This window comes from Bradyrhizobium sp. BRP19, from assembly GCF_020194195.1.
Taxonomy (GTDB): Bacteria; Pseudomonadota; Alphaproteobacteria; order Rhizobiales; family Xanthobacteraceae; genus Bradyrhizobium; species Bradyrhizobium yuanmingense.
Map to the genome: position 1 here is coordinate 788,744 of NZ_JADYVZ010000003.1, position 56,905 is coordinate 845,648.

Here is a 56,905-nt window from a genome sequence, read left to right on the forward strand (position 1 = left end):
CTTCATGACACCGATGCCGAAGAATCCACCCTGGCGTATTCCCTTGATCACGACGACATAGCGTTTGCATCCGGCCTGACCGGCAACTTGGCGGACGATGGCGCCGGCCTTGTCGCTGCGAACGAACATGCCAAGCCCGGGATCGTAGGAACTGAATGCGGATCTATCGGCAGCGATCCTGCGGACGACAAAACCAGAGCCGACCGCGGCCCTCACACGTTCGACAACGAGGTCATCGAGCCCGAAACCGTCGACCGGAACCTCCTTGTTCTCGTTGCCGAACACGGTCACGCCGATCTTCTTCACGATGAAGCGATCGCCCAGCAGCGATATCACGCCGACGCACGGTCCTGCAGCTTGCGGCGTGGACTGCGAAGCAGGTGCCGGCTTGGGAGGCGCGTTCTTTGCCGGCTTGGCAACCGTCGCCGGCTGGTTGGTTTGCGCCTGCGCGGGGCCGGCCAGGCACAGTGCGAAGAGGAAGAGGCAAATAAGACGAAGCATCATGTAGCGGTCGTCGGGTTGTTGAGAAACGGGAAGCAGGAAACAGAACGCGGCGCGGGTATAGACAACAAAGTTCATGACCGCAACGCGAGGGCCCTAGCGTTTCTTCAACTTGGCAAACTGCCTGGGCAAAAACTCCGTCAGCGGCAATGCCGCAGCCGCACGCAAGAGACCGCGTCGATCCATGATTTGCCCTCGCCTGATTTTCTTGTTTCGCTGCCAGGCTAACGCGCCAGGCGGCAAGAACAAGACGTTTACGAACCGTTAGCCATATCGGGCTCCTTCAGGAACGCATGTCCGGGCCCGCTGTTGCCTTCCCAGGGAGAGTGGATGATGCGGAATCTGGCGACTATCGACGTTGCGCTGGACGAGATGCTGGTGAATCTCGCAGCGATCGTGTTGCGGCTTTCGACGCCCGAATTGACGGGAACGCCGGAAGCGCGGCGCGCGCTGGCGCGATCCGTCCATCAATATGGTGTGTGTGCGGCGCGGTCGAGCGACCCACGCGTTCACGAATTGAAGGCGCAATTGGAGGGGACGCTGAAGCCAAGCCTGCGCGTCGTCGCGATCCATGGCGTGAAGGTGTCGTAGTTCGTCATTGCGAGGAGCTCTTGCGACGAAGCAATCCAGAATCTCTCCGAGGAGACATGCTGGATTGCTTCGCTGCGCTCGCAATGACGGAGAGCGTTGAAGCCGCGCGCGCTCCTACGACGCTTTGCTTTTCCCGCGCGGCCGCCGCTTGCATGTGCCCGGCAGCTTCGCTGCCAGGAAATCGGCGAGCGCTTCGACGCGCGCGGGGCGGGGGCCGCCGGGCGGGGTAACGAGGTGCACGGCGCCTTCGGCCTGCTTCCAGTCCTTCAGGATGACTTCGACCTCGCCCGACGAGATCGCCTCGCCGACGATGAATTCCGGCAGCTCGGCGATGCCGAGCCCCGCGATCAACGCCGGCATCACGGCTTCGCCGTTGTTGACGCGAAGCTGGCCGCCCGGGCGCACGCTGGCCTGCTCGCCGGCCGAATTGGTGTAGTGCCAGGCGTTGGGCGTGGAGAGATAGGCGTAGCTGAAGCATTTGTGCGCGGCGAGATGCATCGGGTGCGTCGGCCGGCCGTGCTTCTTGAGATAGGACGGCGCGGCGACCGTGTAGCGCGGCATGGTGAAGAGCCGCCGCGCGATCAGCGAAGAGTCCGGCAGCCGCGCGATCCGCACCGCCATGTCGAAACCTTCGCCGATCAGGTCGACGGTCGCATCGCTCAAATGCAGATCGACGGAGACTTCCGGATAGGCCTGGAAGAACTCGGGCAGCAGCGGCGCCACCGCCTTGATGCCGAACGTCATGGGGACGGCGAGCCGCACCAGGCCGCGCGGCGCCACCGACTGCGCCAAGGCCTCGTTCTCAGCGGCCTCGCCGTCGGCCAAGAGGCGCGTCGCGCGTTCGGCCAGCTTGTGGCCGGCATCGGTCAGCGCGAGCCGGCGCGAGGTGCGGTTGAACAGCCGCGCGCCGAGCCGCTCCTCCAATCGCGTGACCGCCTTGGACACCGTGGCCTTGGACATCCCAAGCTCGCTCGCAGCCCCCGCAAATGATCGCAGCTCCACGACTTTGGCGAAGATCGCGAGCGCTTCGAAATCTGGAAGTTTTGCCATGGCAGCCGGTCCTGATGGGGCATTTAAGGAAACAATGCGTTTCGACAGTTTCTATTTCTATACCACAGGCGAAGGCTTATCCAACAGGTCAATCCGACATCAAGGAATTGCACAGATGATCGAACTCAGACCTTTCGAAAAGCTCGGCGGCGCCGATCACGGCTGGCTCAAGGCCAAGCATCATTTCTCGTTCGCTGGCCATTACGACCCGAACAACATGGGCCACGGCGCCTTGCGGGTGTGGAATGACGACGAGATCGCGCCGAACACCGGCTTTCCCGCCCATCCCCACGCCAACATGGAGATCATCACCTATGTGCGCGAGGGCGCGATCACCCATCAGGACAGCCTCGGCAACGAGGGCCGCACCGAAGCGGGCGACGTGCAGGTGATGAGCGCCGGCAGCGGCATCCGCCACTCCGAGTACAATCTCGAGCCGACCAGGACGCGGATCTTCCAGATCTGGATCGAGCCGGCGATGCGCGGCGGACAGCCGACCTGGGGCTCGAAGCCGTTTCCGAAGGCAGACCGCTCCGGCAGGCTCGTCACCATCGCGAGCGGCTTTGCGGGCGACACGGACGCACTGCCGATCCGCGCCGATGCCCGGGTGCTCGCCACCACGCTGAAGGCGGGCGAGAGCGCGGAGTATGAGCCGCAGACGTCGCGGCATCTCTACCTGGTGCCGGCGGCAGGCGTTGTCGAGGTCAACGGCGTCCGCGTCAATGCCCGCGACGGCGCCGCGATCCGCGACGAGGCCAAGCTGAAGATCACGGCGCTCGAAGATTCCGAGCTCGTGCTCGTCGACGCGGCGTGACGAACAAGCAACCAATCACCTCACCCAATCCCAACGGAGACCACCATGACCAAAGTTCTCGTCCTCTATTATTCCGCCTATGGCCATATCGAGGCGATGGCCAATGCCGTCGCCGAAGGCGCGCGCGAGGCCGGCGCGACCGTTGACATCAAGCGCGTGCCCGAGCTGGTGCCGGCCGAGGTCGCGAAAGCCTCTTACTACAAGCTCGACCAGGCCGCGCCGGTCGCCAAGATCGAGGACCTCGCCAATTACGACGCGATCATCGTCGGCACCGGCACCCGTTTCGGCCGCATGGCCTCGCAGATGGCGAACTTCCTCGACCAGGCCGGCGGGCTCTGGGCCAAGGGCGCGCTGCACGGCAAGGTCGGCGGTGCCTTCACGGCCACCGCGACCCAGCACGGCGGCCAGGAGACCACGCTGTTCTCGATCATCACCAACCTGCTGCATTTCGGCATGGTCGTGGTCGGCATGAACTACGGCTTTGCCGGCCAGATGAAGCTCGACGAGGTCACGGGCGGTGCGCCCTATGGCGCCACCACGATCACCGGCGGCGACGGCAGCCGCCAGCCCAGCGCCAACGAGCTTGCCGGCGCGCGTTATCAGGGCCGCCAGATCGCGGAGACCGCCAAAAAGCTGCATGGCTGATGCAACCCGGGCGGCATTCTCAGTCGGGGAATGCCGCCCCAATCCGGAATTGGGATACGGTCACCGCTAAATCTGCGTGATGTCGGCGTGAGGCCGAACCGGCTCCGTCGGTAGAGGTGCGGGCGCCGTCGAAAGCCACCAGCCCTCGCCGGCAAACCAGCATGTCTCGTCGGGGACGCCCTCTCTCCGCAACGACTGCACCCCTTCCCAACCTTTCGTGAACGCCTCGCCCAATCGCCCGCCGGCCTCGGCATCCTGCAATCCCGCGCAGCCGATGAATTGGGCGCGGCTGAGGAATTTCGCCGGCCAGATCGCACCGTCATCCGGCCGCGTGATCATCAACATGCCGCCGTACATGCCTTCGGGCGCGAGCGGAAACACCAGCCGCCCGCCGGGCCGCAGCGCATCGAGCCATTCCGCCGCCGGCTGCGCCGCGCCCGCGCAGACATAGATCACGTCGGCCTCCGGCAGATCCGCCGCGATGCCCGAGCGTCCGCGCACGTCCACATGGGCGACGTCCTTCAGATTGTCGCGCGCAAGTCCCACCAGACGTTCATCGATCTCATAGGCGTGAACGCGACCGTCGGGACCGACGAGATGCGCGAGAATTGCGGTGTAATAGCCGCTGCCGGCGCCGATCTGGACCACGGTCTCGCCTTCCTTCACGGCGCAGCCATTGAGCCAGTAGGCGTGCGCACCGGGCATTCCGATATTGAGACCGCGCGCCGGGTCCAGCGCCAACAGCGCGTTCTGATAGAGGAAGGCGGGATCATCGTCAGGCGTGACCACATAGGGATGACCGCCGAGACAGATCGACCACGGCCCGGGCCCGGCGAACGGCTCGCGCCTGATGGTCCGAAAGGCCTGTTCGAGGCGAGGGTCTGCAGCCTTCGCAGCACCGCAAATCAACTGCGCATAGAATGCACGATATTTTGCCGAACGGTCTTCCATGTCGCCTCCGCGGAATGGAAGCGACGATAACACAACGAGGACGATCATCGGAAGGCTTGCGCAATCGCGGCCTTTGTGACGGCGCCGTGACGTAGCCACGCCTCAACTCCGTTCCATTTTCTTCCTGACGAGGTCCTTGCCGATCGGCCGCACGGGTTCGCTCCGTAGCACCAGCGAGGTCGTCACAGCACCAAAACCGGCGATGCGATCCACGATGGTCTCGAGATCCTCCGGCGCCGGAACGAGCACCTTGAGCACGAAACAGTCATCGCCCGTGACGCGATGGACTTCGATGATGTGAGGGATTTCGCTGAACCGCTTGAGGCAGGTCTTAATGTGCTCGTGCGAGGTGCGCAGGCGCACCAGCGCCATCAGGCCGAGCCCGAGAGCGCGCGGGTTGATGCGGGCGCCATAGCCCTCGATGATGCCGGCTTCCTCGAGCCGCTTGACGCGTTCGGACACGGCCGGCTGGGACAGCCCGACGGAACGGCCGAGCTCGGACAACGGTACGCGCGCATTGGCCTGCAGCGCCTCGAGGATCTTCAAATCCTTGGCATCGATGCTCCCGAAGCGATCCAAACTCAATTCTCCGTTCCACCTTGAGATCATCGGCAGATGGTCGATTTCGCCGATGACTTGCCATGTGATGCAGGACCGCGATCGGTCACACTGCGGTCAACTCAGATATCACGGGACGTTCATGCACGACATCATCACATTGCCCGGGCTCGGCGGCTCCGGAGATACCCACTGGCAGACGCTATGGGAGCGCGCTGACGCGCGCTTCACGCGATTCCAGCCGGCGAGCTGGGACCAGCCGGAGCTCGACGACTGGGAGCAAGCCCTGGAGCACGTGGTCGCGCGCTGCGCCAGGCCGCCCCTCCTGGTCGCACACAGCCTCGCCTGCCTTTTGGTGGCGCACTGGGCCGCGCGCTTCCCTTCCGCGATTGCGGGCGCCTTTCTGGTCGCCGTGCCCGATCCCGATGGCGGCCATTTTCCCGCGGAGGCCGCAGCGTTCAAGCCGGTCCCCGGCGGCGCGTTGCGCTTTCCCGCGCTGATCATCTCGAGCACGAATGATCCATATGGAGCGCTCGAGGTGACACGGCGGCGGGCGCAGGACTGGCAGTCCGGCCTGATCGTGCCGGGCGCGCTCGGCCACATCAATGCCGCGAGCGGGCTCGGCGACTGGCCGCAAGGACGCGCGTTGCTGGATGCTTTCCGGGCGGGCCTTCCGAGGTGATGGCGAAACAGACGGCGCCCGTCAGCGCGCTCCCTTGCCCATCGCCCTCGCCGCGAGGGAGGCGAGCTTCGGATAGCGCCGAAGGCCCTGCGCGGCGTGATCGCGCCAGGCGAAGGGCAGACCGCGCCAGGACAGCGCGACGCTGACATCGGTCAGCGGCACCCTCTCGGCGCCGAGGCGCCGCTTGTAGTCCTGATTGCCGATGCTGAGGTCGAAACGGCGCAGGCCTTGCGCATGCAGCGCCGCCAGGGTGCGCTCGGTGACGAGCAGACCCGGCGAGCAGCTCGACCATTGATCGCCGCCATGGCTGATGCGCAGCAGGACATAGGTCGCGCCATGCTTGACGCCGAGCGCGGTGGCGACAATGCCTTCCTCGCACACCAGTGCCGAGACCATGGCATGACCTCCCGCGAGGCCCCGGCGGACGACCTCGCGATAGAATCGCGCATGTGTCTCGTCGTTGAGAACGAACCGCGAGCCGAGCTTTTGCATGCGTGCCTGCTGCTGGAGATCCATCACGTCCAACAGCTCGTGCGCACGCCCGACATCGGCGGCGATCTCGAACCGCGCACCGGCAAGACGGCTGAAGACCCGCCAGCAGCGCGGCATCTGCAGGCGCTTGATCGCGGCCTGATAGCCGCCATAGTCGTCGCCCATCAACACGAGATTGCCGTTGAGCGAGGAGGATCCGATTCGGCCGAGCGATACCAGCGGGTTCGGCTTGCCGCCGACCTCCGCCGGCATCTTCTTCAGGCGGAGCAGATCGAAACGGTCGGGCAGAGCGCGTAGCGCGCCGATCAGCGCCGTGTTGATCGCGTCCGTCGCGCCCGCATCCAACGCGGCATCGAGCGCCAGGATCGGTGCGTTGTTGTCGGAGACGCCGAGGTCCGCGAACTCGACGATGCGGATGCCGCGCCTGACATGGCTGATCATCGGCACGATTGCGATGTCCTTGCCGGTGGCAGCATCGGAGATCACGGCGATCAGTGGCGCGACGTCGTGAAACGACTCGTACCAGGCGCCGAGCCAGTTAGCATGCTGGAAGGCGGTGCGGTGCCCGGCGCTCAGGCGCGAGGCCGCGTGCCGCCAGTCACGCAGGAAATCGACCGCGATGGCCGACGCGCTGGACGCAAGATCGTCGGGCTGATCAACGCTGAGGAAGGTCATGCGCGGGGCTCGGTCTGCTCGATGCATTGGAACCTCGCCAGGAAGTGCAGGCCGGCCACCGCCAGCGCGAACATGAACCAGATCGGATTCTGTCGTTCGAGCAGGAAGGTCTCGGTGGCACCGTAGTACAGGCCGAACAGCCACACGGTCAGGAACAGCTTGGCCAGTGCGCCACTGCGGCTGTGAGCCTGCGCCGTCTGGAAATTGCGGAGCGGGGCGAGCACGAAGATGAGGATCACCAGCAGCAGCCCCGGCAGACCGATCGTGACCGCGAGATCGAGGTAGCTATTGTGGCTGTGCGCCGCCGATGTCGCCCATTCGGCTCCTTCCGCGGTGGCCCGCGCACTCACGTCGTCCCAGAACGCAGAATAGCCGTGGCCGATGATCGGCTTCTCCGCGACGGCCGCGAGCGCGAAGTCCCAGATCGCGGAGCGTCCGGTGAAGGTGGGATCGAGCGGAAGCAGCCGTGTCATCGCCGCCAGCACCGGACTGACGACACTGCCGACGGTCAACAGGTTCATCGCAACCAGCGGCACGAAGCAGATGAGCCGCTTTAGCCACAGGCTTGGCGTGACATAGACCAGCGAAGCGAGCACGTAGATCGCAAGGCACAGCACCGAGGACGTCTTGCCGCCGGTGAAGATCAGGAAGGTGCCGGCCAGCACGGCGATCACAGGCCCCATCACGAACGAGCCGACGGCGGACAGGTAGATGCCGACATAGACCAGGATGGTCATCACGGCGGAGGCGATATTCTTGTGGCCAAAGCTGCCGCGCCAGTCGCCGGCAAGCTGCGGCTCGGTGACGTCGAGCGCCGTGTGGACCGCATATTGCGGCGCGAGGAAGACGCCGAGATAGCACAGCGCGAGCAGCACGAGCGCGGCGCCGCCCAGGCAAAGGTTGAAGCTGCGCCGCGTCGGCGGCAGCAACGGCAACACGATGGCGAGCGACGTCACGCTGACCGTGAGCACGAATCGCTGCATCGAAACGCCGCGGCTTTCCGAGAACACGATGTTGATCACAAGCCAGACCAGCAGGCAGAGATGCAGCGGCGTCACCAGGCTCTTCAGCGCGAGCGCATCGGTGGCAGCGACACACAGTATAGCTACCGCAGCCAGCAGACCCCAGGCGATATAGGTCAGCGCCATTCGTCCGCCGACGACCATGGTGACGTCGGGATTGCGCAGGTCCGGGAACGGATCGAGTGTCACCAGCACCAGCAGCAGCGCCCCGACCGCGACGAGGCAGCGCGCCACCTGCACGGCATCGAGCCCTGCGAGGCGATCACGCAGGATATGGCCGAACGATCGGGCCCCGACGTCGGTCATGGTGGCGGCACTGCGGTCCATGGCTCAAGACATTCGGTAACGCCAGTGAAGCTTGGGGTCGCGGCTCAACCCTTCCGAGGCTTCGTCAACGGGTCTTGCGGAGGTCTGCGACATCGCGGGCTGCCGCATGATGCTCCGCGCGATCTCGTAATATTGCAGCGCCCGTTGCTCCAGCGTGAGATTGTCCAGGATGTAGCCGCGCGGATCGAACGCGCCCGCGCTGCACCCGGCCCAGAAATTGTCCCAGCCCGTCTCGAAGCCGGCGATGTCGGTGAACTTGACCCCGCAGCGTTCGTCCCAGTACGGCACCGACGACACCGGCGCGAACTGCACGCGATGCGGATAATAGTCGGGGTCGCGCCATGGCCCGCCCGGATCCCAGGCAAACACCGGCACGCCGCAGGACAAGGCCTGCTGATAGGCGATGCCCTGGCTCTCGCTTTGGCACAGGAAGATCATCGCGCGCGAACGCGCGAGCGCCGCCTGAAAATCGGCTTCCTTGTAGCTGCCGTAGCGCAGCTCCGTGAACGAGCGGCCTTCCTTAACGAGCCGGGCGCGCACGGGCTCGATCATCTCCGACGCGTAGCGCTCGCGGTCCCAGTGGACCTTGTCGTAGATCAGGACATCCACGGTCTTTTGCGCTCGAGCCGACGGGGCCCAGAGATTCGTGTCGATGCCGACAGGCCAGGCCTCGGTCTCGGGCCAATATGACCGGTACATGTCGACGTACCAGGGACCGGGCACCACGACCTTCTTCACCGGTAGGCGCTGGAACAAGTCAGGGTCATCGAGCGGATGATTGTGGACGGCAGCGCCGAGCAGGATCGGGTTCTTCCATAGGAACTTGTCGAGCAGGAACGTGCGCCCGACGATACAGGCAAGCTCGTCGGGATGTTCCGCGATGTAGCCATAATCGTTGACGCGATAGCGGATGCCGAGCCGGTCGAGCCCCGCACAGAGATTGAGGAACACGCGCAGCTGGCCGCTCATGCGCGGCTCGCCGAGCAACAACCGCCGAACGATGCGACGCAGATGCCGGTCGCCCGGAAACCAGCGGTCATCCTTGTCCTCGTAAAAGAGGTTCAGGATCATCGTATCGGGGGCGTGTTCGAACGTGTTTGCGGGCACGGGATTCCATCCGCGGCAGTCCGATGCGCATTCTCGCACGAGGCAGTCCGCCGCACTCTTCCAAATTTGCCACAGGCTTAATGCCAGCGGCTTAACGTTATTCTACGAAACCGGCGGCACACGGCCCTTCTCGGCAACGGTTCGAGCGGAATGCGAGTATCATGCGCGCACGCCGGACTTGCAGATCGCCAGCATTACCAGCGCGGCACATGGGGTCCTGGTTAACGGATCATTAAAGGCGAGCCGTAGCTTGATCACCGCTGAAGAGGTTCTCGAACTGCCAGCCGCCTCCCGCGCGGCAGCGCCGGCGCGCTTGCCGCTTCAGGTCGGCTCGACCACACCGGTATCGGTCGTCATTCCGGCCAAGAACGTTGCGGCCTATGTCGGCGAAACGCTTGCCAGCGCTCTGGCGCAGCGCGAGGTGACCGAGGTGATCGTCGTGGACGACGGCTCGGACGACGAAACCGTTGCGATCGTCCGCGGCATGCGTGACCCGCGGCTGCACTTGTTCCACAACGATTCCGCGGGCGTATCGGCCGCACGCAATCTCGGCGCAAGACAGGCAAGCGGCGAGTGGTTGCTCTTCCTCGATGCCGACGACCGCCTGCGCCCAGGCGCGGTGGCGGCGCTGCTCGCTGCTGCGCGTGGCGCGCCGCGCGCCGTCCTCGTCTATGGCGACTACAACACGATCGACAGCGAAGGCCGCCAGATCGGCCGGCGCGGCCTCTTGAAGGGGCGCCGGAAGCCGTCCGGAGACGTGCTGACGCGGCTCGCCGCCGGCAATTTCATCGTCAATGGCGGCATCGCGCTCGCACGCGCGGAAGCTTTCCGCGCCATCGGCGGCTTCGATACGTCCCTCAAATATTGCGAGGACTGGCATTGCTGGTGCCGCCTCGCTGCGATCGGGGAGTTCGCGTTCGCGCCAGAGCTGTTGCTCGATTATCGTCTTCACACCACCAACACCATGAACGCCGCGATCCGGACGCCGAAGGACTTCTTCCCGGCCATCGCGCGGGTGTTCGATGACGGATTGATCCTGGCGAGACTGCCCGAGCACATGACAGCCGGGCTGCGCCTTGCCGCCGAGATTCATCTCGTTACCTACTCGGCGATGCAAGCGGTCCGCTTCGGCAGGTATCGCCAGGCGTTCGCTTATCTCGCGATGATCGGCCGGCAGTCGCTCAAATCGCTGCCACGCTCGGCAATCCGGGTCGCCCTCGCCCGTTTCGGTATCTAATCCTCGCCGCGTCAGGACGCGATCTTCGAGGCCTCGTAAGGCTTCGGCTCGAGGCCGAGGGCCGCCAGGGCGGCGCCAAACGCAACCATCACGGGATGCATCGCGACGACGGCTTTCGACGACGGCAACAAGGCGGCGGCGCGAAGCAGCGACAGCGGCAAGCGGCCCAGCATCTGCGCAAACACCCGCGCCCGCGCTGCTGCACTCGGGGCGGCTTTGTACTGCACACGATAATTGATCGCGCCGATGCGCAAGCCGCGCTTTGCGATCCAGCCGAGGCTGGTGCGGCTACGCGGCACGGTCTCGGTGATGACGGCCTCCGCCGTCCAGTGGAACAGCATACCGGCGTCACGGCACCGCACGAAGAAATCACAATCGCCGCCGCCAAGAAAATTGAAGCGCAGGTCGAACGCGGGACGGTCGAACCGCTCGAAGGCGGCCCGCGTGATCAGGCAATTGCCGCAGCCGTAGATCAGCGGCACCGCACCGCTGTAGTCGTAGGCGGGACAGAAGGCGGGATGACGCGAAAGCCAGGGCTTGCTGTCGTCGTCGAAGACCGGCAGCACCGGCCCGCCAACCACTTCGGCGCCGGTCGCCTCCGCGGTGCGGACCATCAGTTCGAGCCAGTCGCTTGATGCGATCTCGTCGTCGTCGATCATCAGGAAACGGGTGGCGGCGGGAAACAGCTGCTGCGCCGTCTCGAAGGCAGCATTGATCGCCTGGCAATTTCCCTGTCGCTTCTCGATCAGGCAGACGCCCTGAAGCCTCCCATCGGCCAAGAACTCCGCGGCAACCGGCGCGCTTTCGCGCCGCACCGCATCGTTCTCGACCATGACGACGGCAAAGGAACGCGGGGTGCGCTGGTTCGCGAGCGACTCCAGCGTCAGGCGCAGGTGTTGCGGACGACGGAAGCATGGAACGCAGACGACGATGCCGACCGACAGGTCGATGACGCGAGAGCTCGCCACGATCTCCCGGTTGGGATCGCGCACGGCATCCGCGATCCGGGCCGCAGACAGGTCTGTCGGGATCAATGTCATGAGATCTAGATGTCCGAGATGTATTGAAGAATCCCTGCTTCGATCGCGCGTCCCACGACGGCACATCGCCGCGGGACAGATGCGTTTCAAAATGAACGGCTGCCGCGCGGCACATAGCCACCAAGTTCGCCGCGCGTCGTGCTGCAATTGGCGGTCCATGCGCCGACAACGCTCCAACATGAACAATACCGTAGTTAATGCGCATGCGCATTAACCGGGCCGTAAGCACTGCGACCGGTGAGACGGTGCGGCATCGGATTTGCTCTTCGGGCAGGCGCATTTTTTCCTGTAAATTTGAATAGAACAAGCGCGGTCAGAATCCATGAACAAGCCAGCCCCGATCGATTTCGCGACAGCCACGGCGATCCAATTCCCCGCGGCTGCACCATATGCCGAGGCGCTCCATGATCTCGTTCCGGGCGAAGCCCGCGACAGCCTGCTCGCCGTCCACGACGTGCTGTGCCGCGAGCTGCCGCAGGGCCGCCTCGCGATCTATGAGGCGGGCGGCGGCTCGTGCAGCGTTCTGCCACCGGAATTGCTGAGCCGCAGCAAGGTCACCGTGGTCGACATCGACGAGGACCAGGTCCGCAACAACACCTACGCCGACGAGGCGATCCTCGGCGACGTCCAGACCTACAGCTTCGCCCGCGAGACCTTCGATCTCGTGATCTGCTACAACGTCATCGAGCACTTGCCCCATGTCGACGCCGCGCTCTTGAACTTCCGCGATGCGCTGAGGCGCGGCGGGATGATCCTGATCGGCGCACCGAATCCGCGCTCGCTCTCCGGGGTCGTCACCAAATATTCGCCGCACTGGTTTCACGTCTGGTTCTACCGGCACGTCCGCGGCATCAAGGACGCCGGCCTGCCGGGCGAGCCGCCGTTCCCGACGTTCTTCCATCCGCTGGTGACGCTGCCCCGGCTGGAAGCATTCGCGGCCGCCAACGGCCTCGAGATGATCTATCGTCGTGAGGTCGAGAGTCCGCGCTATCCCGAGATGCGCCGGCGCAAGCCGCTGGTTGCGGCCCTGGTCGACGCCGGCGCCGCGGTGCTCAATGCCGTGCTGCCGCGCGGCACCGACGTCCGCCGCGGCGACTATCACGTCATCCTTCGGAGGATCTGACGGCGATGGCACGTGCGCGGCCCACCAACGGACGAACGACGGCTCGCAGCCATGCTGCGCGCGGTAACGAACCGTTAATTCCTGGAAGCGGCGGGTATCGCGGGCGTCATAGGGACGCGCCGAGGGATGGCATGCGCTTAAACGCTTTGTTTGCCATTTCGGTGAATAGTCCCTCAATGAGTATGGTTAATTTTCCCTGTTGCGTTGATTGGGCACCTATATCCCGGGTGCGTGGCGTAAAGCGAAGAGTAACCCCTCAGCCCGCGGCACTTGGAATGAAAGCTGGGGATCATGCTTGATTATAGCCAGCCGATCGATCGAGCCAGACCGGAGGCCGCGCAACGGAAGCCTCAGGCCGGCTTCAACGTGCTGGAGCTCGCCAATCTGCTCTGGCGGCGGAAGGTCGCGATCGCCGCGGCCGCCCTGCTCGGTGCGGCGCTTGCCGTCACGATCGGCAAGAGCGTGACGCCCCGCTACACCGCCACCGCTCAGCTCTATGTCGACCCGCGCGAGCTTCAGCTCGTCGACCGCGAGCTCACGCCCCGGGCCCAGGACGTCACCGGCATGGCCATGGTGGTGGAGAGTCAGGCGCGCCTGATCACCTCCAACAGCGTGCTGCTCCAGGTGATCCAGCAGGCCGGCCTCGACAAGGATCCGGAATTCGGAGGCGGTGAGGCTGGGAGCCTGATGTCGTCGCTGCTCGGCCTGATCGGCCTGCAACCGCGCGCGCCCTCCGCTGCGGAGAAGAGGGAAGTGGAGCTCGCGGCGCTCGATGCGTTGAACAAGCACATCGCGATCCGCAAAACCGAGAAGAGCTTCATCGTCGACATCGAGGTCTGGTCGACGGATCCCGCCAAGGCGGCGATGCTCGCCAACACGCTGACCAATGCCTATCTCGCCGAGTCCCGCAAGTCGCAGGCTTCGGCGGCACGGCGCGCCACCAACGATCTCTCCAGCCGTCTGAAGGAGCTGCGCGACCGGCTGCGTAACGCCGAGACCGCGCTGGCGACCTACAAAGCCCAGAACAATTTCGTCGGCACCCAGGATGCGCTGATCAGCGATCAGCAGCTCTCCGCCAGCAACCAGCGGCTTTCCGCGGCCCGCGCGGCGACGATGGACGCGCAGGCGCGGCTCGACCAGATCGAGGCGAGCCGCCGCACCGCTGCCGATGCCGGCGCGATTCCGGAGGCGCTGCAATCGCCGACCATTGCGAATTTGCGCGCGCAATATGCCGACGCCCGGAAGAAATATGCGGAGCAGGCCGGTGAGCTCGGCCCGCGCCATCCGGCGCTGCGCCAGACCGAGAAGCAGGTCGAGGACCTCAAGCGCACCATCAACGAGGAGATCGACCGCTTCGCCCAGTCCGCCAAGAACGATCTGACGCGCGCCCGCCACTTCGAGGCCTCGCTCAACCGCGCGCTGGAAGCGCAGAAGCGGCAGAGCGTTCAGCTCAGCCAGGCCGCCGTGCGCCTGCGCGAGCTCGAGCGCGAGGCCGACGCAAGCCGTGACGTCTATCAGTCCTTTCTCAAGCGCTCCCGCGAGACCGAGGAGCAGGAGAGCCTGAACACCTCGGCCGCCCGCGTCATCGGCGAGGCGACTGTGCCGCAGCGGCGCTCGTTCCCGCCGGCCATGAGCCTGTTCGCCATGATCGGCTTCATCTTCGGGGCGATCGCAGCATCGAGCTGGTTCGTCGTTGCAGATTTGCTTTTCGCCGGTGCAGCCGCGCCCGCGACGCCGACACCCGCCCGGCGTGAGCGCTCGCCAGCGCCGCAGGCGTCCCGAGCACCGGAGCTCCCGCGCGCTGCAGAGGTTGCTCAGCCGCGCCAGGCCCCGCGCGCTCCTGAAGCTGCGCCGTCGATGCCGGAGCTCGCCGCGCCCCCGCTGCAGCCTTCGATGGTCGAGCAGCCAATGATCGAGAAGCCGCTGATCGCACGCTTCCAGGAGGCCGACGTCATCCATACGCTCGGCGCCATACTTCCCACCGGCGGCGGCGTCGATCTCACGCGGCTGGGTTGGCCGACGCTGCGCCCCGGCTTTCCCATGACGAGCTTGCTCAACGCCTGGCGCGACATGCGCGCCGCGGTGACGCGGCGCGCCGGCGGCAACGCGATGCCGGTCGTCGCGCTCGTCGGCACCGGCAAGACCAGCGGCCGCAGCGTGGCCGCGCTGAACTTCGCGCTGGCGGCCGCACGCGACGGCGCCCGCGTGCTGATGATCGATGCCGACCATCAGGCGCGCTCGCTCACGAACAGGGTCATCCGTCCCGGCAAGAGCGAGCCGAGCAGGCTCGGCTGGCTCTCGATCGGCAGCAAGGACGCGCGCGAGATCAAGACGGTCAACGGCATCTCGGTGCTGCCGGCCGCCGAAGGCGACGCCGGCAAAGCCGCCGATGCCATCCACAAGGCGATTGTGCAGGCCCATTCCGCGGGCGGCTATGATCTCGTGATCCTCGACGGCCCGGCCATTCCGCTCGCGGCCGGCGGCCGCAAGCTGCTCGAGGACATCGACTCGCTGGTGGCCGTGCTGCCGACCAGCCTCGACGTCAACGACAGCCTGGAAGAGATCCTGGCCGCGCTCGGCCCGGCCGAGCGCAAGCTCGTCGGCGTCGTGCTCGACGAGCTCACCCCTGCAATGCAAACGCGCCAGCGAGGCAGACAATATGCTTGAGCGCCGCGTCAACCTCGACGGACGGGCAGCAACTGCCGAGGTGCCGAGAATCACCGTCGGCGGACTTCGCATGGCCGCGATCGACCTGGAAGAGACCGCCGATTTCATGATCGAGGCGACGAATCCCGACCATCGCATCGGCCGTCCGCTGTTCCTGACCTCGGCCAATGGCGAGGTGCTGGCGCGCTGCTCGACCGAGCCGCAGACCGAGCAGCTGTTCCGTGCCGCCGATTTGATCAACGCCGACGGACAGCCGCTGGTCGCCGCTTCAAAGCTGCAATCCTGGTTCCCGCTGCCGGAGCGCGTCGCAACCACGGACCTGTTCCACGTCGTCGCGCGCAAGGCCGAAGCCGCCGGCCGCACCTTCTACATGTTCGGCGCAAGCGAGGCCGAGAACGCCGCGGCGGTCGCGAACGTCCAGAAAATGTATCCACGTCTCAAAATCGTCGGGCACAGCCACGGCTATCTGCGCGGCGAGGCGCTGCGTGCCAAGGTCGAGGAGATCAACGCCCTGGCACCGGACTATCTGTGGGTCGCGCTCGGTGTGCCCAACGAACAGGCATTCGTGAAGGAATTCACGCCGCATCTGACCAATGTTGGCGTCATCAAGACATCCGGCGGATTGTTCAACTTCTTGTCAGGCAGTCGTTCCCGCGCGCCGCAATGGATGCAGAAGATCGGGCTCGAATGGGCCTGGCGCACCTTGCTCGAGCCGCGCCGTCTGCTCTGGCGTTATTTGACCACCAACCCCCGCGCGCTCTATCTTCTCTTCAGCCGCAACCGGCCCCTCCGTTAAGAGAAGAGCAGAATACGACATGACCGACCGACCGACCGTCCTCGTCACCGGGGGCGCTGGCTATATTGGCTCGCATGCCTGCCGTGCATTGTCCGCCGCCGGCTATCAGCCCGTCGTTTATGACAATCTCTCGACAGGTCATCGCAGCTTCGTATCGGGCCCGCTGGTGACGGGCGATCTGCTCGACGGCGCGGCGCTGGCGCGCGCCTTCGCCGACCACAAGATCACGGCGGTGATGCATTTCGCGGCGGCGAGCCTCGTCGGGGAATCCATGACCGACCCGCAGAAATATTACATCAACAACGTCCAGGGCACGCTGTCGCTGCTGCAGGTGATGCGCAACGCGGGCTGCCATCGCATCGTGTTCTCCTCGACCGGCGCCGTCTACGGCAACGCCGATTCCAAGGCGCTGCCGGAAGACTTTCCTTGCGCGCCGATCAATCCTTACGGCGCGTCGAAATTGATGATCGAGCGCATGCTCGCCGACTACCGCACGGCCTATGGCTTCGGCGCGTTCTGCCTGCGCTATTTCAACGCCAGCGGCGCCGATCCGGCCGGCGGCATCGGCGAGCTGCGCGACAACGAAACCCACCTCATTCCCCGCGCGATGATGGCGCTTCAGGGCCATGTCGAGTTCGCGGTGTTCGGCGACGATTACGACACGCCCGACGGCACCGCGATCCGCGACTACATCCATGTCACGGACCTTGCGGCGGCGCATGTGGCGGCCTTGAGGCTCTTGGAGCAAGGCCATGCCGGCGACAGCTTCAATCTCGGCACCGGCTCCGGCTTTTCCGTGCGCGAGATCCTCGACGCCATCAGGCAGGAGACCGGGCGCGAGGTGCCGCACACGATCAAGCCGCGCCGCGCCGGCGATCCCACCTTTCTGGTCGCCGATCCCTCTGCTGCAAGAAAGGTGCTGAACTTCGTTCCGCGTCACTCCGACCTACCGACGATCGTCCGCACGGCCTGGGCCTGGCACCAGAAGGCGCATCCGTTCAGGCCGCGTTAGGCAATCGCGGCTCCGATCGCTTGCTTGCCGTGCCCTGCAGCGGCTAGAACGACTTGTCGCGGCTGCGCCGGCACATTGCCGACAGCCGCGCGATCCGCATTGCCGACGGCCATGTCGGCCTTTCATGGTTCGGTTCGCTTGCACGAGCCGATTTTTCCGAGCGACGTGACGATCTAGTCAGCGTGTCGACCCCTCGTCGGACGCGATTCCGGGAGCATCGACCACATGCATCAGGCTGCCCGCCTGGAATTCGAGCGCGTGATGGAGGAGTTCGTCCGCTGGCATGTGGTGCCGGAGAACGAGCGTTCGCCCGCGCCCGCCTGGTGGTGGGGGCCCGCGATGGCCGTGGTCGACGACCAGGAGCCGATGAGCGCAACAAGCTGCTGCGCGTTGAACGTGAGCGAAGGGACGAGCTTCGCCGAGGGCGCGCGCGCCATTCTCGCGCTGTTCACCGAGCAGACGTCACTGACCGGTCCCCAGGACTTTCCGAGCAAGGCCGAGGGGGAAGAGCACGAGGTGCGCGAGCTGCACCCGCAGCCGTCAGACGACAGCGCGTTTCAGCCCTGAGGCTGCGTCTTCGTCGGCCGCTTCCGGCTGGAGCGGCGGCGCGACGGGCAGCGCCATGGGCCGCAGCAGCTCGCCCATCTGCCGCGCCGGCAGCGGCTTGGAGATCAGGAAGCCCTGCATCTCGTCGCAGCCATGGGCGCGCAGGAATGCCTCCTGCTCGGCGTTCTCGACGCCTTCGGCGACGACGGTCATGCCGAGGGCCTTGCCCATGCTGATGATCGCCTGCGCGATGGCCTGATCCTCCGAATCCTGCGGCAGGTCGCGCACGAAGGAACGGTCGATCTTGATCGTGTCGATCGGGAAGTGCTTCATCAGCGACATCGACGAATAGCCGGTGCCGAAATCGTCGATGGCGAGACGGATGCCGCGGCTCTGGATGGAGTCGAGCACCTTCAGCGCGCGGCCGACATTGCGCATCATCATGCTCTCGGTGACCTCGAGCTGGAGCAGCACGGGCGACATGCCGGAGGCCGCCAGCGCCTCGTCCACGTCCTGCAACAGATGCTCGTCGGCAAACTGCCGCGGCGACAGGTTGACCGCCATCGACAGCGGCAGCAGGCCGCGGCGCTGCCAGGCCATGGCCTGCGCGCAGGCCTCTTTCAGCACCCAGCGGCCGATCGGCACGATCAGCCCGGTTTCCTCCGCAAGCGGAATGAACTGTGCCGGCGAGACGTTGCCGAGATCGGGATGCGTCCAGCGCAGCAGCGCCTCGACGCCCGTGATCTGACCCGTCGCCATGTCCACCTTGGGCTGGTAGTTGAGCGAGAACTGCTCGCGCTCCAGCGCGCGGCGCAGTGCGCTCTCCAGCGACAGCCGCTCGATCGACTGCGTCTTCACCTCGTTGGAGAAGAAGCGATAGCCGTTCTTGCCGTCCTCCTTGGCGAGGTACATCGCCATGTCGGCGTTCTTGGTCAGCGTCTGGGCGTCGGAGCCGTTGGCCGGATACATCGCGATGCCGATCGAGGCGGTGGAATGGCACTCGTGGCCGGCCAGCTGCATGGGCTCGGCGAGCGCGGCAAGCAGCCCGGTGGCGATGCGCTGGACGTCCTCGATCTCGCCGCACTGGTCGAGGATCACCACGAACTCGTCGCCGCCGAGGCGCGCGACCACGTCGCTCGCCCGCAGGGCGCCGCGCAAGCGGTTCGCCACTTCGAGCAGGAGCAGGTCGCCGGCCTCGTGCCCCAGCGAATCGTTGATGACCTTGAAGCGGTCGAGGTCAATGAACAGCACCGCAAATCGGTGATCGTGGCGTTGCGCCGCATCGATCGCCTCGCGCAGCAGGGCGTTGAAGGTCTCGCGGTTCGGCAGATCGGTCAGGCTGTCGTGCGAGGCGAGGTATTCGATGCGCTCGTCGGCCTTGTTCTTCTCGTCGGCGCGATCGAAGTTCTCCATCGCGAAGGAGACGTTGTCGGCGAGGCGCTGCAACAGCTCGACGAATTCGGGCGTGAAGGTCGCCGGTTCGGTCGACATGTAGATCATGACGCCGACCGCCTGGTCGTGCACGATGAGCGGAAACGCGGCGCCCGACCGCGCGCCGTCCGCGCGCACGATGGGGTGGAAGACACGGACGCGGTCGTCGTTGAGATAATCGTTGCTGATGCAGGGCTGGCGCGTGCGGAACGCCGTGCCGCTCATGCCGCGCCCTTCCGGCCGTTCGGGATCGACGGAAAGACGGACATTGCGCGTGGTGCCGGCGGAGGGACCTGCGGCGGCGACGATCTCGAGCTGGTCCGTGCCGGGTCTGGCCAGGGCAATCGTGGTCGAAGTGAACTTGGCGCCGTTCGACGCCGCAAGGCAGACGAGGTCGAACAGCTCGGCCCGCGACTTCGCGCGCATGATCGCCTCGTTGGTCGCGCTCAGCGCCGCGAACATGCGCGTCAGGCGCTCCTTCTGCGCTTCGGTGCGGGCCTTCTCCTCGGCGCGCTCGAAATTGTCGAGTGCGAAGGAGACGTTCTCCGCGAGCCGCCCGAGCAGCTCGACCAGATCGGGCGTGAACGTATTCTCTTCCGGTGCGAGGAAGAGCAGAATGCCGACCGGTTCCCGTCCCGCTCTCAGAAGCGGGAAGCTCGCCGCAGCCCGCGTTCCATCCTCGATGGCCTGCGCGCGCCAATATGCGGAGCGCGGCTCGTTCAGATAATCGTTCATCACACTGGGCCGGCACGTCCGCAGCGAGGTGCCGATGATGCCCTGGCCCTCGGGATGGTCGGCGGAAATGATGCAGGTACGCCCGCTCATGCGCTCCTGCAAGCGTCCCTTGACGGCAACGACGCGGACGAGTTCGCGTGCTTCGTCGATGATGCCGATCGTCGCCGAGGCGAACAGATCGCCGAGCACGGCCGCCTGGCAGGCCGCGTCGAACAACTCCTCGCGCGTCTTGGCGCGCATGATGGCTTCGTTGGTCGCGCTCAGCGCCTCGAACATTCCGCTCAGACGATTGCGCTGCTTGTCCGCCCGCGCCTTCTCATCGGCACGGTCGAAGCTTTCGAGCGCGAAGGCGACGTTGGCCTGAAGCTTGCGCAGCAGCTCGACGAGCTCCGGCGTGAAGGTGCCGCGCTCCGGGGAGTTGAACAGAAAGACGCCCTCGACCCGGTCGCCGTTGAACAGCGGCAAGGCCGCGGAGGATGCGATGCCGGTGCGGCGGGCGCTGGCCTGCCAGGGCGCAATGCGGTCGTCGGCGAGCACGTCGTTGCTGACGGCGGGCTGGCGCGTGCGAAACGCGGTGCCGGTCAAGCCGCGCCCTTCGGGCACCTGGTCGGAGGTGGAGAACGTGAAGTTGCGAACCTGATCCGCATTCGGGCCGTAGCAGGCGACGACGCGCAGCAGCCCGGTCCGATCGTCGACCAGCGCGACGGTGGCTGAGGTGAACTTTGCTCCCGTTGCGGTCGCCTCGCAGACGAGGTCGAACAGCTCAGCCCGCGACCGTGCCCGCAGGATCGCCTCGTTGGTGGCGCTGAGCGCTGCATACATGCGCGCCAGGCACTCTTCTTCGGCGGAGATCCGGGCTTTCTCGGCCTCGCGGCCGAAATTCTCGATCGCGAAGGAGACGTTCTCGGCCATGCGCAGCAGCAGCGCGACGATCTCCTCGTCTTTGGCCCAGGACCGGCTGATGAAGAACAGCAGCACGCCGACGCTCTCGCCGTGCCTGATCAACGGCGCGACCACGCAGGCGGCGACGCCGGTGTTGACGTTGGCCTGCTCCCACGGCGTGCCCCTGGTGCGGCTGGCGAGATCGGCCTCGACAATGGCTTTCTGCGTCCGGAACACCTCGCCCGAGATACCCTTGCCGTAAGGATTGTCCGGATCGACCGAATAGCGTGCCTGGGTGACGAGATCGAGGTTCTGCCCGGTGGCGGCGACAGGCTTCATCCAGTGCGAGTCCGGCTCGCGAAGTAGCACGATGGTCGCCAGCGACTTGCCGCTGTGGACCGAAGCGTCGCACACGAGCTGGTATAGCTCCCGCTCGGTCTTGGCGCGCAGGATAGCTTCGTTGGTGGCGCTGATGGCGCCGAACATGCGGTTGAGGCGCCGCGTCGCCCGCTCGCTGGTCTGCCGCGCGGTCTCACGGGCGAAATTGTCCAACGCGTAGGAAATGTTCGCCGACATGCGCTCGAACAGTGACACCATCTGCTCGTTCAGCGAGTTGGCCTCGCTCCGCGTCACATACAATACGCCGACGCTCTTGCCATTGCAGAGCAGCGGCAGCGCCGCGGCCGCACCGATATGCGCCTTGGCGGCGCCTTCGCGCCACGCCAGCGAGCGCGGATCGTTCAGATAGTCGTTGCTGACGCACAGCTTCTGATCGCGAAACGCCTCGCCGCCGACGCCGGCTCCTTCTGGCGTGCCGGCTTCCGTCGTGATCACGATCGAGCGGAGCCGCGCAACGTCATCGCCACAACCGGCCGCGTAGCGCAGCCTTCGGCCGTCCGGCTCGACCAGGAAAACGGCAACGGCCAGAAAATCCCCGCTCGAAAACCCGGCGTCGCAGACCTTCTGGTACAGCTCCTCCGGCGATCTCGCGTACAGGATCGCTTCATTGATGGCGCTCAACGCCGCAAAGGTGCGCGCGAGTGTCGTCGGCACGATCTCAGCTCCCAGGCATTTCTGCCTATTTATCCCGGGACCTTTATGCGCGGCGATCGCCTAAGTGGTCGTTATTGCGCGGCGCAAACCGTCGATCAAAGTGAACGAGCTGCGAACGAGCGCGACAAAACTGACCGGAATACCGCTGCGACGCCGAACCGCCGACGAATGGCATGTTCCGTCTACCAGTTTGCAGCCTGTGTTGGTTTACGGGAGGTTGATATCGCGGTGCCGTAGCACCTCCTTCAAAACGGCAGCGCCACGCTGGTCTTGATCTCCTTCAGCACCACGTTGCTGCGGACGTAACGGATGCCGGGGATGCGGAACATGAACTCGTCGAGGAAGCGGTTGTAGGCCGCCATGTCCTGCACGACGACGCGCAAATGATAATCGGCGTCCCCGGTGGTCGCAAAACACTCCAGCACCTCGCGGCGCTTCGTGACCCTCGCCACGAATTCATCGACGAACTTCGCATCGTGCCGCTCCAGCGAGACGTGGAGGATGGCGGACATCGCAAAGCCTGCCCGTTCGCGCGCGACCAGCGCCGCATAGCCCTGGATGACGCCGCTCTCCTCCAGCGCCCGCACCCGCCGCCAGCAGGCCGAGGTGGACATGCCGACCCCGTCGGCGAGTTGCTGGTTGGTGGCGCGGCCATCTCGCTGGAGATGGGCGAGAATGCGGGTATCCTGCTCTTCGATCATGGGAGGCTCCAGTTCGAGCAGATCTACCAGATTGGGCGCCTGCATGCAAAATTGTACCGAATTTCCGTAACAGAAGGGATAAATAGGTAAGACCTACCAGCGGCCCGGGCATAACTTTCCAGCACTGGGCAGGATGCCGCGCGAGGTCCGCCATGGACGCCATTCCGTCACTCGACACCTACGAGCTCTCCGATCGTTATGAACGCGAGGAGGGCCGCGTCTTCCTCACGGGCACGCAGGCCATCGTCCGCATCGCACTCGACCAGGCGCGACGAGACCGTGCGGCCGGGCTCAACACCGCCGGCTTCATCTCCGGCTATCGCGGCTCGCCGCTCGGTGGCATCGATCTCGAGCTCTGGCGCATCCAGCAGCGGCTCAAGCAGGACCGCATCGAATTCCTTCCCGCCGTGAACGAGGACCTCGCGGCGACAGCTGTACTCGGCTCGCAACAGGTCGAGACGCAAGGCGACCGCGAGGTCGATGGCGTGTTCGGGCTCTGGTACGGCAAGGGCCCGGGCGTCGATCGGTCCGGCGATGCGCTCAAGCATGGCAACGCCTATGGCTCCTCGCCGCATGGCGGCGTGCTGGTGGTCGCCGGAGACGACCATGGCTGCGTCTCCTCCTCGATGCCGCACCAGTCCGACGTCGCCTTCATGAGCTGGTTCATGCCGACGTTGCACCCCTCGGACGTCGGCGAATATCTGGCGTTCGGCGAATATGGCTACGCGCTGAGCCGCTTCTCCGGCATGTGGGTCGGCTTCAAGGCGATCTCCGAGATCGTGGAATCAGGCGCATCCGTCGCGCTGCGCCCGCCGCGCCTCTTCCGCACGCCAGACTTCACGCCGCCGCCCGGCGGCCTGCACTATCGCTGGCCCGATTTGCCGGGCCCGCAGATCGAGGAACGGCTGGAAGCGAAGAAGCACGCGGTCTACGCCTTTGCCAAGGCCAACCCGATCGACCGGCACATCTACGATATCCCCAGCGCCACCTACGGCATCGTCACCACCGGCAAGGCGCATCTCGACCTGATGGAAGCGCTGCGGCTGATGGGCCTCGATGAAGCGGCCTGTCGCCGCATCGGCATCGACGTCTACAAGGTCGGCATGGTCTGGCCGCTGGCGCTGCACGACGCGATGGAGTTCGTGAGAGGCAAGCGCGAGATCCTGGTGGTCGAGGAGAAGCGCGGCATCATCGAGAGCCAGTTCAAGGAGTATTTTTACGACTATCCCGGCAGCAAGCCCGAGCGCATGGTCGGCAAGCACGACGAAACCGGCGTACGGCTGATCTCCTGGATCGGCGAATTGTCGCCTCGCGCGCTCGCGAACGTGCTCGCGCGCCGGCTCGATCCGATGTTTCCGGGTCTCAATCTCGCCGCGCGCGCGGCCGCCTTGATGCCGGAAGCCGCGCGAACGATCAATGTCAGCGGCGCGACGCGCACGCCCTATTTCTGCTCGGGATGTCCGCACAACACCTCGACCAAAGTGCCGGAAGGATCGAAGGCGCTCGCCGGCATCGGCTGTCACTTCATGGCGAGCTGGATGGACCGCGAGACCTCCTCGCTGATCCAGATGGGCGGCGAGGGCGTGAACTGGGCTGCTTCATCGCGATTTACCGGCCGCAAGCACGTGTTCCAGAATCTCGGCGAAGGCACCTATTATCACTCCGGCTCGATGGCGATCCGGCAGGCGATCGCGGCCAAGGCCAACATCACCTATAAGGTCCTGTTCAACGACGCGGTCGCCATGACCGGCGGCCAGCCGGTCGACGGGCCCGTCAGCGTCCATGCCATCGCCCACAGCGTCCGCGCCGAAGGTGTCGAGCGCATCGCCCTGGTGTCGGACGATCCCGCGCAATTCAGGCCGGCCGACCTGCCATCCGGCGTGACCATCCATCCGCGTGAGGAGATGGATGCCGTGCAGCGCGAGCTGCGCCAGGTTCCCGGCGTCTCGGTGCTGATCTACCAGCAGACCTGCGCCACCGAGAAGCGGCGCCGGCGCAAGCGCGGGCAGATGGCCGATCCCAAGCGCTTCGCCTACATCAACGACCTCGTCTGCGAAGGCTGCGGCGACTGCTCGGTCGAATCCAACTGCCTCAGCGTCGAGCCGAAGGAGACGCCGTTCGGCCGCAAGCGGCAGATCAATCTGTCGGCCTGCAACAAGGATTTTTCCTGCCTCAACGGCTTCTGCCCGAGCTTTGTCACGGTCGAAGGCGCGACGCGGCGGAAGAAGAGCGCGAGCCATATCGACGCGGCCGACCGCGCCGCCACACTACCCCTGCCCGCGCCCGCAACGCTCGAGCGGCCCTACGATCTCTTGGTGACCGGCGTCGGCGGCACCGGCGTGATCACCGTCGGCGCGCTGATCGGCATGGCCGCGCATCTGGAACGCCGCGGCGTTTCGGTGCTCGACTTCACCGGCTTTGCGCAGAAATTCGGGCCTGTGCTGAGCTACATTCGCCTGGCCGCGAGCCCCGAGGCGCTGCACCAGGTTCGCATCGACCAGGGCGCGGCCGATGCGCTGATCGGCTGCGACCTCGTCGTCAGCTCCTCGCCCAAGGCATCAGGCACATATCGCCGCGGCACCCGTGCCGCCGTCAACACCGCGGAAATGCCGACCGGCGACGTGGTCCGCTTCCGCGACGCCGATCTCGCTGCGCCAAGCCGCCTGCGCGCAATCGGTCAGGTCATCGGCGATCACAATCTCGACAGGTTCAATGCCAATGCGCTGGCCGAGCGCCTGCTCGGCGATGCCGTCTACGCCAACATCATCATGCTGGGCTTTGCCTGGCAGCGCGGTCTCGTCCCTGTTTCGCTGCAGGCGCTGCTCCGCGCGATCGAGCTCAACGGCGTCGCGGTCGAGCGCAACAAGCAGGCCTTTGCCTGGGGCCGGATCGCCGCTGCCGATCCGGATTTTCTGCCGACCTCGGACAAGGCACCTGAAGCCGAGACGCTCGACCAGATCATTGCCCGGCGCGCCGAGTTCCTCACGACCTATCAGGACGACGCCTACGCGGCGCGCTACCGGGCGATGGTCGGAAAGGTCCGCAATGCCGAGGCCAAGCTGAACAGTGAGGCGCTGACGGAGGCGGTCGCTCGCGGCCTGTTCAAGCTGATGGCCTACAAGGACGAGTACGAGGTGGCGCGGCTCCACATGCGAAGCGGCTTTCTCGACGAGCTGAAGCGTGAATTCGAGGACGGCTTCAGCATCCAGTACCACCTCGCCCCGCCGTTCCTGAAGTCGCGGCGCGATGCACGGGGACGTCCGCGCAAACGCGCCTTCGGCCAGTGGATTCAGGTGCCTCTGGCCATGCTCGCGCGCTTGAAAGCACTGCGCGGCACGCCTTTCGATCCGTTCGGCTACACCGCGGAACGGCGCGCAGAGCGTGAACTGATCGCCTGGTATGAAGGCCTGATCGAGCGGATGCTGGGCGAGCTCGATGCGGCGCATCTGCCAAATCTCGTGGCGATCGCCAAAGGCCCGATGGATATCCGCGGCTATGGCCCGGTGAAGGACATCGCGGTTGTGCAGGTGAAGGCCGACGTCGAGCGGCTGCTCGCCGAACTGGACACGCCATCGCCGGCAAGGATGCACGCCACCGGTTGACGCGGCGCCGCGGACGCTTCAGCCTCTGCTCCTTAAGGGACGCTCTGATGGCCTCCTGCGATCGGGTGATGCATCATGGATTTCGACCAGTTGACACTGACCGAGGCCGCGGCCGGCCTCGCCGCCGGGACATTCACGAGCACCGCACTCACCCGGGAAGCCCTGGCCCGCGCCAAGGCCAACGCCGAACTCAATGTCTTTGTCACCCTGGACGAAGCCGGCGCCTTGAAGGCCGCGGCCGCGTTCGACGCGGCAGGCGATAAGACAAAGCCGCTCGGCGGCGTACCTATCGTGATCAAGGACAATATCGAGGTCGCGGGACTGCCCTGCAGCGCCGGCACACCGGCGCTGAAGGATTACATTCCGAAGGCCGACGCGCCTGTCGTGACAAAGCTGCGCGATGCCGGGGCGGTCATCATCGGCAAGACCAGCATGCACGAGCTCGCCTTCGGCATCTCCGGCTACAACACCGCGTTCAAGACCGGCGCCGAGTACGGCGTGCGCAACGCCTATGATCGCACTTTGATCGCCGGCGGCTCCTCGTCAGGCACGGGCGCGGCGATCGGCGCACGGATCGTCGCCGGCGGGCTCGGCACGGACACCGGCGGATCGGTGCGGGTGCCTGCCGCCCTGAACGGATGCGCCTCGCTGCGCCCGACGGTCGGCCGCTACCCGCAAGACGGCATCGCGCCGATCTCGCACACCCGCGATACCGCAGGCCCGATGGCTGCGACCATAGCGGATGTCGCGCTGCTCGACCGCGTCATCGCCGGTGGCGATGCGCTTGCGCCGGCGGATCTGACGCAGGTCCGCGTCGGCCTCGCGAGATCGATGCTGGCCAATCTCGATGCCGACACCGAGGCCGCGTTCCAGGAAGCCGTCGCGAAAATGAAGGTGCAAGGCGTCACGGTCGTCGGGATCGAGATGCCGCAACTGGCAGAGCTCGACGCCCAGGTCAGCTTTCCCGTCGCGCTGTACGAGGCCTATGACGATCTGGTCGTCTATCTCAGGCACACCGGCACCGGCCTCTCCATCGCGGCACTGGCGGAGCAGATCGCCAGCGCCGATGTGAAGGGCACCTATGACGGCTTGGTGATCCCGCGCAAGCTGCCTGGTCCCGACGGCACCCTGGTCGACGCCAAGCCGATCTACGACGCCGCGATCGAGATTGCGCGCCCCGCGCTGCAGGCGCTGTACGCCAGGAGCTTTGCCGACAACCGGCTCGATGCGATCGCCTTCCCGACCACGCCGCGCGTCGCCATTCCCTCCAATCCGGAGTCCAGCAGCCTCGAGAATTTCGGCCTGTTCATTCAGAACACGGACCCAGGCAGCAATGCCGGGATTCCCGGCATCCAGATCCCGATCGCGCTCGGCGCCAGCAGCAGATTGCCGATCGGGCTTGAGCTCGATGGCCCCGCCGGCAGCGATCCCCGCCTGCTCGCGATCGGCATGGCGCTCGAGGCTGCGTTCGGGCGCTTGCCGCCACCGGCTCGCTGACGGACTCCCTCCGGAAATGCTGGAAGGTGGCGCCTCGTTCGTTCGGCCGGCTGGACAAGGCGAGGGGAGGTCCGATCCCGTTCATCGTGGTATTTCGATGGGGGTGGGCGTACCTTCCTTATCGCTGTCGAATACGATCAGGACCCGCAGTCCGGCGGAAGTCGCGCCCAACGGCAGCAGTCCCTCCGGCTTTCGCTTTGGATCGAACGGGAGTTCCTTCAATAGCCGCACGGTCTCGGACGCTCCGTCCCAAGAATATATTGCGTAGGCTCCCGGCCCGTCCGCAGCAGGACCGGCCAGGATGAGGGTGCGATCGCCGAACGCGGCGAGATCGCGTACACCCCTGTTGTCACCGAGCGGAAGTCGGAACAGCCGGTGAGTCGTGCTTTTTCGATCACCGAACAGCGCGTCTATCTCTACCGAGAGGACGACGGCGCGATTGTCGTTCAAGACGGGGCCCCGGAATCCCGCGAGCAACGTCCGATCGTCCTTGATCGCCAGGCCCTCGATGGTCAAGCCGTTCTTCTCCAGCCTGATATCCATGAACTCGAGAAGCGCAGGTTCGGCCGCGATGACCTCTCGCAATTGCCCTGTACGCTCGATGCCCGACGCATTGCCATCTGCCCCCGTCGTGCGGAACCGAACGATCTGGCTGCTTGCGGCAATCCTCGCCCGAATCTTATCGGCATCTTTCTTGGGGTCGAGCTTGTGGTCCTTGTCCCGCGGATGGCCATGCGAGCCGATGACGTAATACTGCCCTTTGGAGAAGGCGACGCCCTCGCCATCAAGTTCGAGCGCCTTGCCATTGAACGTGTTGTCGATCAACTTCACGGGGCTGCCGGCGACGAGCTTGCCGTCGGTCAATTCGATGAATTGAGCGCCCTGGAGATTGTCGTCGATAACGAGGCACGAACGGGGAAACCCATCAGCGGTCGTGCAGGCGATGCCGCTGACATCCTTCGACTTGCCTCCGTCCTTGCCGATCAGCTTGTTCTTGACTGGCCACACATCGTCGGCCGCAGCAGGAGAAGGCTGCACGCCACCCGCCATCACGAGGCCGAGCAGCAAAGTCGCAATCCATCCTGTTCTGGCAATGGTCATCGAAGCCTCCCTAGAGCCGCAGTCGGGCCAGACCAAGCCATCCAGCTCCATCACAGGATGATGCCGCCAATCCCTTGCGAAGCTCTCACGCAAGCGAACGTTGACCGGCTTGCCCCCGGTCGATCGGTCAAACATGGAAGAGCAACAGATGGAAGAGGAGAAGCTAGAAAGCTGGCCTGGACGAAACGTCGTATCAAAAAAGAATCGAACCGAATGCCTCGGTCCCAAATACATCATTCATATCTCAGGTTGTATTGTTGCAGGCAACTCGGCGTTGTCAACACGCTTTCTGCCGCACGTGGAGCCGGCGGTGAAAGGTCTCATGAATACGGGTTGATCAGCTTCTGCTGCTCGGCGCTGTGGTGCACGAGCAGGTCGATGAAGGTCCTCACTTTCGCCGACAGATGATGACGATGCGGATAGACCGCGTTCATGGAGAGCTCGACCGTCCGATATTCCGGCAACAGGCGCACGAGGCGGCCGGCTTCGAGATCATCCTGAATGAGGAACCCCGCCATCAGGCAGATTGCGGCGCCCTCCAGCGCGACCTCGCGCAGCGCTTCTCCGCTATTGGTGACGAAGCTGCCGGAGACGCGCACCGAGGCCGGCGTGCCCTTACGATCGAGGAAGCGCCATTCGTCGCCGAACGGATAGTTCAAGTGCCGACCACAATTGTGCCCGGTGAGCTCGTCGAGCTTCTGCACCCGGCCGTGCTTCTCGATGTAATCGTGGGAGCAGCACAGCACGTGGCGCCAGGTGGCAAGGCTGCGCACGATCAGGCTTGAATCCGGTGGCTGTGTCATGCGCAGGGCAACGTCATAGCCTTCTTCGATGAGGTCGACCTCGGCCTCGCCCATGCGCAGATCGATCTTGAGCTCCGGATAGGTCGACAGCAGTTTGGCCGCAATCGGCGCGACGAACGGCACCATGTGCGTGGCGACGTGAATGCGCAGCGTGCCGCGCGGCACCGACTGCAATTCGCTCGCGATGTCGTCGGCCTGTTCGATATCGGCGAGAATCTGGACGCAGCGGTCGTAATACGCCTTCCCGATCTCGGTCAGATTGACCTTGCGCGTGGTGCGGTGAAGCAGCCGCACCCCGAGCCGGTCTTCCAATGCCTGCACGTGATTGCTCACCATGGTGGTCGACATGTTGAGCTTGCGGGCTGCTGCGGAGAAGCCGCCGGTCTCGACCACCCGGCTGAACACTTCGAGGCTGGTCAATCGATCCATGGCTTTCCTTGACTGGGATGTGCGCCTCAGCAGCAATCGCGCGGCAATCGCGCTGGCGTAGCCGCTCGCCTGACCCGGTAGACATCACGAACCAGGGTGACCGCTCAGATTATCCACCTTGAATGGATAATCCTTCCAGAATCTAGCCAATTATCATCCGGGCCAGCAAGACCGATAGTCTCAGCGAGCCGACAGGAGACTGCAATGTCCGAAATGCCCCGCACCGAGACCTTCCAGCAAGCCACTGAAATCACGCGCGATTACGCCAAGGCGCCGCCCGCTATGCCGGCCCGGAACAGGGTCCGGCGCGCGGCCTTGGCGCTCGCGCTGCTCGCAGGCACTGCGACCATGGCCTACTACGGACACGATTACTGGACCAACGGCCGCTACCTCGAATCCACCGACGACGCCTATGTGAAGGCGGACTCCACGATCGTCGCGCCGAAAGTCTCCGGCTACATCGCCAAGGTGCTGGTCGGCGACAATGAGAAGGTTCGGGCGGGCCAGCTGCTGGCCAAGATCGACGACCGCGATTTCAAGGCGGCGCTCGACCAGGCGAAAGCCGACGTCGCTGCCGGCGAAGCCTCGGTCCGCAACATCGACGCCCAGCTCGAACTGCAGCAGCCGATCATTGAACAGAGCACCGCCGACGTCGCCGCTGCAGAAGCCAATCTGAAATTCGCGCAGGAGGAGCGCGCCCGCTACGACGACCTCATGAAGTCGGGCTCCGGCACGATCCAGCGCGCGCAGCAGACCGACGCGGCGCTGCGCGCCAGCAGCGCGCAATTGCAGCATGCCAAGTCCGGCCTCGTCGCCGCGCAGCGCAAGGTCGACGTGCTCACCACCCAGCGCGCCCAGGCCACCGCCCAGCTCGAACGCGCCCGCGCGGTCGCGCAGCAGGCGGCGCTGAACCTGTCCTATACCGAGATCACCGCGCCGGTGGACGGCACGGTCGGCGCCCGCAGCTTGCGTGTCGGCCAATACGTGCAGGCCGGCACGCAATTGATGGCGGTGGTGCCGCTCGACGCCGTCTACGTCGTCGCCAATTTCAAGGAGACCCAGCTCACGCATGTGCGGCCGGGCCAGCCGGTCGAGCTGCACGTCGACAGCTTCCGCAACATCAGCCTGCGCGGCCATGTCGACAGCCTGTCGCCGGCGAGCGGGCTCGAATTCGCGCTGCTGCCGCCCGACAACGCCACCGGCAATTTCACCAAGATCGTGCAGCGCGTTCCGGTGAAGATCGTCCTCGACGACCACAGCCTCACCGGCTTGCTGCGGCCCGGCATGTCCGCGGTGCCGACCGTCGACACCAAACAGGCGGTGCTGGCCGAGCGCGAGACGGCCAAGCGCCTTGCCGACAATACGCCCCGCGCGAATGGGGGTTGAAGCCATGGGCACGCTCCAACCGGCCCTCAACGCCACCTCCGCCAATCTTCCCGCCCCCGTAGCATCCGCCGCGCCGGCGGTGTCGACAAAGACCTGGATCGCGGTGATCGGCGCCACGCTCGGCGCCTTTATGGCGGTTCTGAACATCCAGATCGTCAACGCCTCGCTCGCGGACATTCAGGGCGCGATCGGCGCCGGCATCGACGACGGCGGCTGGATCTCGACCTCCTATTTGATCGCCGAGATCGTGGTCATCCCGCTGTCGGGCTGGCTCGCGCAGGTGTTCTCGATCCGCATCTATCTCCTCACCAACGCGATCCTGTTCCTGGTTCTGTCCGCGGCCTGCGCACTGGCGCAGGATCTGTCGCAGATGATCGTGCTGCGTGCCATCCAGGGCTTCACCGGCGGCGTGCTGATCCCGATGGCCTTCACGCTGATCATCATGCTGCTGCCGCGCGCCAAGCAGCCGGTCGGCCTTGCGCTGTTCGCGCTGTCGGCGACTTTCGCGCCGGCGATCGGCCCGACCATCGGCGGCTATCTCACCGAGAATTTCGGCTGGCAATACATCTTCTACGTCAACCTGGTTCCCGGCGCGATGATGGTCGGCATGCTCTGGTACGCGCTCGAGCCCAAGCCGATGAAGCTGGCGCTGCTTCGCGAGGGCGACTGGGCCGGCATCATCACCATGGCGATCGGCCTGTCCGCGCTCCAGACCGTGCTGGAGGAAGGCAACAAGGACGACTGGTTCGGCTCGCCGTTCATCGTCAAGCTCTCGATCATCGCCGCTGTTGCGCTGACGGCATTCCTGATCATCGAGCTCACGGTGAAGAAGCCACTGCTCAATCTGCGCCTGCTCGTGCGTCGCAATTTCGGCTTCGGCATGCTCGCGAACTTCCTGCTCGGCATTGCACTCTACGGCTCCGTGTTCATCCTGCCGCAATATCTGGCGCGTATTCAGGGCTACAATGCCGAGCAGATCGGCATGGTGCTGGCCTGGACCGGGCTGCCGCAACTCCTGCTGATCCCGCTGGTGCCGCGCCTGATGCAGAAGTTCGATGCGCGGATCATCATCGGCGTCGGCTTCGTTCTGTTCGCAGCATCCAACTTCATGAACATCAACATGACCAACGACTATGCCGCCGACCAGCTGCTGTGGCCCAATATCGTGCGCGCCATCGGCCAGGCGCTGGTGATGGCGCCGTTGTCGGCGGTCGCGACCGCAGGCATCGAAGCGGAGAATGCGGGCTCGGCCTCCGGCCTGTTCAACATGATGCGCAATCTCGGCGGCGCCGTCGGCATCGCGCTGCTGCAAACCGTGCTGTCCAAGCGCGAGCAATATCACTCCAACGTGCTGATGCAGTCGGTCTCTGTGTTCGAAGAGGCCACGCGCACGCGGCTCGAGCAGCTCACGCAATATTTCGTCAATCACGGCGTTATCGACCGTGCGGACGCCGCGCATCGCGCCTATGTCGCGATCGGCCATACCGTACAGAAGCAGGCCTTCATCTTCGCCTTCAGCGACACGTTCTACCTGCTCGGAATGGCGCTGATCGTCGCTCTCATCGCCGTATTCTTTCTGAAGAGGCCCGGCCAAGTCTCGGCCGGCGGAGCCCACTGATCAACCAACGAAAAGGAGAACGACCATGAAGCCCCGCATGAACTACTACCAGGCCGCGCCCGATACGATCAAAGCGCTGGTGGCGCTTGAGCAGCAGATCCAGTCGACCGGCCTGGAGAAATCGCTGATCGAGCTGGTCAAGATCCGGGCCTCGCAGATCAACGGCTGCGCCTTCTGCATCAACATGCACACCGAGGACGCCCGCAAGCGCGGCGAGACCGAGCAGCGCATCTACCTGCTCAATGCCTGGCGCGAATCCCCGCTCTATTCCGACCGCGAGCGCGCCGCACTGGCCTGGACCGAAGCGGTGACGCTGATCGCCGAGACGCATGCGCCCGACGAGACTTACGAACAGGTCCGCGCGCAGTTCTCCGAGGAGGAGACGGTGAACCTGACCATGCTGATCGGTGCCATCAATGCCTGGAACAGGATCGCGATCGCATTCCGCGCCGTGCATCCGCTGAAGGTGAAGGCGTCAGTGGCTTAAACCGACGGCAACGGACGGTCTCGTAGGGTGGGCAAAGCGTAAGCGTGCCCACCATTCTTCAGCAAAAACGGGAGAAGGCGTGGGCACGGCGCAAGCGCGCCTTTGCCCACCCTACGACAGCTACGTATGCCGCTTACACCGCCGTCGCCTTGGCGAAGTCCACGTAGATCTCGCGCAGGCGCGTCGCCATCGGGCCGGGCTTGCCGTCGCCGATCGTCTTGCCGTCGATGGCGACCACCGGCTGCACGAAAGAGGATGCGCTGGTGATGAACGCTTCCTTGGCGGCGAGCGCTTCGGCGACCGTGAAGGAGCGTTCCTCGACGCGGAGCTGACGCTCCTCGGCAAGCGCAATCACGGCCTTGCGGGTGCAGCCGGGCAGGATCGCGTTGGAGTTCTGGCGGGTGACGATGACGTCGTCCTTGGTCAGGATGAACGCCGTGGACGAGCCGCCTTCGGTCACATAGCCATCCTGCAGCATCCAGGCTTCGCCGGCGCCGGCTTCCGCCGCGGCCTGCTTTGCCAGCACCTGCGCCAGCAGCGCCACGCTTTTGATGTCGCGGCGCTCCCAGCGGATGTCGGGCACCGTGATGACATTGATGCCGGTCTTGGCCACCGCGGCGTTGATGATGTCCTTCTCGGACGTGAACATCACCAGGCTCGACCCGACGTCGGACTTGGGAAACGGGAAGTCGCGCCCCTTGTCGGCGCCGCGCGTCACCTGGAGATAGACGAGGCCGTTCACGAGCTTGTTGCGCGCGATCAGCTCCTTCTGCAGCTCGGTGATGCGCTCGATGGTCTCCGGCAGCTTCAACTTGATCTCGCCGACGGACCGCTCCAGCCGCGCCAGATGCGAAGCATTGTCGACCAGCTTGCCATCGAGGACGGCCGAGACCTCGTAGATGCCGTCGGCGAACAGGAAGCCGCGATCGAGCACCGAGATCTTGGCTTCCGAGAGCGGGACGAATGAGCCGTTGACGTAGGCGATCGAGTCCAAGGCAGATCTCCTGGGGAGGGAAGGGATTTGGCCACCGGTATAGGGGATTTGGCGGGCTGGATAAACCCTACCCTCGTCATCCCGGGACGCGCGTAGCGCGAGCTATGGTGCGCAATTGCGCACCTGAGGATCCATACCCCCGATGGTGGTTATGGATTCCGGGCTCACGACTGCGTCGCGCCCCGGAATGACGGTGGCGGTGATTAATGCGAAAGAATCTTCGACAAGAACTTCTGCGCGCGGTCGCTGCGGGGCTTGCCGAAGAAATCGTCCTTCGCCGCGTCCTCGACGATCTCGCCGCGGTCCATGAAGATGACGCGGTTGGCGACCTTGCGGGCAAAACCCATCTCGTGGGTTACGACCATCATGGTCATGCCCTCGCGGGCGAGATCGACCATGACGTCGAGCACCTCGCTGACCATTTCCGGATCGAGCGCCGAGGTCGGCTCGTCGAACAGCATCACGATCGGATCCATTGCGAGCGCGCGCGCGATGGCGACACGCTGCTGCTGGCCGCCGGAGAGCTGCGCCGGGAATTTCTGTGCCTGCTCCTTCAAGCCGACGCGCTCGAGCAGCTGCACGGCCTTGGCCTGCGCCTTGTCATGCCCCCTGCCCAGCACCTTCTCCTGCGCCAGGCAGAGATTGTCGATGATCTTAAGGTGCGGAAACAGCTCGAAATGCTGGAACACCATGCCGACGCGCGAGCGCAGCTTCGGCAGATCGGTCTTGGGATCGTTGACCTTGGTGCCGTCGACCAGGATGTCGCCGCTCTGGAACGGCTCCAGCGCATTGACGCATTTGATCAGCGTCGACTTGCCCGAGCCGGAGGGGCCGCAGACCACGACGACCTCGCCCTTGGTGACATTGGTGGTGCAGTCGGTCAGCACCTGGAAGGTGGGGCTGTACCATTTGTTGACGTGGCTGATTTCGATCATGAGCGGGGAGCCCTAGCGAATGATGGCGATGCGCGCCTGGAGGCGGCGGACGCCGTAGGACGCGATACAGGAGATGGTGAAGTAGACCACGGCGGCGAACAGATACATTTCGACCAGGCGGCCGTCACGCTGCGCCACCTTGCTCGCCGCGCCCAGGAAGTCGGTGATCGACAGGACGTAGACCAGCGAGGTGTCCTGGAACAGCACGATGGTTTGCGTTATCAGCACCGGCAGCATGTTGCGGAAGGCCTGCGGCAGCACGACGTAGCGCATGCTCTGGGCGTAGGTCAGCCCCAGCGCACTCGCCGCGGCCGGCTGGCCGCGCGAGATCGACTGGATGCCGGCGCGCATGATCTCGGAGAAATATGCCGCCTCGAACATGATGAAAGTGACGAGCGAGGACGTGAACGCGCCGACGCTGATCGGACGCGAGGCGCCTGTCACCCACTGCCCGATATAGGGCACCAGGAAGTAGAACCAGAAGATCACCAGCACCAGCGGCAGGGAGCGCATGAAGTCGACATAGATGCCGGCGATGCGCCCGAGAATCTTGAATCCGGACAGGCGCATCAGGGCGAGCGCCGTACCGAAGACTAGGCCGCCGAGAGCTGCGAGGAAGGTCAGCGTCAGCGTGAACGTCATGCCCTCGTAGAACAGATACGGCAGCGCGCGGCGGATGACGTCGAAATCGAGATTGCCGAGCATCGCTTATTTCCCCGTGATGTAGCCGGGGATCGCAACCCAGCGCTCGAGGAAGCGCATCGCGGTCACGACGACGGCGTTGACGAGGAGATAGAGGATGGTCGCGGCCGTGAAGGCCTCGAACACCTGGAACGAGAATTCCTGCATCGAGCGCGCCTGTCCGGTCAGCTCGAGCAGGCCGATGGTGATGGCGACCGCGGTGTTCTTGATGGTGTTGAGGAATTCAGACGTCAGCGGCGGCAGGATGATGCGGAAGGCCATCGGCAGCAGCACGTAGCGATAGCCCTGCACGGTGGTCAGGCCGAGCGCAGTCGCCGCCATCTTCTGCCCGCGCGGCAGCGAGGAGATGCCGGCCTGCAGCTGCACGGCTACGCGCGCCGACATGAAGAAGCCGACCCCGATCGCCGCCGTCCAGAACGGCGCGTTCGGCAATTGCTTCAGCCACAGCCCGGCCGCCCTCGGCAGAATTTCCGGCAGCACGAAAAACCACAGGAAGAGCTGCACCAGAAGCGGCATGTTGCGGAAGAATTCGACGTAGGCGAAGCCGAACCAATTGGCGCCCTTCGACGGCAGCGTGCGCATGACGCCGACGATCGAGCCTGTGATCAGCGCGATCACCCAGGCCAGCGCCGCGGTCTTGAGGGTCAGCGCCAGCCCCGACAGCAGCATGTCGAGGTAGGTGCCGGTCCCCATCGGGTTCGGCTGGAAGAAGATTCCCCAGTTCCAGTTGTAGTTCACGTGCCCCCCGCGCGAACGCGCCCGTCATTGGACGTCTTCAGAGAAAGTCTCAGGCCTATGCAAATGTCCGGCCACTCTGGTGTCAAGAGTGGCCGGACATGATTCCGATCGAAAGATCGAGGTTTTATCTTACTTGTAGTCGTCCGGGTTCGGCGAGTCCGTCGGCTTGGCGAACTCGTTCTTCAGCTCGGCCGAGATCGGCGTGTTGAGGTTCAGGCCCTTCGGCGGGATCTTCTGGGTGAACCACTTATCGTAGATCTTCTGGGCCTCGCCGGAGGTGTAGAGCGCAGCCGTGGCCGCATCGACGACCTTCTTGAACGCGGGATCGTCCTTGCGCAGCATGATGCCGTAGGGCTCCGGCTTGGAGAACGCATCCTTGGAGATAACGTAGTCGCCCGGGTTCTTCGAACCGGCGACGAGGCTCGCCAGCAAGATGTCGTCCATGACGAAGGCGACCGCGCGGTCGGTCTCGACCATCAGGAAGGCTTCGGCGTGATCCTTGGCCGGAATGATGTTGGCGCCGAGGCCCTTGGCGGCGTTGGCTTCGGTGAGCTGCTTGATGTTGGTGGTGCCGGCGGTCGAGACCACGGTCTTGCCCTTGAGGTCATCGATCGACTTCAGGCCGCTCGACTTCTTGAAGACATAGCGGCTGGCGGTCAGGTAGTGGGTGTTGGTGAAGGCGACCTGCTTCTGGCGCTCGGCATTGTTGGTGGTCGAGCCGCATTCGAGGTCGATGGTGCCGTTGGCCATCAGCGGGATACGGGTCGCCGAGGTCACCGGGTTGAGCTTGACCTCGAGCTTGTCGAGCTTGAGCTCCTTCTTCACGGCGTCGACGATCTTGTAGCAGATGTCCATCGCGAAGCCGACCGGCTTCTGGTTGTCGTCAAGATAGGAGAACGGGATCGAGGAATCGCGGAAACCGAGCGTGATGGCGCCGGTGTCCTTGATGTTCTTCAGCGTGCCGGTCAGCTCCTGGGCCCCGGCTTGGCTGACGACGAGGGTCGCGGCGAGCGCGAGCCCGATGTGACGGAAATGTTTCACGTTTTTCTTCCCCTTTCGGATGATGCGGCCCGGATGCAAGCACAAATCGGGCCGGATTAGAATGTAACTTTCGGCTGGATTGTCGGCTCAGGTTAACGGGCCTGTCAGTAGCTTTGGCAACTCGCCGAGATCCCAGAACAGCCCGGCCATCACCGTCAAGGCCTCTTCGGTCAATGGCAGCAGGATGTGCTCATTGGGCGCATGCTGGGAGCAGCCGGGATAGGAATGCGGCACCCAGATCGTCGGCAGTCCCAGGATCTCGGAAAATACGTCGTTGGGCAGCGAACCGCCGAAATTCGGCAGCACGGCCGGCGCCTTGCCGGTGGTCTCTCGCACCGAATCCGCCGCCCATTTGATCCACGGGCTGTCGAAATCGGTGCGCGATGCAGCAAAACTCTGCGCCGCGCGCACCTCGACCATCGGAAAACCGCGTCCGACCAGATGCGCGCGGACAGCGTCGATCAGCCCCTCAACCTTCGTCCCGACCACGAAACGCAGTTGCAGCACGGCATTGGCCTGGCCCGGAATCGCGTTGGCCGGCTTCTCGATATTGCCTGAGGACATCGCCAGCACTTCCAGCGTGTTCCAGGCGTAGAGCCGTTCAGCGGCCGATAGACCCTCCTCGCCCCAATTTTCGGCCAGCGCCGGCTCGTCCGCAGTCGGCACCACCTCGACGTCGGCGAGATAGGAGCGGATCTGGTTGGTCAGCCGCGGCGGCTTCAAGGCATCGAGCTGGAGACGGCCGCGGCCGTCGACCAGGGTGGAGATCGCGTTGACCAGGATGGTCGCGGGGTTGGCGAGCACGCCGCCCCAATTGCCGGAATGGTGGCCGCCGTCGCGCAAGTTCACGTCGAGATGGATGCGGATGCCTCCACGACAGCCGAGAAACAGCGTCGGCCGATCGGCCGAGAGGCGCGGCCCGTCGGAGGCCATGAACAGGTCGGCCTTGAGCGCGTCGCGATGGAGATCGCAGACCTTGCCGAGATCGGGCGAGCCGATCTCCTCGCCCATCTCGATGATGAACTTGGCGTTGAAGCCGAGCTTACCGCCGCGCGCCTCGCGCACCGCACGCAGCGCGGCCATATTGATGCTGTGCTGCCCCTTGTTGTCGGCGGTGCCGCGGCCATAGAGGCGCGTCCCGGAAGCATTGGTGCGCCAGGGATCCCGGCCATCACGCCACTCGCCTTCCATGCCGTCGACGACATCGCCATGGCCATAGACCAGCACGGTCGGCGCAGACGCGCTCTCGTGATGCTCGGCGAACAGGAACGGCGCCTTGCCGCTCGGGGATTCGACGATGCGGCTGGAAAAATCGAGCGCGGCGAAAGCCGGCTGCATCTCCTGCTCCAGATAGGCGCGCAGCTCGGGGCCGCGCTGCGGATTCTGGCTCTCGGTCTTGTAGGCGACGCGGCGATCGAGTTCAGCGAGGAACGCGCCGGAGTTGAAATCCTCACGGGCGCGGGCGATGGCGTCGGCTCTGGTCATACTTGCTTTTCGAGATGTGAGACGAAGGACCTTACCTGAGGCGGGTTGGCCTTCGAAAGTGGCGGGGACTCGGATAGTTCTTGTAGTTCGCTTCTTGTAGGTCTCTTCTCGTGGTCCTCTTGGGATTTCGTTCTTGCTTCCTTGAGACTGGCTTGCCAGGCACAGCTGCGACGCTGACTTTGGCCTTGCCAAGCGCAAGCCTTCTATCTTGGCCCTTGCCAAGGGCCAATTATATGCAAGAACTTCGCCAAGTTGGGGCGCACATCTATCATTCGAAGAGCGATCAGTACAGGGCGCCGAGGGACCAGCATGGCCAAAGAGATCAGGCTCAACGCCTTTGCGATGAATTGCGTCGCACACCAATCACCGGGCCTGTGGACCCATCCGCGCGACCGTACCGCCGAGTATAACCGCCTGTCCTACTGGATCGATCTCGCCAAGACGCTGGAGCGCGGCCGTTTCGACGGGCTGTTCCTGGCCGACGTGCTTGGCGTCTATGACGTGTATGGCAACAGCCCTGACGCAGCCTTGCGCAATGCAGCGCAGACGCCGTCGAACGAGCCGCTGCTGCTGCTGTCGGCGATGGCGGCGGTGACGCAAAATCTCGGCTTCGGCGTCACCAGCAATCTGTCCTTCGAGCCGCCCTATCCGTTCGCACGGCGGATGTCGACGCTCGATCACCTCACCGAGGGGCGGATCGGCTGGAACGTCGTCACCGGCTATCTCGACAGCGCCGCGCGCGGTGCCGGCAAGGACAAGCAGACCGGCCATGACGACCGCTACGACATCGCCGACGAATATATGGAGGTCGTCTACAAGCTCTGGGAAGGCAGCTGGGAAGACGATGCCGTGCTGCGCGACCGCAAGCGCGGCATCTTCACCGACCCGGCAAAAGTTCATCGCGTCAATCATGCGGGCGCGAACTACCGCATCAACAACACCATTCACCTCAGCGAGCCCTCGCCGCAGCGCACGCCCGTGCTGTACCAGGCCGGCACCTCGCCGCGCGGCCGGCAGTTCGCGGCCAGGCACGCCGAGTGCGTGTTCATGTCGGGACCGTCAGCCAAGGTGATCGCGCCGCGCGTCTCCGCAATCCGGCAGGAGGCGGCCGCACTCGGCCGCGATCCGGCGGAGATCCTGATGTTCTCGATGATGACGATCATCCTCGGACGGACGGAAGCCGAGGCGAAGGAAAAATACGCCGACTACCGCCGCCACATCAGCCCAGAAGGCGCGCTGGCGCTGATGTCGGGATGGACCGGCGTCGACTTCTCCGGCTACGACCTCGACCAGCAGGTGCGCCACGTCCAGAACGATGCCGGCCGCAGCGCGATGGACAACGTGACCCGCGCCGACCCTGACCGCGTCTGGACCGTGCGCGACGTCATCGAGCATGTCGGCATCGGCGGCGCTGGCCCGGTCGTGGTCGGCACGCCCGAGATGGTCGCAGACAAGATCGAAGCATGGTTCGAGGCGACGGATGTCGACGGCCTCAACGTCGCGTTCGCGATCTCGCCCGGCGATTTCGAGGATATCGCCGACATGCTGGTGCCCGAGCTGACGCGGCGCGGAAGGTACAAGAGCGAGTACGCCAAGGGCACGTTGCGGGAAAAACTGTTCGGCGAGGGCCGCGCGCGCCTCGACGCGCCGCATCCCGCGGCGGAGTATCGCGTGGGGAAGAAGGGGTAGGCGGAAGATCGCGCCACAGCCAGGCTGTCGTCCCCGCGAAGGCGGGGACCCATAACCACAGGAAGTAGTTTGGCGAAGACTCGGGAGCTCGATACGCCTACCAGCCGCAGTCGATAGATCACGCGGTATGGGGTCCCCGCCTTCGCGGGGACGACTGCGGGGCTACACCTTCCCGTCCACCATCACCTCGATCAGCTTGGTTCCCGGCCGATTGAACGCTGACGTCAGCGTTGCCTTCAGTTCGCTGACATCGCTGACCTTGATCGCCTCACAGCCGAGTGCCTTGGCGACGCCGGCGAAATCGACCGGCGGATTGACGAAATCCATGCCGACGTAATTGTCATCGCCGTGGAAGGCGAGCAGGCGCTGCTTGATGATGCGATAGCCGCCATTGTTGGCGATGACGACGTTGAGCGGCAGCTTGTGATGCGCCGCGGTCCAGAGCGACTGGATCGAGTACATCGCGCTGCCATCGCCGGAGAAGCACACCACGGGGCGATCGGGATTGGCAATGCTGGCGCCGACTGAGGCCGGCAGGCCCCAGCCGATGCCGCCGGAGGCGAGCCCGTGATAGCCGTAGCGGTCGCGATGCGGATGCAGGGCCGTGATCTGGCGGCTGGAGGTGAGACCTTCATCGACCAGGATGGCGTTGTCAGGCATCGCCTCGACCATTTGCAGCACGAGGAAGTCCGGATCGATCGGTGTGCGGCCGGCACTCTTGCCGATCTGCTCGACCAGCGCCGCGCGGCGCGCGGTCCAGTTCTTCGGCGCGAGCTCGGCGAGACGCTGCTTGGCGCGGCTCGCGAGGGCTGCGCCGCCCATCTCCTTGAGTACCGGGATCAGCGCGCGCAGCGTTTCCTTCAGATCCGCCTTCAGCGCGATCTCGGCCCCGTAATTCTTGGCGATCTCCCAATCGACGAGGCCGATCTGCACGATGCCGAGGCCCTCAGGCAGCGCATCGACCTCGCTATAGACCGACATCCGCAAGGGATCGCCGCCGAGCGCGATCAGCAGATCGTAGGGCGCGAGCGTATCGCGGGCGACCTTCTGCACGCGCGCGAGCGTGCCGACGAAGCTCGGGCTTTCGGACAGAAAGTGCGAGCCGTAGGGCGTCGAGGACTGATAGGCCGCAGCGCCGAGCAGCTCGGCCAGTTCAGCCGCCTCCGTCAAAGCATCGCTCTTGACCACCTCGTCCATGGTGACGATCACGGGACGCTCAGCCTTGAGCAGGCGTGCGGCAAAGGCCTTCAGCGCCTCGTCCGACGGTTTCGTGCGCGCATCGATGCGGGTGGAGCGGCCGAGATCGATCCCGGCTTCGCTGTTGAGGATGTCGCCGGGCAGCGAGATGAACACCGGCCCGGTCGGCGGCGTCATCGCCACCTTGGCGGCACGGCGCACGATGCGCGGCAGGTCCTCCAGCCGTGTCACCTCGACCGCCCATTTCACCAGCGGCTCGGCCATGCGCACCAGCGGACCATAGAGCACCGGCTCCATCAGACCGTGGCCCTGCTCCTGCTGGCCCGCCGTCAGGATCATCGGCGTGCCCGTGAACTGGGCGTTGTAGAGCGAGCCCATGGCGTTGCCGAGGCCGGGCGCGACGTGAACGTTGCAGGCGACGAGCTTGCCCGAAGCGCGGCTGTAGCCGTCGGCGATCGCGACCACCAGGCTCTCCTGCATCGCCATCACATAAGTGAGATCGGGATGGTCCTTCAGCGCATGCATGATCGGCAGTTCGGTGGTTCCAGGGTTGCCGAACAGATGCGTGATGCCCTCGTCCTTGAGCAGCGCGAGAAAGGCGGAGCGGCCGGTGATCTTGTTCTTCATGTTTCCTCCAGGAGCGGACCGTTGCCGCAAGGACCGAAAGCATGATGGCCGAGATGCTGGCAGAGGCGCAAGGAAGCGCGGTCATGGCTGCGTTGCGCGGGAGAGGCGCTACATCTCCTCCCGCCCGAGTTCGAACGGGTCGTCCCCGCTCGCGCGCTTCTTCTTTTTCGAGCGCTGCCAGACGACGCCGGGAAAGCCCTTCAGCGGCACCAGGGACTCGCCGGTATAGGCCCATTCCTGCAGCTCTTCGATGGCGATGTGATAGAGCGGCTGGCGGCCGGTGCGCTCGTTGAACAGGGCGCGGGGGATGTTGACCATGTGCGGCCCGCGCGGACGCTCGTACATGATCGGCGTGCCGCAATACGAGCAGAAGCTGCGCGCGGTCTTCGTCGCCTTGTCCTCGTAGCGGGACAGCGCGGACTTGCCGGAGGTGATGCGGAAGCGCTTCTTCCAGCTTCCGACATAGGTGGCGTAGGCCGCACCATGGGCGCGGCGGCTGGCGGCGGAATGATCGTGCCAGGCCCAGCGCGCGGGCACGTCGATCTCGAAGGCGACCTTGCCGCAGAGGCATTGGCCGGTGGCGATCCCTGCGGCGGCTGCGGCTTTGGCCATGGACGTCTCTCCGTCGTCATTGCTAGCGCAGCGAAGCAAGCTCGTCATTCCGGGGCGATGCGAAGCATCGAGCCCGGAATCCATCCCACGTCCAGGTATGCGGCCCGATGGATTCCGGGTTCGCGACTTCGTCGCGCCCCGGAATGACAGATCAAGCCGGCGTCAGCTCGTCATACACCGGATAATCCGTGTACCCCTTCTCCTCGCCGCTGTAGAACGTCGCGCGATTATACGGCGTGATCGGGTAGCCGTGCTCGAGACGACGCGGCAGATCAGGATTGGAGATGAAGATGCGGCCGAAGGCGATGATGTCCGCATGTCCGTCGGCGATCGCCGCATTCGCGGTCTCCCCGGTGAAGCCGCCGGCGGTCATCAGCACGCCGCTGTAGAGCGGACGGAACAGCACCATCGCCGATGGCACGTTCTGCCAGTTGACCTCGGCGCGGCCCGAGCCGCTGGAGCGCGGTTCGATGAAATGCAGGTACGCCAAACCCAGCTTCTCGAGCGCCTTCACGACATGGGTATAGAGCGGCATCGGATCGGGCTCGCCGGAATCATTGGCGATGCCGTAGGGCGACAGCCGCACAGCGACACGGTTCGAGCCCCAGACGTCGATCGCAGCCTGAGTGACCTCGAGCAGAAGGCGCGCGCGGTTCTCGATTCCGCCGCCATATTGATCGGTGCGCTGGTTGCTGCGCGATTGCAGGAATTGCTCGAGCAGATAGCCGTTGGCGCCGTGGATCTCGACGCCGTCGAAGCCGGCGGCGAGCGCATTCTTGGCACCCTGCCGGAACGCCTCGACGATGCCCTTCACCTCATCAGTCTCCAGCGCGCGCGGCGTCTCGTAGTCGGCGATCTTTCCGTCGGCCGTCATCGCCTTCATGCCTTCGGCCTTGATCGGAATTGCCGAGGCCGAAACCGGCAGCTCGCCGCCGTGGAAGGAGGAATGAGAGACGCGGCCGACATGCCAGAGCTGGAGAAAGATGATGCCGCCCTTGGCGTGCACGGCATCCGTCACCTTGCGCCAGCCCGCGACTTGCGCCTCCGAATAGATGCCGGGTGTCGCCGGATTGCCGCGGCCGTGCGAGAGCACCGGCGAGGCTTCGGCGATGATCAGGCCGCCCTTCGTCGCACGCTGGCCGTAATATTCGGCGTTGAGTGGCCGCGGCGCGAAAGTGTCGCGCTCGGCCCGCATGCGCGTTAGCGGCGCCATCGCGACGCGATGCGCGAGCTGGTAGGGACCGACCCGCAACGGCTTGAACAAGGCTTCGAATTTCATGTGGTCCCCGGATGTCTTTGAAAGGATGCAGATGATTGTGAGGGAGACTGACCGCCTGAAGGCGGTGGTTGTTCTCCCTCTCCCCGTTCTTACGGGGAGAGGGTTGGGGTGAGGGGCTGCCTCGGCAATCGCGGTGAGAGTTGGACTCGCGGAGAGTCCCCCTCACCCGGAATCCGCGCGTTGCGCGAATTCCGGCCTCTCCCCGCAAGCGGGGAGAGGCGAAGGAGAGCCGGCCTTACGCCGTCTTGATCCAGACGGCCTTCACGTTGAGATATTCCTCGACGTGCTGCTTGCCGGATTCGCGGCCGTAGCCGCTCATCTTGTAGCCGCCGAACGGCACGGCCGGATCCATCGCCTGGTAGCAGTTGACCCACACCGAGCCGGCACGCAAGCGTTTCGCCACCGCATGGGCCTTGCTGACGTCGCGCGTCCACAGACCGGAGCCGAGGCCGAACGTGGTGTTGTTGGCGCGTTTGACCAGCTCGTCCATGTCCTTGAACGCGATTGCGGAGATGACGGGGCCGAAAATCTCCTCCTGCGCGATGCGCATGTTGTCCTCGACACCCGCGAACACCGTCGGCGAGACGAAGAAGCCCTTCGACAGCGCGCCTTCGGTGACACGGCCGCCGCCGGCAAGCGCCCTCGCGCCCTCCTTCTGGCCGATGTCGAGATAGCCGGTGACGCGCTCGAGCTGCTGCTCCGAGACGAGCGGCCCGATCTGCACGTTGGGATCGAGGCCGTTGCCGACCTGCAGCTTCTTGCCGAACTCGGCGACGCGGCCGACGAATTCGTCATAGATCGAGTGCTCGACAAACAGGCGCGTTCCGGCGCTGCAGATCTGCCCTGAATTGGCGAACACCGCCATCGCCGCGCCGGGCACGGCGGCGTCGAGATCGGCATCGGCGAACACGATGTCCGGCGACTTGCCGCCGAGCTCGAGCGAGACGCGCTTGAGATTGCCGGCGGACGCACGGATGATCGACTGCCCCGTGACATGCGAGCCGGTGAAGGCGACCTTGTCGACGTCGTGATGCGAGGCGAGCGCCGCCCCCGCGGTCTCGCCATAGCCGGGGACAACGTTGATGACGCCGGGCGGCACGCCCGCTTCCATCGCGAGCTCAGCGATGCGCAGCGAGGTCAACGGCGCCTCTTCGGCCGGCTTGAGCACCACGGTGCAGCCGGTCGCGATCGCCGGGCCGATCTTCCAGATCGTCGCGGTCAGCGGACCGTTCCAGGGAATGATGGCGCCGACGACGCCGACCGGCTCTTTCAACGTGTAGGAGAAGATCTCGCCGGGCAGCGAGTTCTCGATGGTCTCGCCGTGAATCGCGGTGGTCTGGCCGGCGTAATAGCGCAGCATGCCGACGGCGCGCAGGCGGTAGGCACGGGTGCGGCTCAGCGGCGCGCCCATGTCGAGCGTGTCGAGCTGCGACAATTCGTCGAAATTCTTCTCGACGAGATCGGCGAGCCTCAGGAGCAGGTTCTGCCGCTCGAACGGCTTGACCTTACTCCACGGGCCTTCGAAAGCGCGACGCGCGGCCGCGACCGCACGATCGATGTCTTCCTTGTCGCCTTCGGCGACGGTTGCGAGCAGCTCGCCGGTGGCGGGATTGCGGGTCTCGAAGCGCTTGCCCGAGGCTGCATCGACCCACTTGCCGTCGATCAGCATCTGCTTGTAGGACCCGTTGGCGAACGGATGGCGCGTGATCGGAATAGCCTGCGACACAGCCATGGCTGCACTCCCTGTCAGGTGATTGATTGGTTCGATCTGGGCGGGATCGTTTGGCCGAGGATACAGCCGTGCCTGATCAGCGTAAAGGCAGCGCGGAACGAAGACCTCCCATGCCGACTTGTGCAGGGTCGCACGACTGCCATGCTATAGCTCGGCTGAAGGCTTTCCAGGGAGACGCTCGATGTCACATCCCGCCATCGTCAAGGACAATGTTGCCGTGATCACGGGTGGCGCAGCCGGCATCGGATTTGCCGCCGCCGCGGCATTTGCGCGCGCTGGAATGAAGGTGTGTATCGCGGATGTCGACGAGACACGCTTGGCAGAAGCTGCAACAAAATTGTCATCCATAACATCGGCCGCAAACGTCATGACCTCGGCCGTCGATGTCAGCAAGATCGAGAGCGTGACGGAACTCGAGCGCGCCGTCCAAGAGCGGTTCGGCGGCACCGACGTTCTCATGAACAATGCCGGCATTCAGCCCGGCAGCACCTTGTTCGACGCGCCGGACAATTGGCAACGCATCATCGCCGTGAACATGTGGGGCATCATCAACGGCTCGCGCATCTTCGCGCCAAACATGATCGCCCGTGGCAGGCGCGGCCTCATCATCAACACCGGTTCCAAGCAGGGCATCACCACGCCGCCCGGCGATCCCGCCTACAACGTCTCCAAGGCCGGCGTGAAGGCCTTCACCGAGGCGCTCCAGCACGAGTTGCGCAACACGAATGACTGTCGCGTCACGGCGCACCTGCTGATCCCGGGCTTCGTCTTCACCGGCCTGACCGCAAAGGGACGCACCGAGAAGCCGGCCGGCGCCTGGACGCCGGAGCAGACGGTCGATTTCATGCTGGCGCGGCTGGAGGCTGGCGACTTCTACATTCTCTGCCCGGACAATGACGTGCCGCGCGCGCTCGACGAGAAGCGCATGCTCTGGGCGGCCGGCGATATCGTCGAGAACCGCCCGCCATTATCGCGCTGGCATCCGGATTACGCCGATGCGTTCGCGAAGTTTGTGACGCGAGAGTAGGCCTGCACCGCTTTCTCGCTCGCCCCCAGGGCTATCGCATATGACTTGTGGCGGCGGTCTGCGCGCACGCCTCGTCCTTCGAGACGGCGCTGACGCGCCTCCTCAGGATGAGGCTAATCGGCGTCAGTGCCCGTTGAAACTGCTGCCGCGCACTCCGACCTCATCCTGAGGAGCCCGCCTCAAGCGGGCGTCTCGAAGGATGGCCGCAGGGAAATCTCAAATGCGATAGCCCTGCGCTCGCCTCGGCCTCCCGGGAGGGTGGGGTCACGGCCACCTGGCCTTGCCCCACCTTGACTCCCCCAAAATTCGTTATACAACATAACTATTCTGACAAGGACGCAAATGACACAAGGAAACGCCGAGACCGCGAATGCGGGTCCCTCCGGGCTTTTGAGGATCGAGCGGGCGGACCGGGTTCTGACCGTGGGTCTGAACCGGCCGGCCAAGCGCAATGCGCTCAATGACGGCATCATCCTGGAAATCGGCGAGTGTTTTGCGAACCTGCCCGAGGATATCGGCGCGGTCGTCATCCACGGTATTGGCGACCATTTCTCCAGTGGCCTCGACCTCTCCGAGCTGACCGAGCACGACGCCACCGGCGGGCTCCTGCACTCCCAGATGTGGCACCGGGTGTTCGACCGCATCCAGTACAGCCGCGTGCCCGTGATCGCAGCGCTGCGGGGCGCCGTGATCGGCGGCGGGCTGGAGCTTGCCTGCGCGGCCCATATCCGCGTCGCCGAGCCCTCGACCTATTTCGCGCTGCCGGAGGGGCAGCGCGGCATTTTCGTCGGCGGCGGCGGCTCGGTGCGGCTGCCGCGGCTGATCGGCGTTGCCCGGATGATGGACATGATGCTGACGGGACGCGTCTACAGCGCGACCGAGGGCGCGTCCTACGGCTTTGCGCAATATCTGACGGAGGCCGGCAACGGGCTCGGCAAAGCGCTGGAGCTTGCGACCAAGGTGGCGTCCAACGCCCCGCTGACGAATTTTGCCGTGCTCCAGGCGCTGCCGATGATCGCAGAGGCCAATCCGCAGACCGGCCTGTTGATGGAGTCGCTGATGGCCACCGTCGCGCAGAGCGACAAGGAGGCCAAGCGGCGGATCCGCGAATTCCTCGAGCACAAGACCGCGAAGGTGAAGCCCAAATCATGAGCGTAAAGTCATGAGCGCCCAGCCGTCCTCTTCCGGCATGGAGCGCGGCGCGAGCAATTTCCCGCTGCGGCCCATCTCGTTCGGCGATCCCGTCGTCAACATCGAGCGGCGCGACGACGGCACGATTTACCTGCGGCCAAAGCAGCCGCTCGGCGACTATCCGGTCCGCATCACCGACCGCCTGCATCATTGGGCCACGACGACGCCGGACCGCGTCTTCATGGCCGAGCGCGAAGGCGGTCGCGGCTGGCGCAAGATCACCTATGCCGAGCTGCTCACCGCGAGCCGCCACATCGCCTCCGCATTGATCCAGCGCGGCCTGTCGGCCGAGCGGCCGGTCGTCATCCTCTCCGGTAATTCGATCGACCACGCGCTCCTGGCGTTCGGCGCGTTCTATGCCGGCGTTCCGTTCTGCCCGGTGTCGCCGGCCTATTCGCTGGTGTCGAAGGATTACGGCAAGCTGTCCTATCTGATGAAGCTGCTGACGCCGGGCCTCGTCTTCGCTGACGATGCCGACAAGTTCGCCGATGCGCTCGCCGCCAACGTCTCGCTCGGCACCGAGATCGCCGCGTCCTATGGGCACGTGCCGGGCCGCGACGTGACCCTGCTCGCCGACCTGATGGCGACGCCGATCCGTGGCGATCTCGACGACGTTCACGGCAGGATCGGCCCTGACACGATCGCAAAATTCCTGCTGACCTCGGGCTCGACCGGCAATCCCAAGGCCGTCGTCAACACCCAGCGTATGATCTGCGCCAATCAGGTGATGCTGCGCGAGACGCTCGCTTTCCTGAAGGACGAGCCGCCGGTCATCATCGATTGGCTGCCGTGGAATCACACCTTCGGTGGCAATCACAATATCGGCCTGACGCTCTACAACGGCGGCTCGATGTATCTGGACGCCGGCAAGCCGGTGCCTGGGGGCATCGAGGAGACCGTGCGCAATCTCCGGGAAATTTCACCGACGGTCTATTTCAACGTGCCCAAGGGCTACGAATCGCTGCTGCCCTATTTGCGCGACGACCAGGGCCTGCGCGCCAAGTTCTTCGACCGGCTGCATGCGATGTTCTTCTCGGGCGCGGCGCTGTCGCCGTTCGTCTGGGACAGCCTCGACGAGCTCGCGGCGAAGGAGAAGGGCTATCGCGTGCCGATGCTGACCGGTCTCGGCGCGACCGAGACCGCGCCGTTCTTCATGTCGGTCAATCCGCGCACCAGCCGCTCCGGCCATGTCGGCCTGCCCGTCTCCGGCAACGACGCCAAGCTGGTGCCGAACAACGGCAAGCTGGAAGTGCGCGCCAAGGGGCCGAACGTGATGCCTGGCTACTGGCGCCAACCCGACATCACGGCAAAATCCTTCGACGAGGAAGGATTTTACAAGATGGGCGATGCGCTCAAGCCCGCCGATCCCGATGATTTCAACGCCGGCTTCGATTTCGACGGCCGCGTCAGCGAGGACTTCAAGCTCGCGAGCGGCACCTGGGTCAGCGTCGGTCCTCTGCGCGCGCGCCTCACCGCGGCCTGCGCGCCCCTGGTGCGCGACGTCGTCATCGCCGGCATCAACCGCGACGAGATCTCCGCGCTGGTCGTGCTCGATCTCGACGGCTGCCGGCTGATCAACCCGACGCTGCCGCCCGACGATCTCGTCGTCGCGACGCGCGACCGCCTGGTGCGCGAGGCTTTCCGCGAGCGCCTGACCCGTTTCCTCGGCCAGGCCACGGGATCCTCGACACGGATCACGCGCGCGATCCTGATGGACACGCCACTCTCGATCGACAAGGGCGAAGTCACCGACAAGGGCTCGATCAACCAGCGCGCAGTGCTGGAGCATCGCGGCGAGCTGATCGAGGAGCTCTACGCTGCCAATCCGTCGAACCGTGTGATATCGGTCACCTAGAAGAATATCGCCAAAGGAGAACGCCATGTTGTTGAAGGATCAGGCAGCCATCGTCACCGGCGGCGCATCGGGACTGGGCGCGGCCACCGCGCGAAAGCTGGCCGCACAGGGCGCCAAGGTCGCGGTGTGCGACCTCAACACCAAGCTGGCCGAAACGGTCGCCGCAGAGATCAAGGGCGTTGCCGTCACCTGCGACGTCTCCGATGCCGCCTCCGCTGAAGCCGCGATCGCGCAGGCGACCAAGGCCCACGGCCCGGCGCGCGTGCTGGTCAATTGCGCCGGCATCGGCGTTGCCAAGCGCGTGGTCGGCCGCGACGGCCCGATGGCGCTGTCGGATTTCGACAAGGTGATCAAGGTCAACCTGATCGGCACCTTCAACATGCTGCGCCTCGCCGCCACCGAAATGTCAAAGCTGGAGCCGCAGGCGACCGGCGAGCGCGGCGTCATCATCAACACTGCCTCCGTTGCCGCCTATGACGGCCAGATCGGCCAATCCGCCTATTCGGCCTCCAAGGGCGGCATCGTCGGCATGACGCTGCCGATCGCGCGCGAGCTCGCGCAGTTCGGCGTCCGTGTGCTGACGATCGCCCCCGGCCTGTTCCTGACGCCGCTGCTGGCGAACCTGCCACAGGAAGCCCAGGACTCGCTCGCCGCCGCCATCCCGTTCCCGCGCCGGCTCGGCCAGGCCGACGAGTTCGCCGCGCTCGCGCTGCACATGGTCGAGAATGCGTATCTGAACGGCGAGGTGGTGCGCCTCGACGGCTCGCTGCGCATGGCGCCCAAGTAAATTCGCAGAGTAAGGCCGCCAGATGTTCGTGAACCGGCGCGAGGTCCAGATCCAGTGGGGCGATTGCGACCCCGCGAACATCGTCTACTACCCGCGCTATTTCGCGATGTTCGACGATTCGACCTCGACCCTGTTCGAAGCCGCCGGCTTCTCCAAGCAGGACCTGGTCCGCAAATACGGCCTGGTGGGCATCCCGATGGTCGACACGCGGGCCAAGTTCTACATCCCCTCGACCTATGGCGACTGGATCACCATCGAGACCAGAATCGAGAGCATCAAGCGCTCGAGCTTCGAGGTGAAGCACAATGTCTACAAGGGCGAGGCGCTCGCGATCGAGGGTTTCGAGACCCGCGTCCTGGTGGGCCGCGACCCTGATAACCACGACAAGCTGAAATCCGCACCATTCCCGGCGGAAATGGTAGCCAAGTTCACGGGGAGTTAAGTCCGGAGCTAAAACGCCGCATCACCAAAAGACGGGGCTGAATTACCCCGCGATTTCTGCTTTCAAATAAACACGTCAAGGGAGGAATAGATGAAACGCTTTTATTTAACCGCTGCCATCACTGCGGCTGCGCTGACCCTGCCGGCATTGCCCGCGCTGGCCCAGACCAGCGAAGTCACCATCGGCATCACCACGACCACGACCGGTCCAGGTGCGGCACTCGGTATTCCCGAGCGCAACGCGCTGGAATTCGTGCCGAAGGAGATCGGCGGCGTGCCGTTGAAGGTGATCGTGCTCGACGACGGCGGCGATCCCACCACCGCTACCACCAACGCCCGCCGCTTCGTCACCGAATCCAAGGCCGACATCATCATGGGCTCGGCGCTGACGCCGCCGACCATCGCGGTCTCCAACGTCGCCAACGAGGCCGGTATCCCGCACTTCGGTCTGGCGCCCTTCCCGATCACGCCGGAGCGCATGAAGTGGTCGGTGGCGATGCCGCAGCCGATTCCGATCGTCGGCAAGGTGCTGTATGATCACATGAAGGCCAAGGGCGTGAAGACGCTCGGCTACATCGGCTATTCCGATTCCTACGGCGACCTCTGGTTCAACGATTTGAAGGCGCAGGCCGTGCCGATGGGGATGACGATCGTCGACGAGGAGCGCTTCGCTCGTCCCGACACCTCGGTGACCGGCCAGGTGCTGAAGCTCGTCGCCGCCAATCCCGACGCCATCCTGGTCGGCGCCTCCGGCACCGCGGCCGCGCTGCCGCAGACCGAGCTGCGCGAGCGCGGCTACAAGGGCCTGATCTACCAGACCCACGGCGCGGCCAGCATGGACTTCATCCGCATTGCCGGCAAAGCAGCGGAAGGCGTGCTGATGGCCTCGGGTCCCGTGATGGCCCCCGAGGAACAGCCGGACAGCGCGCTGACCAAAAAGCCCGGCCTCGCGCTGAACTCCGCCTACGAGGCAAAGTACGGCCCCAACAGCCGCAGCCAGTTCGCCGGCCATTCCTTTGATGCGTTCGAGATCCTCAAGCGCGTCATTCCGGCGGCGTTGAAGACGGCCAAGCCCGGCACGCCGGAATTCCGCGAGGCCATCCGCCAGGCGCTGCTGACGGAGAAGGAGCTGGCGGCGAGCCAGGGCGTCTACAACTTCACCGAAAAGGACCGCTACGGCCTCGACGAGCGCTCGCGCATCCTGCTCACGGTGAAGGACGGCAAGTACACGCTGGTGAAGTAGGCGTCGCCAAGATTCGAGACAACGAGAGCCGGCCCGATGGGCCGGCTCTTTGTTTTGGTTAGTGGAGTGAGCTGCAGCTCCGGCACCGGTGCGCCCCCTCTCCCGCTTGCGGGAGAGGGTTGGGGAGAGGTGCCTCCGCGGAGGGACCCTCCGAGACTTACGGAGAAAACCCCCTAGAGGAGAAAACCACCCGGCGCTTCGCGCCGACCTCTCCCGCAAGCGGGAGAGGTTGCACCGAGTCAGCCGATGCACCGCGGCTACGCCGCCTGCCGCAGCGGCGTCCAGGCGAACTCGGGATAATAGTCGTCCATCATGCGGTCGACATAGGCGGTGAGGTTCGGAAATCCCTCGGCCCGCTCGCGCAAGGCGGATTCGAAGAACGGTGAGAGGACGCCGGCGAGCATACCGAACGCAGTGGCATCGACGCCGCAGGGCCTGTTGCCCATCAGGAAGGCTTTGTCGCCGAGCTGCACCGACAGCGCGAACAGCGAACGCACGGCAAGATCGACGTCGTCATCCGGCGCATGGCGGCCGAGGCCAGAGAGCAGATAGTTCTCGGCGACGCGGAATTGAGCGTCCTCGCGCAGCTTCTCGCGATTGTGCTCCGGCGCACCGTCGAAGAAATGCGCGGGCCCCTTGGCGAAATTGACCGGATCGACCCAGCGCGCGCCCACCAGCGCCCAATAGACGTGGTGCTCGATCATGCGCTCGAACGCCCAGGCCTGCGCACGCTCGGCCAAGGTGAGGCCGGCATCGAAATCGAAGCCGTAGCGGCGCTCGATATGGGCCCGGATGAAGGTGGAATCGGCCACCGCCTCGCCGCCATCGTCGATGAAGGGCAGCTGCCCCTTGGGCGAGGCCGGCGGCATCGCCCGCTCTTTCCGATAAGGCAGTCCCGCCATCTTGAGCTGCACCTCGGTCTTGGTGACGAAGGGGCTGATTTCCGGCAGGCCGAAGCCGGCGCCAAAACCGTAAAGCGTGATCATGCAAGCTCTCCTGAACCTGTCGAACGAGTGGAAGGAACCTAGCGGCCGGCTGCTGCCACCATGGTGGCAGCAGCCGTGATATCTTCTGCGAAGCGGGCCCCGCGCCAGGCGCGGCCCATCAGATGGCGGACCAGCGCATTCGCGGCATGGTTCAGCGAGCGTGTCACCACGCTTGCGAGCGCAAATCGGAGATCAACGGCCATGAGATCGAGCGGAACGAGGCGGCCAAACGCCCAAGCCCGCAACATTTGGCCGTGCCACAGCTGCGCCCGCCACAGTGGACCGGCCTGGCCGAAATGGGTTGGAATGATCATGGACAAATCCTCTTCAGTCGATGTGTTGTCCCGGTATAGAACCCCCCTGCTGCCAACATCCTGTCAGCAGCCGCGCGCCGATTTCTGATCCGTCGTTCGAGAAGAGAACTGTCATGAGACGCGCCGACCGGCTGTTTCAAATCATCCAGGTGCTAAGGCGCACGCGTAAGCCGCTGACGGCAGACGCGATCGCGGCCGAGCTCGAGACTTCGAAGCGCACCATCTATCGCGACATCGCAACCCTGATCGGCCAGCGCGTGCCGATCCGCGGCGAAGCCGGCATGGGTTACATCCTCGAAAAGGGTTTCGACCTGCCGCCCCTGATGCTGACGCCGGACGAGATCGAGGCGGCCGTGCTGGGCGCGCAATGGGTCGCAGGCCACGCCGATTCCGCGCTGGCGCGCGCGGCCGAAGACTTGATGGCCAAGATCGCCGATACCGTCCCGGAGCGCCTGCGCCCCTTCGTACTGGAGCCGGCGAGCCGGGCGCGTCCGAGCTGGAACCGGGAACCGGACCGCCTGGACATGGCGCGCACCCGGACCCAGATCCACGAAGGCAAGAAGATCATGCTGCGCTATCGCGACGAACAGGGCCGCCCCAGCGAGCGCATGATCTGGCCGATCTCGGTCGGCTATCTCGAAGCCGTGCGGCTGCTGGCGGCCTGGTGCGAGCTGCGCGGCGACTTCCGCAGCTTCCGCACCGACCGCGTGGTCGATGCGACCTATCTCGACGAGAAATATCCGGAACGGCGCGACGTGCTGCGCGCGAGATGGCGGCAGAGCCTGGTCTGGGGTCCGCCGAAGGACACGTGAGGACGATGGACGAGACCGAGCTGTCGAGCTGTTGCCAGGGCTGCGGCGCCTGCTGCGGCTATTCGCAGAACTGGCCGCGCTTCTCGATCGAGAGCGACGAGGAGCTTGCGCTGATCCCGGAGGCGCTCGTCAACGACCGGCAATCGGGCATGCGCTGCGAGGGCGATCGCTGCGCGGCATTGCAAGGCGAGATCGGAAGGATGACGGCCTGCGGCATCTATGACGTGCGGCCGGAGGTGTGCCGCACCTGCATGCCTGGTGACGCCGAATGCGCGATGGCGCGGCGGAAGTTCGGCCTGCCCGTTATCGAGGCCGCTTAGGCGGGGACGGCTTCGCCGATCTCGTCGTCGAGCTCGTCATCGAGCGGTGCGAGCACCGAGAGCGGCTTGGTCGACAGCGTGATCGGCTTGCGCCCACCCGTCAGCGACGTCGAAGCTTTCGCGGTGCCTTCGCGCGACAGCGCGAAGAGCGTCGAGCCGACGCGGCCGCCATTCTCGATCAGGTCGCGCTCGCTGCAGCTCGCTGCGATCGCGACCGCCAGCGAGTGCAAATGGCTCCGGCGGTAGCAGAACAGCGCCAGCCTGGCGCGCACGTCAGGGGAAACACTCTCAACCAGCCTCGGCAGGCCACTCTCGCTGGCGCGATACATCTCGCCAAGGAGCTCGTCGCGGACCGGGCAGAAATCGCTTTCAAAGGCGTCGCGGCTTGAAAACATTGCAGTTCTCCCTCGTGTAAGGAAGATGCAGCGCAATTCTCTAACGAAAGGTTAACCACGCTGCCGGTAGTCACCCGGGGCGGTTGCGCGTCGGCCGCGAATCGGTGGGACGCCTTGGTGGGGTTTTCAAAGACTTCCGCGGCGTCATGACCAGGCTTGTCCCGACCCTTCACGGAAAGCCAGGAGGCACGAAGAACGTGGAGGCCCGGGACAAGCCCGGGCATGACGATCCCTCGTGCTGATGGCGATTGCCTCTCCCCGAAAGGCCCAAAGGCGACCTTCAGTTCGCCGCCATGAAGATCGCGAGGCCGAAGCCGGTCAGGTGGTGCAGCGCCTGGTCGACGCCGATCAGCGTCCAGAACCAGGGATGGGCGAGATCGACGCCGAAATTGGCGGAGACGTATCCCTTGGCGCGGTCGATCGTGATGTGGATCAGGAAGTCGAAGAAGGCCACGAACCAGAATCGCGGCGCCACGATCACGATCAGCGGCAGCGCGACGGCAAGGTGGACCAGGCAGTGCACCAGGAGCGGCAGGGCCCAGCCATGCTTCTGATCCTTGCCGTGCGCCATCCAGGCGGTTTGAAGAACGAAATCGGCGATGACGTGCTTGAAGGTGAGCAGCAACATCCAGCCAATGAGCGCTTCAACCGGAATCGCCGATGACATGGGTGGAAACGACAAAGCTGACGCCCTCATTGACGTGACGAGAAGAATTGGAGCGTTCAGCGCAACTTCTTCTTGGACCGGTCAAATCGCCGGGACGCGCAATTTATGACATCTCCCGCGGCGGAATGCAGCCGGGTGGAACCGGAAAATCGCCAAGTGTGGCTAACCGGTGATAGGATGGCCAATCGCCGCGGACATATCGACTAAGGTTACCTTCGGCTCGAAATTTGCATTCCGCTGCCTTCGCGCTATCATCGGCGATCGGGAATATCGTT

50 protein-coding genes (1 of these 50 only partly in view) are annotated in these 56,905 nt (G+C 64.9%); 24 read left to right on the top strand and 26 right to left on the bottom strand.

Annotation, left to right across the window (positions count from 1 at the left end):
- Positions 1–579 carry the 5' portion of a hypothetical protein gene (locus I6F36_RS14000; RefSeq protein WP_146207665.1) on the bottom strand. The gene continues 267 nt to the left of window position 1, outside the view, so the window shows 579 of its 846 coding nt (coding positions 1–579); the start codon lies at positions 577–579; the stop codon falls past the left edge of the window.
- Between the two features lie 255 nt (positions 580–834).
- Here I6F36_RS14000 and I6F36_RS14005 point away from each other — a divergent pair, with 255 nt between their 5' ends.
- Entirely contained in the window at positions 835–1,092 is a 258-nt protein-coding gene (locus I6F36_RS14005) for a hypothetical protein (protein ID WP_036021169.1), read from the top strand.
- 114 nt (positions 1,093–1,206) lie between these two features.
- Here I6F36_RS14005 and I6F36_RS14010 read toward each other — a convergent pair whose 3' ends face one another.
- Entirely contained in the window at positions 1,207–2,142 is a 936-nt protein-coding gene (locus tag I6F36_RS14010) for a LysR family transcriptional regulator (RefSeq protein ID WP_035997402.1), read from the bottom strand.
- Between the two features lie 115 nt (positions 2,143–2,257).
- Between I6F36_RS14010 and I6F36_RS14015 the strand changes: the two genes are divergently transcribed.
- A complete protein-coding gene (locus tag I6F36_RS14015) occupies positions 2,258–2,956 on the top strand; it encodes a pirin family protein (protein WP_225126563.1) in 699 nt (232 codons plus the stop codon).
- Between the two features lie 45 nt (positions 2,957–3,001).
- Positions 3,002–3,601 carry an NAD(P)H:quinone oxidoreductase gene (gene wrbA / locus I6F36_RS14020; RefSeq protein WP_057028278.1) on the top strand — a complete coding sequence of 200 codons (600 nt, stop codon included), beginning with the start codon at positions 3,002–3,004 and terminating at the stop codon, positions 3,599–3,601.
- Between the two features lie 66 nt (positions 3,602–3,667).
- Here the strand turns inward: wrbA and I6F36_RS14025 are convergent, their stop codons facing one another.
- Both I6F36_RS14025 and I6F36_RS14030 read right to left on the bottom strand, forming a co-directional pair.
- A complete protein-coding gene (locus I6F36_RS14025; protein WP_225126564.1) occupies positions 3,668–4,552 on the bottom strand; it encodes a protein-L-isoaspartate O-methyltransferase in 885 nt (294 codons plus the stop codon).
- Between the two features lie 102 nt (positions 4,553–4,654).
- Entirely contained in the window at positions 4,655–5,131 is a 477-nt protein-coding gene (locus I6F36_RS14030; RefSeq protein ID WP_036021132.1) for an Lrp/AsnC family transcriptional regulator, read from the bottom strand.
- A 121-nt stretch (positions 5,132–5,252) separates the two neighbouring features.
- Between I6F36_RS14030 and I6F36_RS14035 the strand changes: the two genes are divergently transcribed.
- On the top strand, positions 5,253–5,792 hold the full coding sequence (locus I6F36_RS14035; RefSeq protein ID WP_225126565.1) for an alpha/beta hydrolase: 540 nt from the start codon (positions 5,253–5,255) through the stop codon (positions 5,790–5,792).
- Between the two features lie 21 nt (positions 5,793–5,813).
- Here the strand turns inward: I6F36_RS14035 and I6F36_RS14040 are convergent, their stop codons facing one another.
- Genes I6F36_RS14040 through I6F36_RS14050 form a run of 3 tightly spaced genes read right to left on the bottom strand, consistent with a single transcriptional unit; the run spans position 5,814 to position 9,415 of the window.
- A complete protein-coding gene (locus I6F36_RS14040) occupies positions 5,814–6,959 on the bottom strand; it encodes a GNAT family N-acetyltransferase (RefSeq protein ID WP_225126566.1) in 1,146 nt (381 codons plus the stop codon).
- On the bottom strand, positions 6,956–8,308 hold the full coding sequence (locus I6F36_RS14045; RefSeq protein ID WP_225171601.1) for an O-antigen ligase: 1,353 nt from the start codon (positions 8,306–8,308) through the stop codon (positions 6,956–6,958). Before I6F36_RS14045 ends, I6F36_RS14040 begins: the two co-directional genes overlap by 4 nt.
- A 3-nt stretch (positions 8,309–8,311) precedes the next feature.
- Positions 8,312–9,415 (bottom strand): glycosyltransferase family 1 protein, encoded by a 1,104-nt coding sequence (locus I6F36_RS14050; RefSeq protein ID WP_225171602.1) that lies wholly within the window; start codon positions 9,413–9,415, stop codon positions 8,312–8,314.
- Positions 9,416–9,665: 250 nt separating this feature from the next.
- Here I6F36_RS14050 and I6F36_RS14055 point away from each other — a divergent pair, with 250 nt between their 5' ends.
- Positions 9,666–10,652 (top strand): glycosyltransferase, encoded by a 987-nt coding sequence (locus I6F36_RS14055; protein WP_035997380.1) that lies wholly within the window; start codon positions 9,666–9,668, stop codon positions 10,650–10,652.
- Positions 10,653–10,663: 11 nt separating this feature from the next.
- On the opposite strand, the gene I6F36_RS14060 is transcribed toward I6F36_RS14055, so the two are convergent.
- Positions 10,664–11,692 carry a glycosyltransferase family 2 protein gene (locus I6F36_RS14060; protein WP_035997377.1) on the bottom strand — a complete coding sequence of 343 codons (1,029 nt, stop codon included), beginning with the start codon at positions 11,690–11,692 and terminating at the stop codon, positions 10,664–10,666.
- A 322-nt stretch (positions 11,693–12,014) separates the two neighbouring features.
- On the opposite strand from I6F36_RS14060, the gene I6F36_RS14065 reads away from it, so the two are divergent.
- From I6F36_RS14065 to I6F36_RS14085, 5 genes are all read left to right on the top strand, one after another.
- Positions 12,015–12,815, top strand: coding sequence for a bifunctional 2-polyprenyl-6-hydroxyphenol methylase/3-demethylubiquinol 3-O-methyltransferase UbiG (locus tag I6F36_RS14065; protein ID WP_036021083.1), 801 nt, complete (start codon positions 12,015–12,017; stop codon positions 12,813–12,815).
- A 291-nt stretch (positions 12,816–13,106) separates the two neighbouring features.
- Positions 13,107–15,482, top strand: a complete 2,376-nt coding sequence (locus I6F36_RS14070) for a Wzz/FepE/Etk N-terminal domain-containing protein (RefSeq protein WP_225171603.1) — start codon at positions 13,107–13,109, stop codon at positions 15,480–15,482.
- A complete protein-coding gene (locus I6F36_RS14075; RefSeq protein ID WP_036021077.1) occupies positions 15,475–16,278 on the top strand; it encodes a WecB/TagA/CpsF family glycosyltransferase in 804 nt (267 codons plus the stop codon). The genes I6F36_RS14070 and I6F36_RS14075 overlap by 8 nt, the downstream gene beginning before the upstream one ends.
- A 19-nt stretch (positions 16,279–16,297) precedes the next feature.
- A complete protein-coding gene (galE, locus tag I6F36_RS14080; protein WP_225149341.1) occupies positions 16,298–17,290 on the top strand; it encodes a UDP-glucose 4-epimerase GalE in 993 nt (330 codons plus the stop codon).
- 225 nt (positions 17,291–17,515) lie between these two features.
- Positions 17,516–17,857: a hypothetical protein gene (locus tag I6F36_RS14085; protein ID WP_035997356.1), complete on the top strand. Its 342-nt coding sequence runs from the start codon at positions 17,516–17,518 to the stop codon at positions 17,855–17,857.
- On the opposite strand, the gene I6F36_RS14090 is transcribed toward I6F36_RS14085, so the two are convergent.
- A complete protein-coding gene (locus tag I6F36_RS14090) occupies positions 17,831–21,937 on the bottom strand; it encodes a GAF domain-containing protein (RefSeq protein ID WP_225149342.1) in 4,107 nt (1,368 codons plus the stop codon). The genes I6F36_RS14085 and I6F36_RS14090 overlap by 27 nt on opposite strands.
- A gap of 245 nt (positions 21,938–22,182) precedes the next feature.
- Complete coding sequence (locus I6F36_RS14095) at positions 22,183–22,638, bottom strand: Lrp/AsnC family transcriptional regulator (protein WP_036021113.1); 456 nt, start codon at positions 22,636–22,638, stop codon at positions 22,183–22,185.
- Between the two features lie 152 nt (positions 22,639–22,790).
- Between I6F36_RS14095 and I6F36_RS14100 the strand changes: the two genes are divergently transcribed.
- Together I6F36_RS14100 and iaaH are read left to right on the top strand one after the other, a co-directional pair.
- Positions 22,791–26,240, top strand: coding sequence for an indolepyruvate ferredoxin oxidoreductase family protein (locus I6F36_RS14100; RefSeq protein ID WP_225171604.1), 3,450 nt, complete (start codon positions 22,791–22,793; stop codon positions 26,238–26,240).
- Positions 26,241–26,315: 75 nt separating this feature from the next.
- The gene (iaaH, locus tag I6F36_RS14105; RefSeq protein ID WP_225126579.1) at positions 26,316–27,737 is read left to right on the top strand and encodes an indoleacetamide hydrolase; all 1,422 of its coding nucleotides are present in this window, start codon (positions 26,316–26,318) and stop codon (positions 27,735–27,737) included.
- Between the two features lie 81 nt (positions 27,738–27,818).
- On the opposite strand, the gene I6F36_RS14110 is transcribed toward iaaH, so the two are convergent.
- Both I6F36_RS14110 and I6F36_RS14115 read right to left on the bottom strand, forming a co-directional pair.
- A complete protein-coding gene (locus I6F36_RS14110) occupies positions 27,819–28,838 on the bottom strand; it encodes a DUF3616 domain-containing protein (protein WP_225171605.1) in 1,020 nt (339 codons plus the stop codon).
- A gap of 320 nt (positions 28,839–29,158) precedes the next feature.
- Positions 29,159–30,070, bottom strand: coding sequence for a LysR family transcriptional regulator (locus I6F36_RS14115; RefSeq protein ID WP_035997299.1), 912 nt, complete (start codon positions 30,068–30,070; stop codon positions 29,159–29,161).
- 204 nt (positions 30,071–30,274) lie between these two features.
- Between I6F36_RS14115 and I6F36_RS14120 the strand changes: the two genes are divergently transcribed.
- The 3 genes from I6F36_RS14120 to I6F36_RS14130 are packed head-to-tail and all read left to right on the top strand — an operon-like array spanning position 30,275 to position 33,561.
- Positions 30,275–31,456: an HlyD family secretion protein gene (locus I6F36_RS14120; protein ID WP_225139398.1), complete on the top strand. Its 1,182-nt coding sequence runs from the start codon at positions 30,275–30,277 to the stop codon at positions 31,454–31,456.
- A gap of 4 nt (positions 31,457–31,460) precedes the next feature.
- A complete protein-coding gene (locus I6F36_RS14125) occupies positions 31,461–33,074 on the top strand; it encodes an MDR family MFS transporter (protein ID WP_225171606.1) in 1,614 nt (537 codons plus the stop codon).
- Positions 33,075–33,099: 25 nt separating this feature from the next.
- The gene (locus tag I6F36_RS14130) at positions 33,100–33,561 is read left to right on the top strand and encodes a carboxymuconolactone decarboxylase family protein (RefSeq protein ID WP_225139400.1); all 462 of its coding nucleotides are present in this window, start codon (positions 33,100–33,102) and stop codon (positions 33,559–33,561) included.
- A 133-nt stretch (positions 33,562–33,694) separates the two neighbouring features.
- On the opposite strand, the gene I6F36_RS14135 is transcribed toward I6F36_RS14130, so the two are convergent.
- From I6F36_RS14135 to I6F36_RS14160, 6 genes are all read right to left on the bottom strand, one after another.
- On the bottom strand, positions 33,695–34,555 hold the full coding sequence (locus I6F36_RS14135; protein WP_225139401.1) for a D-amino-acid transaminase: 861 nt from the start codon (positions 34,553–34,555) through the stop codon (positions 33,695–33,697).
- A 203-nt stretch (positions 34,556–34,758) separates the two neighbouring features.
- Positions 34,759–35,490, bottom strand: coding sequence for an amino acid ABC transporter ATP-binding protein (locus tag I6F36_RS14140; protein WP_036036333.1), 732 nt, complete (start codon positions 35,488–35,490; stop codon positions 34,759–34,761).
- Between the two features lie 12 nt (positions 35,491–35,502).
- Positions 35,503–36,195, bottom strand: a complete 693-nt coding sequence (locus I6F36_RS14145) for an amino acid ABC transporter permease (protein ID WP_035997282.1) — start codon at positions 36,193–36,195, stop codon at positions 35,503–35,505.
- 3 nt (positions 36,196–36,198) lie between these two features.
- Complete coding sequence (locus I6F36_RS14150; RefSeq protein WP_035997279.1) at positions 36,199–36,930, bottom strand: amino acid ABC transporter permease; 732 nt, start codon at positions 36,928–36,930, stop codon at positions 36,199–36,201.
- A gap of 129 nt (positions 36,931–37,059) precedes the next feature.
- Entirely contained in the window at positions 37,060–37,971 is a 912-nt protein-coding gene (locus I6F36_RS14155; RefSeq protein ID WP_036021110.1) for an amino acid ABC transporter substrate-binding protein, read from the bottom strand.
- Between the two features lie 87 nt (positions 37,972–38,058).
- Positions 38,059–39,456: a M20 family metallopeptidase gene (locus I6F36_RS14160; protein ID WP_225171607.1), complete on the bottom strand. Its 1,398-nt coding sequence runs from the start codon at positions 39,454–39,456 to the stop codon at positions 38,059–38,061.
- Between the two features lie 309 nt (positions 39,457–39,765).
- Here I6F36_RS14160 and I6F36_RS14165 point away from each other — a divergent pair, with 309 nt between their 5' ends.
- The gene (locus I6F36_RS14165; RefSeq protein ID WP_036021046.1) at positions 39,766–41,145 is read left to right on the top strand and encodes an LLM class flavin-dependent oxidoreductase; all 1,380 of its coding nucleotides are present in this window, start codon (positions 39,766–39,768) and stop codon (positions 41,143–41,145) included.
- A 162-nt stretch (positions 41,146–41,307) separates the two neighbouring features.
- On the opposite strand, the gene I6F36_RS14170 is transcribed toward I6F36_RS14165, so the two are convergent.
- From I6F36_RS14170 to I6F36_RS14185, 4 genes are all read right to left on the bottom strand, one after another.
- Positions 41,308–42,969 carry a thiamine pyrophosphate-binding protein gene (locus I6F36_RS14170; protein WP_225140875.1) on the bottom strand — a complete coding sequence of 554 codons (1,662 nt, stop codon included), beginning with the start codon at positions 42,967–42,969 and terminating at the stop codon, positions 41,308–41,310.
- Between the two features lie 108 nt (positions 42,970–43,077).
- A complete protein-coding gene (locus I6F36_RS14175) occupies positions 43,078–43,581 on the bottom strand; it encodes a GFA family protein (RefSeq protein ID WP_225171608.1) in 504 nt (167 codons plus the stop codon).
- A gap of 151 nt (positions 43,582–43,732) precedes the next feature.
- Positions 43,733–44,860: an alkene reductase gene (locus I6F36_RS14180; RefSeq protein WP_225171609.1), complete on the bottom strand. Its 1,128-nt coding sequence runs from the start codon at positions 44,858–44,860 to the stop codon at positions 43,733–43,735.
- A 235-nt stretch (positions 44,861–45,095) separates the two neighbouring features.
- Positions 45,096–46,592: an aldehyde dehydrogenase family protein gene (locus tag I6F36_RS14185; protein WP_109142314.1), complete on the bottom strand. Its 1,497-nt coding sequence runs from the start codon at positions 46,590–46,592 to the stop codon at positions 45,096–45,098.
- Positions 46,593–46,773: 181 nt separating this feature from the next.
- On the opposite strand from I6F36_RS14185, the gene I6F36_RS14190 reads away from it, so the two are divergent.
- From I6F36_RS14190 to I6F36_RS14215, 6 genes are all read left to right on the top strand, one after another.
- On the top strand, positions 46,774–47,619 hold the full coding sequence (locus I6F36_RS14190; RefSeq protein WP_225171610.1) for an SDR family NAD(P)-dependent oxidoreductase: 846 nt from the start codon (positions 46,774–46,776) through the stop codon (positions 47,617–47,619).
- A 342-nt stretch (positions 47,620–47,961) separates the two neighbouring features.
- The gene (locus tag I6F36_RS14195) at positions 47,962–48,771 is read left to right on the top strand and encodes a crotonase/enoyl-CoA hydratase family protein (protein ID WP_035997250.1); all 810 of its coding nucleotides are present in this window, start codon (positions 47,962–47,964) and stop codon (positions 48,769–48,771) included.
- Positions 48,772–48,781: 10 nt separating this feature from the next.
- Positions 48,782–50,665 carry a feruloyl-CoA synthase gene (locus I6F36_RS14200; protein WP_057028302.1) on the top strand — a complete coding sequence of 628 codons (1,884 nt, stop codon included), beginning with the start codon at positions 48,782–48,784 and terminating at the stop codon, positions 50,663–50,665.
- Positions 50,666–50,690: 25 nt separating this feature from the next.
- Positions 50,691–51,452, top strand: coding sequence for an SDR family NAD(P)-dependent oxidoreductase (locus I6F36_RS14205; protein WP_036036313.1), 762 nt, complete (start codon positions 50,691–50,693; stop codon positions 51,450–51,452).
- A 22-nt stretch (positions 51,453–51,474) separates the two neighbouring features.
- Positions 51,475–51,894 carry a thioesterase family protein gene (locus tag I6F36_RS14210; RefSeq protein WP_212260090.1) on the top strand — a complete coding sequence of 140 codons (420 nt, stop codon included), beginning with the start codon at positions 51,475–51,477 and terminating at the stop codon, positions 51,892–51,894.
- Between the two features lie 90 nt (positions 51,895–51,984).
- Positions 51,985–53,136, top strand: coding sequence for an ABC transporter substrate-binding protein (locus I6F36_RS14215; RefSeq protein WP_225126599.1), 1,152 nt, complete (start codon positions 51,985–51,987; stop codon positions 53,134–53,136).
- Positions 53,137–53,393: 257 nt separating this feature from the next.
- On the opposite strand, the gene I6F36_RS14220 is transcribed toward I6F36_RS14215, so the two are convergent.
- Together I6F36_RS14220 and I6F36_RS14225 are read right to left on the bottom strand one after the other, a co-directional pair.
- Complete coding sequence (locus I6F36_RS14220; protein ID WP_036021027.1) at positions 53,394–54,122, bottom strand: glutathione S-transferase family protein; 729 nt, start codon at positions 54,120–54,122, stop codon at positions 53,394–53,396.
- A gap of 38 nt (positions 54,123–54,160) precedes the next feature.
- Positions 54,161–54,436 carry a hypothetical protein gene (locus I6F36_RS14225; RefSeq protein WP_225126601.1) on the bottom strand — a complete coding sequence of 92 codons (276 nt, stop codon included), beginning with the start codon at positions 54,434–54,436 and terminating at the stop codon, positions 54,161–54,163.
- 113 nt (positions 54,437–54,549) lie between these two features.
- Here I6F36_RS14225 and I6F36_RS14230 point away from each other — a divergent pair, with 113 nt between their 5' ends.
- Both I6F36_RS14230 and I6F36_RS14235 read left to right on the top strand, forming a co-directional pair.
- On the top strand, positions 54,550–55,248 hold the full coding sequence (locus tag I6F36_RS14230) for a YafY family protein (RefSeq protein WP_225111545.1): 699 nt from the start codon (positions 54,550–54,552) through the stop codon (positions 55,246–55,248).
- Positions 55,249–55,253: 5 nt separating this feature from the next.
- The gene (locus I6F36_RS14235; RefSeq protein WP_035997229.1) at positions 55,254–55,568 is read left to right on the top strand and encodes a YkgJ family cysteine cluster protein; all 315 of its coding nucleotides are present in this window, start codon (positions 55,254–55,256) and stop codon (positions 55,566–55,568) included.
- Here the strand turns inward: I6F36_RS14235 and I6F36_RS14240 are convergent.
- Complete coding sequence (locus I6F36_RS14240) at positions 55,565–55,963, bottom strand: hypothetical protein (protein WP_035997226.1); 399 nt, start codon at positions 55,961–55,963, stop codon at positions 55,565–55,567. The genes I6F36_RS14235 and I6F36_RS14240 overlap by 4 nt on opposite strands.
- 280 nt (positions 55,964–56,243) lie before the next feature.
- Complete coding sequence (locus I6F36_RS14245; RefSeq protein WP_050995827.1) at positions 56,244–56,591, bottom strand: DUF3307 domain-containing protein; 348 nt, start codon at positions 56,589–56,591, stop codon at positions 56,244–56,246.
- Positions 56,592–56,905: the final 314 nt, after the last annotated feature.

What these genes read in the sequence shown, in the direction of transcription:
- I6F36_RS14015 (WP_225126563.1), top strand. Translation starts at nt 2,258, where the DNA reads ATGATCGAACTCAGACCTTTCGAAAAGCTCGGCGGCGCCGATCACGGC.
- I6F36_RS14175 (WP_225171608.1), bottom strand. Translation starts at nt 43,581, where the DNA reads ATGGCCAAAGCCGCAGCCGCCGCAGGGATCGCCACCGGCCAATGCCTC.
- I6F36_RS14110 (WP_225171605.1), bottom strand. Translation starts at nt 28,838, where the DNA reads ATGACCATTGCCAGAACAGGATGGATTGCGACTTTGCTGCTCGGCCTC.
- I6F36_RS14060 (WP_035997377.1), bottom strand. Translation starts at nt 11,692, where the DNA reads ATGACATTGATCCCGACAGACCTGTCTGCGGCCCGGATCGCGGATGCC.
- I6F36_RS14130 (WP_225139400.1), top strand. Translation starts at nt 33,100, where the DNA reads ATGAAGCCCCGCATGAACTACTACCAGGCCGCGCCCGATACGATCAAA.
- I6F36_RS14200 (WP_057028302.1), top strand. Translation starts at nt 48,782, where the DNA reads ATGAGCGCCCAGCCGTCCTCTTCCGGCATGGAGCGCGGCGCGAGCAAT.
- I6F36_RS14230 (WP_225111545.1), top strand. Translation starts at nt 54,550, where the DNA reads ATGAGACGCGCCGACCGGCTGTTTCAAATCATCCAGGTGCTAAGGCGC.
- I6F36_RS14240 (WP_035997226.1), bottom strand. Translation starts at nt 55,963, where the DNA reads ATGTTTTCAAGCCGCGACGCCTTTGAAAGCGATTTCTGCCCGGTCCGC.
- I6F36_RS14160 (WP_225171607.1), bottom strand. Translation starts at nt 39,456, where the DNA reads ATGACCAGAGCCGACGCCATCGCCCGCGCCCGTGAGGATTTCAACTCC.
- I6F36_RS14100 (WP_225171604.1), top strand. Translation starts at nt 22,791, where the DNA reads ATGGACGCCATTCCGTCACTCGACACCTACGAGCTCTCCGATCGTTAT.
- I6F36_RS14010 (WP_035997402.1), bottom strand. Translation starts at nt 2,142, where the DNA reads ATGGCAAAACTTCCAGATTTCGAAGCGCTCGCGATCTTCGCCAAAGTC.
- I6F36_RS14005 (WP_036021169.1), top strand. Translation starts at nt 835, where the DNA reads ATGCGGAATCTGGCGACTATCGACGTTGCGCTGGACGAGATGCTGGTG.
- I6F36_RS14165 (WP_036021046.1), top strand. Translation starts at nt 39,766, where the DNA reads ATGGCCAAAGAGATCAGGCTCAACGCCTTTGCGATGAATTGCGTCGCA.
- I6F36_RS14215 (WP_225126599.1), top strand. Translation starts at nt 51,985, where the DNA reads ATGAAACGCTTTTATTTAACCGCTGCCATCACTGCGGCTGCGCTGACC.
- I6F36_RS14190 (WP_225171610.1), top strand. Translation starts at nt 46,774, where the DNA reads ATGTCACATCCCGCCATCGTCAAGGACAATGTTGCCGTGATCACGGGT.
- galE (WP_225149341.1), top strand. Translation starts at nt 16,298, where the DNA reads ATGACCGACCGACCGACCGTCCTCGTCACCGGGGGCGCTGGCTATATT.
- I6F36_RS14195 (WP_035997250.1), top strand. Translation starts at nt 47,962, where the DNA reads ATGACACAAGGAAACGCCGAGACCGCGAATGCGGGTCCCTCCGGGCTT.
- I6F36_RS14025 (WP_225126564.1), bottom strand. Translation starts at nt 4,552, where the DNA reads ATGGAAGACCGTTCGGCAAAATATCGTGCATTCTATGCGCAGTTGATT.
- I6F36_RS14180 (WP_225171609.1), bottom strand. Translation starts at nt 44,860, where the DNA reads ATGAAATTCGAAGCCTTGTTCAAGCCGTTGCGGGTCGGTCCCTACCAG.
- I6F36_RS14115 (WP_035997299.1), bottom strand. Translation starts at nt 30,070, where the DNA reads ATGGATCGATTGACCAGCCTCGAAGTGTTCAGCCGGGTGGTCGAGACC.
- I6F36_RS14045 (WP_225171601.1), bottom strand. Translation starts at nt 8,308, where the DNA reads ATGGACCGCAGTGCCGCCACCATGACCGACGTCGGGGCCCGATCGTTC.
- I6F36_RS14075 (WP_036021077.1), top strand. Translation starts at nt 15,475, where the DNA reads ATGCTTGAGCGCCGCGTCAACCTCGACGGACGGGCAGCAACTGCCGAG.
- I6F36_RS14120 (WP_225139398.1), top strand. Translation starts at nt 30,275, where the DNA reads ATGTCCGAAATGCCCCGCACCGAGACCTTCCAGCAAGCCACTGAAATC.
- I6F36_RS14070 (WP_225171603.1), top strand. Translation starts at nt 13,107, where the DNA reads ATGCTTGATTATAGCCAGCCGATCGATCGAGCCAGACCGGAGGCCGCG.
- I6F36_RS14220 (WP_036021027.1), bottom strand. Translation starts at nt 54,122, where the DNA reads ATGATCACGCTTTACGGTTTTGGCGCCGGCTTCGGCCTGCCGGAAATC.
- I6F36_RS14140 (WP_036036333.1), bottom strand. Translation starts at nt 35,490, where the DNA reads ATGATCGAAATCAGCCACGTCAACAAATGGTACAGCCCCACCTTCCAG.
- wrbA (WP_057028278.1), top strand. Translation starts at nt 3,002, where the DNA reads ATGACCAAAGTTCTCGTCCTCTATTATTCCGCCTATGGCCATATCGAG.
- I6F36_RS14170 (WP_225140875.1), bottom strand. Translation starts at nt 42,969, where the DNA reads ATGAAGAACAAGATCACCGGCCGCTCCGCCTTTCTCGCGCTGCTCAAG.
- I6F36_RS14095 (WP_036021113.1), bottom strand. Translation starts at nt 22,638, where the DNA reads ATGATCGAAGAGCAGGATACCCGCATTCTCGCCCATCTCCAGCGAGAT.
- I6F36_RS14040 (WP_225126566.1), bottom strand. Translation starts at nt 6,959, where the DNA reads ATGACCTTCCTCAGCGTTGATCAGCCCGACGATCTTGCGTCCAGCGCG.
- I6F36_RS14145 (WP_035997282.1), bottom strand. Translation starts at nt 36,195, where the DNA reads ATGCTCGGCAATCTCGATTTCGACGTCATCCGCCGCGCGCTGCCGTAT.
- I6F36_RS14210 (WP_212260090.1), top strand. Translation starts at nt 51,475, where the DNA reads ATGTTCGTGAACCGGCGCGAGGTCCAGATCCAGTGGGGCGATTGCGAC.
- I6F36_RS14235 (WP_035997229.1), top strand. Translation starts at nt 55,254, where the DNA reads ATGGACGAGACCGAGCTGTCGAGCTGTTGCCAGGGCTGCGGCGCCTGC.
- I6F36_RS14085 (WP_035997356.1), top strand. Translation starts at nt 17,516, where the DNA reads ATGCATCAGGCTGCCCGCCTGGAATTCGAGCGCGTGATGGAGGAGTTC.
- I6F36_RS14185 (WP_109142314.1), bottom strand. Translation starts at nt 46,592, where the DNA reads ATGGCTGTGTCGCAGGCTATTCCGATCACGCGCCATCCGTTCGCCAAC.
- iaaH (WP_225126579.1), top strand. Translation starts at nt 26,316, where the DNA reads ATGGATTTCGACCAGTTGACACTGACCGAGGCCGCGGCCGGCCTCGCC.
- I6F36_RS14065 (WP_036021083.1), top strand. Translation starts at nt 12,015, where the DNA reads ATGAACAAGCCAGCCCCGATCGATTTCGCGACAGCCACGGCGATCCAA.
- I6F36_RS14035 (WP_225126565.1), top strand. Translation starts at nt 5,253, where the DNA reads ATGCACGACATCATCACATTGCCCGGGCTCGGCGGCTCCGGAGATACC.
- I6F36_RS14245 (WP_050995827.1), bottom strand. Translation starts at nt 56,591, where the DNA reads ATGTTGCTGCTCACCTTCAAGCACGTCATCGCCGATTTCGTTCTTCAA.
- I6F36_RS14205 (WP_036036313.1), top strand. Translation starts at nt 50,691, where the DNA reads ATGTTGTTGAAGGATCAGGCAGCCATCGTCACCGGCGGCGCATCGGGA.
- I6F36_RS14125 (WP_225171606.1), top strand. Translation starts at nt 31,461, where the DNA reads ATGGGCACGCTCCAACCGGCCCTCAACGCCACCTCCGCCAATCTTCCC.
- I6F36_RS14225 (WP_225126601.1), bottom strand. Translation starts at nt 54,436, where the DNA reads ATGATCATTCCAACCCATTTCGGCCAGGCCGGTCCACTGTGGCGGGCG.